Genomic DNA, 56,220 nt, shown 5'->3' on the forward strand with positions numbered 1-56,220 from the left:
GGTAGAACGGCGAGCGGGCCGCCCAGGCGACGGTCTGCGACAGCTGCTTCTCCTGGATGCGCTGCAGCTCTTCCGGCCCGTGCCACTGGCCGAGACGGGGCAGACGCGCATGCGAGTCGTTCACCACTTCTCCTCTCCTAGCAATCGGTGTGCGTTGTCCCAGGCGATCTGCCGCCACTGCTCGGGCGGCAGCGCCAGCACCTGGAACTTGGCCAGCTCCACGGCCGGGTGCTGGAGGGGGTGTTCGGAGCCGAACACCACCCGCCCGGCACCGAGCCGGCGCACCGCCGCCTCGGCCACGCAGGTGTAGCCGCCGGAGGTCTCCAGCCAGATGTTGGGGTCGTCCCGGATCAGGTCGAGCGCGTGGAAGTCGATGTTGCCGATGCCGCTGTGTCCGAGTACGAAGCCGACGTGCGGGTACCGGCGGGCGAGGGCGACCAGGTCGGCCACCCCCGCTCCGGGCCGGGCCAGACACACCACGTAGACGGGGTGGGCGAACTCGGCGGCCACGTCGACGAGTTGGGCCACGCGGGAATCGGTCAGGCCGACTCCGTGCACCGCGGGCGAGATCTCCAGGCCGCGGAACTCGGCGGCCCTGGCCCGGTACGCCTCGGGCGGGCGGTGCGGGTTGGCGAACCAGAACGGCACCAGGCGTCCGTCGGTGTCCGCGCAGGCGTCCAGCACCGCGTCGTTGTCGGCGTCGGTCTCGACGTGCCCGCCCTCGACGAGCTGACGGGCCAGCCGGTCCAGGTCGATGGTGCCGCCCGCGCACACCACCGCCCGCGTCAGTCCGCACGTGTCCAGCGTCGTCAGCAGCCGCGCCACGGCACCGGGCCGGGGAGCGAGGCGTACATGGAAGTCCAGCACGGGTTGCGCGGCCATCGCGGTCACCTCCCGCTGCACTCGTGGCCCTCGCTCACTTCTCGATGCAGAACTCGTCGATCGGGTAGCCGACGTGCCGCTGCTCGACCGGCAGGCAGCCGAGCACCTTCGTCCCCTCCGTCAGCTCCGTGACGTTCAGCACCGTGCCGCCCGGTCCGAGCACCCGCACGTGCCAGTCGTCCTGGACGATGAGGTTGACCTTCACACCCGAGGGCGCGACCGCGTCGATGGCGAGCAGGGGACGCGTCTCGATCTTGACCCGGCCCACGGTGACGATCCGGGACTTCCCCTTGGCGTCGACGGCCATCACGCGGCCCCCGGAGCGGAGTTCGCTGAGGTAGTTGGTGCGCCCGTCGGCGGAGAGCGTGTACGAGTGCAGTGCGCCGGCGTTGACCCGGAACGGCCTGGTCGGCATGTACGGCAGCGGGTGGGTCTCGCTGCAGCAAAGGATCATGCCGGTGGAGTGCGAACCGACGAGGATCCCCTCGTCGAGGCCGAAGTTCGTGCAGGTGTCGACGCAGGCCCGCTCGCCCATCCCGACCCGGCGGATGCCGGTGACCTCCAGCTCCACCAGGTCGAGGTCCGCGGCCTTGCTGACCGCGGCGGTCTTCAGCTCGGTGGCGTCGCCCACGGTGCGCGGGGCGAGCATCACGCCGTCGGAGCCGTGCTCGAGGACACCGAAGACGATCTCCGCCTCCTCGACGTCGGCGACCTGGGTGATGATGCTGCCGTTCGCTCCGGCGGCGGCGGCCAGTACGATCTCCAGCGGGATCTTGGTGGGGTCCCGGAAGTACAGCAGGCTCCACCTGTCGTGGCGCGCGGCGCGGCAGGCGTCCTCGAGGCTGTCGGCGTCCGTGATCTCCACGAACCGGCCGAACTCCACATCGGGGTGCTGCTGGGCGAGTTCGGCGGGCTCGCCGTGCCGGCCCGGCTCGACGACGACGAGGTCGGCGGGCGTCAGCTTCTCGGGCAGCGGCAGGTTCTGCGGGAAGAGGACCTTCTTCACCGTGGGGGGCAGCGTCTCCAGATCGGCGGGGTCGGCCGCCACGACGGCGTCCACGCGCTGGTGGACCGCCTCCTCGATGATGGCCTCCTTGGCGCCGTTGACGTTGCGGATGTCCAGCCAGCACAGCTTCACAGGTATCTCCTCGGCGGAAGGTCGCGGACGTCGCGGAAGGTTGTGGTGGATCAGGAGGTGAGAGCGAGCCGGTCGTCGACACCGTCCCGGTCCGGGACGTGGGGCGTCTCGTGCACCAGCCGTGCGATCGTGGCCGCCATCCAGCCGGGCCGGTCGGCCTGGAAGACATTGCGTCCCATGGCCACGCCGGCCGCGCCACCGCGCAGCGCGTCGGACACATGGGCCAGCACCTTGTCGGTGTCGTCCGAGCGCGGGCCGCCGGCCACGATGACCGGGATCGGGCAGGCGCGGACGACGTCGGCCATCTGTTCGGGGGTTCCGGCGTAGTCGGTCTTGACGATGTCCGCGCCCAGGTCCGCGGCGAGCGTGGCGGCGTGCGCCACGAGCTCCGGCGCCCGGGAGTCGGGGATCTGCGGTCCGCGGGCGTACACCATGGCCAGCAGCGGAACGTTCCACCGGTCGCACTCCCCCGCCACGGCCGCCAGGTCGGCGATCTGCCGGGCCTCTTGGGGCGACCCCATGTTGACGTGCACGCTGACCGCGTCGGCGCCCAGCCGCAGCGCCTCGTCCACGTGGGCGACCAGGTACTTGGCGTCGGGGTCGGGAGCATGTCTGGTGCTCACGCTCAGATGCACGATGAGCGACATGTCGCGGAACCAGCCGGGGCCGATGTGGCGGAGGCTGCCCTTGTGCAGCACCACGGCGTCCACGCCGCTGCCGGCGAGCTCACCGAGCAGGGGGTCGAGACCGCCGTGGCGCAGCGGTCCGTCCGTGACGGAGTGGTCGAGCGGTACGACGAGCAGTCGCCCGTCGCTCTGTCGGAAGAGGCGCCGCAGTCGCAGACTGCGAGCAAACGGCGCGTTGTGTACAGCCACTGTGCCCTGCCTCTCTCAAGCGGTGGCGGAACTGCCGGAGGCCGTCACGGATGTGGTCCCCGCCGGCTCGGGCCGGTCGAGGTGGAACTCGCGGTGCAGGGTCTCGACGGCGTCGACGACGCGTTCGCGTGGGACGACCACGGAGAGCCTCATCTGGGACGTGGCGATCCAGCTCGTCGGGATTCCGGCGGCGGCCAGCGCGGACATCAGCCGGGCGGTGTACTCGGGGCGGCTGAGCAGGCCCATGCCGACCACCGACACCTTGCCGACGTTCTCGTCGAAGCGCACACCCCCGCCGAAGGCGGCCGTCAGCTCGTACAGTGCGGTCCGCACGGCCTCGGCCTCGCTGCGGCGGATGGTGAACCCCATACGGAACTCGTTCTCGTGCGGTCCCGATCTGGCGACCAGGTCCACCACCGTCCCGTGTCCGGCCAGCACGTCGAACACGTCCGGTGCCAGGTCCCGGTGGATGTCACGGCAGTGGACCAGCACGCGTGCGACGTCGGTGTCGTGGGTCACCGCCATGACGGCCCGGCGTGTCTCCAGCGGGGCGGCGTCCTGCCGGTCGGCGACGACGGTTCCGGGCTCCTGCGTGGACGCGTTGCGGACGTGCACTTCGACCCCTTCCATGGCGGCCAGTTCGATGCAGCGGGTGTGCAGCACCCTCGCGCCCGCGAAGGCCATCTCCGCCATGACGCCGGGCGGCACCCACGGCAGGCGGCGCGCGGCGGGCAGGGTGCGGGGATCGGCGCTGAAGACGCCGTCGACGTCGGTGTAGATCTCGCACACCGTGGCGCCCAGCCGTGCCGCCAGCGCCACCGCGGTCGTGTCGGAACCGCCGCGGCCGAGCGTGACGACGTCCCCGCCGGAGGCCACTCCCTGGAATCCCGTGACCACGGCGACCTGACCCCCGCTCAGGGCCGACCGCACCCGGGCGGCCCCGATGGACGAGATGAGCGCGTCCCCGTGCCGGTCCGTGCCCCGGATGCCGGCCTGATGCCCGGTCAGTGACACGGCCGGCACCCCGGCCCCGTTCAGGGCGAGGGCCATCAGCGCCGCCGACTCGGACTCGCCCACGGCGAGCAGCTGGTCCAGTTCCCGGGACGGGCCGGCGGCACCCACGTCCGCCGCCAGCCGCAACAGGTCATCGGTCCTGCTGCCCCGCGCCGAGACGACCACGGCCACCGCCCGGCCGCGGCTCCGGGCCGCCGAGATGCGCACGGCGGCGCGGCGGACGTGGTCGAGCGTCCGCAGGGAGGTACCGCCGAATTTCTGGACCAGCACGTCCACAGCCGATGTCACCGCCCCTCGTGGGATGTCGCTCCGGATTGCCGAACCGACAGTAGGCGGGCGGTCGGGCCGGGCCCACTACTCGCCCGAGTAGTGGCCCCGCATTCAGCGGTTCACGCCATGCGGCGGGGCGCGGCCCGGATCACGCGATGGCGGCTTCACGTCATGTACCGCGCCTTTCGCCGCCGCAGTATCCGAAGGGGTCATCCGGTCTCACCGAAGGGGAACGACATGCAAGGGACCGATTCGAGTACGGACAGCCGCCCGGACGTTCCGGCCGACCCTCGCGACGTTCTGGCCGGCCTCGGCGCGGACGGAGGCGCCTTCGCCCTCCTCTACCGGCCCGGTTCGGAGCCGGATGCCCGCGTGGAGGTCCTCACCGGCGAGGCCGAGGCCGTGGACGGTCTGGCCGGGCTGCCCCTGCCCGGCGAGGGCGGGGACGGCGCGCGGCACGACCTGCTCGTGGCGGTCCCGTACCGGCAGATCACCGAGCGGGGCTTCGCCTGCCGCGACGACCGGGCTCCCCTGCTGGCCATGCGGGTCGCCGAGCAGACCGCGCTCGGCCGCGACGAGGCGCTGGCCGCCCTGCCCGAGCAGGACGTACGGGTCGAGGGCGCCGGCTTCGACATCGGCGACGACGACTACGCGGGCATCGTCGAGCGGGTACTGCGCGAGGAGATCGGGCGGGGCGCCGGTTCCAACTTCGTCATCAGGCGTTCCTTCACCGCGCGGCTGGAGGACTGCTCCCTGCGCACCCGACTCGCCGTCTTCCGACGGCTGTTGACCGGTGAACTCGGATCGCACTGGACGTTCCTCTTCCACACCGGCACCACCACCTTCGTCGGGGCGTCACCCGAGCGGCATGTCGGCATGGCCGGCGGCACCGTATCCATGAACCCGATCAGCGGGACCTACCGGCATCCCCCGTCCGGCCCGGAGACGTCCGGGCTGCTGGCCTTCCTCGACGACCGCAAGGAGGCCAACGAGCTCTACATGGTCGTGGACGAGGAGCTCAAGATGATGGCGCGCATGTGCACCGCCGGCGGCCGGGTGCACGGTCCCTATCTCAAGGAGATGGCACGCCTGACCCACTCCGAGTACGTGCTGACCGGGGAGAGCGGGCTCGATGTCCGCGACGTGCTGCGGGAGACGCTGCTCGCTCCGACCGTCACCGGCAGTCCCCTCGAGAACGCCTTCCGGGTCATCGCCCGTCACGAGACCACGGGACGCGGGCACTACGGCGGCGTCCTCGCGCTCATCGGCCGCGATGCCGCGGGCGGCTGTACGCTCGACTCGGCGATCATGATCCGGACCGCCGAGATCGACGGCGCCGGCCGCCTCCGCATGGGCGTCGGCGCCACGCTGGTCCGGGATTCCGACCCCCGCTCCGAGGTGGCGGAGACCAGGGCCAAGGCCGCGGGCATGCTCGAGGCCCTCGGCCTCGCACCGCCGGGCGGCGCCGGCGGCCGCCCCGCTCCCGCGAGGGCATCCGTGTCACCGGCCGACGACCCCCGGGTGCACCGTGCGCTGCGGGGCCGCAACGCCACCTTGTCGCGGTTCTGGCTCGCCGGTGCGCACCGGGACGGACCGGATCCCGTGCTGGACGGGCGGCGGGTGCTGATCGTCGACAACGAGGACACCTTCATGGGGATGCTGGGCCATCAGATGCGCGCGCTCGGCCTCAGGGCCACGCTCACGCGCTTCGACCGGTTCCCGTCGCCGGAGGGCTACGACCTCGTCGTCGTCGGACCCGGCCCGGGCGACCCGCGCGACACGGTCTCCCCGCGGATGCGCACGCTCCGCGCGCTCACCCGCGACCTGCTCTCCGGCTCCGTGCCCTTCCTGTCCATCTGTCTGGGACATCAGATCCTCGCCTCGGAGCTGGGTTTCGAACTGGTCCGGCGCACGGTGCCCAACCAGGGTGTGCAGAAGCGGGTCAATCTGTTCGGCCGGTCCGAACTGGTGGGCTTCTACAACACGTACGCCGCCCGCGCGGAGCACGACGTCGTCCCCGGGGCGGACCGGCGGGGGCCCATCGAGGTCAGCCGGAACACCGGCACCGGCGAGGTGCACGCGCTGCGCGGCACGGGGTTCCGGTCCGCGCAGTTCCACCTCGAGTCGGTCCTCACCCGGCACGGCCCGCGCATCCTGCGTGATCTGCTCGTCGCGCTGCTCGGCGAAGCGGGTGACTCCGGTCTGGAGCGCGTCTACGCCCAGCACGTGGGGGGAGGCCGGTGAGCGGGCGGGCGGCGCCGGCGGGCGAGAGCCGGCACCGGGCCGCGGGCATCGCTGTGCTGGTGGTCCATGTGCTCCTGGTGCCGTTCTATCTGGCCGCCGGCTCGGCGAAGCTGGCCGGTTCGGAGAAGATGATCGAGTTCTTCGACCAGATCGGGGCAGGGCACTGGCTGCGGTACCTGACCGGCACCTGCGAGGTGCTGGGCGCTCTCGGCCTGCTCGTGCCGCGTCTGTCGGGTCCGGCGGCGCTCGGGCTGACGGGTCTGATGACCGGCGCGGTGATCACGAACCTCGTCGCCGGCACTCCCTCGGTGCTGGCGCTGGTCCTCCTCCCGCTCGTCGCCGTGGTCGCCTGGGGACGCCGGGACAGCACGCTGGAACTCCTGGGGCGGCGGTGACCCGGGCCGGCGACACCGGCCGGGGTGCCGCCGGCCGCTACCCGTGGCCCGCGTGCCCGTGCGCGAACGGTGTGGTGACTCCGTCGTAGGTGACGTGGAACATCATGCCCTGCTCGGCGTGGGGCAGGTTGTGGCAGTGGTTCATCCAGATCCCGGGGTTGCCGGCCTTGAAGGCCACCTCCCAGACCTCACCCGGCCGCACGTCGAACGTGTCCATCCACAGGGGACTGCCCGAGGAGCGCGAGCCGTCCCTGGACAGGACCAGCACGGGATGGCCGTGCAGATGCCAGGGGTGGGTCTCCAGGCTCCGGTTGACGACGGTGAACCGGACGATGTCGCCCTCGGCGACCAGCATGTCGGGGATGGAGGGGTGTCCCAGGCCGTTGACCGCCTGCGCGTAGGAGGGCCGGCCGTCGACCATGGCGACGGCGCGGTCCAGGACGAGCGTGAAGTCCCGGTCGGCGGTGTCCGGATCGAACGGGAGGCGGGCGGGCGTTCCGTACCGCAGGAGGTCGAGCTCCGGCCAGTCGGAGGTGTCCGCGCTCCCCGGCTCGCGTCCGGCGTCACCGGGGTGCAGCAGCACACCCTTCCCGGGGTCGTCGTCGAGCACCAGTGCGACCGGCGTGTCGGGCATGGTGAACACCAGGTCGTAGCGCCCGCCGGCGGGCAGCCGCAGGCTCATGTCGCGGACCGTTCCGGGCCGGTTGAGGTCGCGGCCGTCGACGGCCGCGACCTCGAAGGCGGTCCCGGCCAGGGCGGCACGGTGCGGATCGGAGTCGGTGTTGACCAGGCGCAGCCGTACCGCCGTACCCGGTGCCGCGGCATGCTCGGCGCGCCCGTCCCGGTCCCCCACGACCACGGCTCCGGCGAAGGTGTGCACGGGCAGGACGAGGTCGAGCCGCCCCCGGCCGCCGTCCCGCTCCGCTGCGCGCGGTGTGACGACGAGCGTCCCGTACAGTCCCTTGCGCACACCGGGGTCCGACGCCTCGTGGGTGTGGTACCAGTACGTGCCCGCCTGGTCGGCGCGGAACCGGTAGACGAACTCCTCGCCGGGTCCCACCGGGTGCTGCGTCAGGCCGGGTACGCCGTCGTCGCCGCACGCGACGTCGTAGCCGTGCCAGTGCAGCGTGACGCCGTCCCCGATGTCGCGGTTGCGCAGCGTCACCTCGATGACGTCGCCTTCGGTGGCGGTGATCTCCGGGCCCGGGAGCCGGCCGTCGTAGGTCCAGGCGTCGATCTCGTGTCCGGAGTCCAGGCGTACGGTGGCCGTCCTCGCGGTGAGCACGTGCCGGCGCACGGTGCCGCCGGGGGACGGGGTCCCGGGGCTGCGCAGATCCGCCACGGACAGGGCCGTACGGGAGCCGGAGGTGTGCCCGGGTCCGCCACCGGTGACGAACGGGCCGGGGGATCGGAACATCAGACCGACGCCGGTGCCCCCGGCGCCCAACGCGGCGGCGCCGACGGCGGTGTTGACGAACCGGCGGCGGGAGAGGGCGGAGCCCCGGACCGGATCCGCGCGCTTCTCCTCCTCCTGTGTCTCCCCGGCCGTGGCCCGTGCGGTCAGCAGGGCGCAGAGCGTCACGGAGGAGACCGCGATCAGCGCGGTCGGCCAGGTGAGGGGGTACCCCGCGAGGAAGGTCACCACGAGGCCGGCCACCGCCGCGTAGGCGGCGGTGAGCAGCGGGACGACAGCGCTCGCAGGCAGTCGCTCACCGCTCTTCCTCCTGGCGGCCCACAGGCGGGGCCCCGCGAGGAGCACCCCGGCGGTGCCGGCGACGAAGAGCATCGGCAGCCCGAGGAGCACCTTCTCCGCCACGAACCACCAGCCACGGCCGGCCAGGACCGACACGGTCGCGACCCGGGCGAGCGTGACGAGGACGGCCGCGACGAGCAGTCCGAGGGCCGGCCGGTGACGCCGGAGGGCCGCCGCGACGCCGGTCCCGAACCACGAGGCGACGCCCGCCAGGGCGACGCCGTGGTCCAGGAGGATGAGCCGGGCCGTGGTCACGGCGCGGACCTGGCGGGACCGGCGCTCCGGTCGGTGGACGCGGAGGGGTTCGCCAGGCCGCGCGCCTCACGGAGGATCCTGCCCGCCACGCCCATCATGACGAGGCCGTTGACCGCGTGCAGGCCGAAGACCAGCTGACCCGCGGTCGAGGTGTCTCCCGTGTCGCCGAAGGCCTTGGCGACGACCGCGATGAGCGGTTGTGCGACCGCCAGCCCGGCGAGCAGCCCGGACATGCCGATGAGCCGGCCGGACACACGGGCCACGGCGGCGGCAATTGTCGTCACCACGGCGAGGAGGACGACCATGTAGCCCAGCGCACGGTGCGGCCGGAAGGCCTCGTCGGTGGGCGCGGTGTCGAAGGCTCCGCTGCCTGCCAGGAAGAACTGCACCACGACGGCGAGCATCAGCACTGCCGCCAGTCCGGCTATGGTCCTACGCATCGAAGAACACCCTTCGGGTCGGTGGGGTGAGGGACGTGCCTGGTTCCGTCGGCGGGTTCACCCAGGAATCGTCGCGTCGGCACTCCCCGGCGTCCTCGGTCGGCGGACGGCCGGGCATACGCAGATCTGCGTATGCGGTGGGGGCCCGGACGCGCGCTTCGCCGTAGGCGATCACGGGCGGACGGGTATGCGGCGCCGGGCGCGCCGGCAGTATGATCGCGGGCATGAGCGCAGCAGACCCGTCCTCGCTCGACCGTGGCCCGATCAAGGTTCTGCTCGCCGACGACGAGCGTCTCGTGCGGTCCGGATTCAAGGTCCTGATCGACGTCGAGGACGACATCGAGGTGGTCGGAGAGGCCACCAACGGTGCCGAGGCCGTCGAACAGGCCCGTGCGTCCCGTCCGGACGTCGTGCTCATGGACATCCGCATGCCGAAGCTCGACGGGATCCAGGCCACCGAACAGATCATCAAGACACAGGGGCTTCAGCATGTACGGGTTCTGATCCTCACCACGTACGAGACCGACGCGTATGTCTTCGAGGCACTGCAGGCCGGCGCCAGCGGCTTCATGCTCAAGGACGCCGGGCCGGCCGAACTTCTCCATGCCATCCGCGTCGTGGCCGCCGGGGACGCGCTGCTCGCTCCCCGGATCACCCGGCGTCTGATCGGCCAGTTCACCTCGCAGCGGATCGCCGCGCAGGCCGCCGAGGACCGGCTGTCGGTCCTGACCCAGCGCGAACGCGAGGTGCTGGCCCTGGTGGGTCAGGGGCTGAGCAACGACGAGATCGGCTCCGAGCTGTGCCTGAGCCCGGCCACCGCGCGCACCCATGTGAGCCACGCGATGGCCAAACTGGGGGCCCGGGACCGCGCCCAACTGGTCGTCATCGCCTATCGCACGGGGCTGGTCACCCCCTAGAGGGCCTGTCTCCCCGGCACCGCGTGGAGTCCGGCGGCGAACCGCCGGACTCCCACGGGGTCAGGAGCGGCTGCCGCTCACACCCCGCTCGGGCTCCCGCGGTCCTGCCCGCCCGCGCCGCCGGTGGCGGCGGTGACCGGGGACTTGCGCCGGGGGACGGTGGCGCCCGTGAAGGCACGGACCTGCAGTTCGGCGAAGCCCGCGTCGTTGCGCTCGTCGCTGGTGACCGTTCCGACGTAGCCGAGCAGGAAGGCGATCGGCGTCGAGAGCAGTCCGGGCTCGATGTCGAAGAGCTTGAAGTTCAGGTCGGGGAACATGGCGGTGGTGGGGTCGCCCGACACACCGTTCGAGAACACGATCATGAAGAGGGTGACCGCCATTCCTCCGTAGACCGTCCACTGCAGGCCCCGGGTGTTGAAGCGCTTCCAGTAGAGGGTGTACAGGATGGCCGGCAGTACGGTGGCCGCCCCCAGGTCGACCACGGTCGGAATGAAGATGTGGGTGAACAGCGGCACCATCGCCCCGCCCACCACGATGGAGACGAGCCCGATGACCAGGACGTTGCGGCGTATCTCCTTCAGCTCGGCGGCCGGTTCCGGCCGCCTGCCGCGGGCCGCGTTGATGTCCTTGGTGTAGGACGTCACCCCGTTGATGAGCAGTCCCGCGAAGACGGCGGCGACCGAGATCAGCGCGAGTCCGCCGAAGACGCCGGACAGCCACGAACCGCCCAGTTCGTCCGCGAGCTTGGGGAAGGTGATGTCACGGTGTTCGGACCGCATGCCGAAGTTGTTCGCCCCGAGGATCGCGACGGCGCCGAAGCCGAGGATGGCCAGGCACTGGTAGAAGCCGACGGCGATCACGGACGCCCAGCCGGCCGACTGCCGCGCCGCCCGTGCGCTGGTCGCCACGTAGAAGCGCATGAACACCCAGGGCATCCCCATGCCGCCGACGGCGATGCAGAAGAGCTTCGACATGTGCACCCACGGGTCCTGGTCCGACAGCGGGGTGGATCCCTCGCCGAACTGACGTCCGGGGTCCAGGAGTTCGAACCCGCGCGCGTCCGGCTTCGCGTTCGCCTGGGCGTCGTTGAGGAGCCCGAAGATGTCCATCCTGTACTTGGCCAGCACCACCACGGTCAGCACCAGCACGAAGGCGGCCATCAGGACCGTCTTGAGCGCGAGCATCCGGGTGACGCCGAGCATGCCGCCCATGTACACCCACGCGATGACGACCAGGCCCACGACGAGGACCACGAGTCCGCCCAGGAGCATGTTGGGTTCGCTGCCGGTGTCGAACATGCGGATGGCGACCTGACCGACGGCGGCCAGCATGGAGACCATGAACATGGTGTAGGTCGTCAGCGTGATCACCGCCGACGCGATCCGTGCCGGCCTTTCGCGGGCCCGCAGCACGAACAGGTCACCGATCGTGTGTCCGCCCACGTTCCGCATCGGCCCGGCGTAGATCAGCACGCCTAGCACCGAGCCGATGGTGAAGGCCGTCGTCATGAGGAGGGCGTCGAAGCCGTTCAGCGCGATGTGCCCGACCATGATGATCACGGTCGAGTACATGATGAACGCGCCGAGGTGCGCGAGGGTGTTCTGCAGGGCGGGGACCCGGCGGTCCGCGAGGAGGAAGCCGTCCGGGGTGCGAGTGCTCTCGCGCGCCGTCCGCACCACCACGGTCACCACGATCACGAGGACGACGGTGACGGCGACGGATATCGCGGGCGCCGCCCAGGTGTTCTCCACCGGCGGCATGTGGGGCATCGAGAGGAAGCCGGTCATCGCGCGTCTCCTTCCAGGTCCGCCCGGATCCGCTCACCGAGGGGATCCAGCCGCGTGCGGGCGAAGCGCATGTACGCCGAGGAGACCATCACCACCAGGTTGAACGAGATGAATACGACGAGCAGGCCCACGTTGATCGGGCCGACGAGGTCCTGCCGGTAGAAGCCCGGCGCGAAGGCGGCGAGCAGGATGACAAGGAACCACCACCCGTAGAAGATGCCGCTCACCCAGGCGGTGAAGGTTTGCGATTGACGCCGCAGCTCCCTGAATTGGGGACTTCTGTGCAGCGAGACGTAGCGGTCACCGTCCGCTGTCTGGTCGAACGTGCCCATGACACCTCCGCGATCGAGAACGCCGTAGTGACGACGACGTCTTGTGTGCGCGGTACAGATGCTCGGGCCTCGGCGGCCGGGGGCGCATGGCCCATTCACGGGATTCCCGCGTGCCGTGACCGAATGGCGCGCCGCAGCGCGGGGCGGGCGCGGCCTATGCTCTGGCCGTCAAGGTGCCCGCGGAGGACGGGTGTTCCCGCTCGCCGCGCACTCCGCCGACAGCCGCCGCAGGGAGATGGCCATGACCGGTAACGAGAGCGAGGGCGCCCTGGCGAGCGTCCGCTACATCGTCGACGACGTCCAGGCGGCGATCGACTTCTACACCGCCCACCTCGGCTTCACCGTGCTCACCGCTTTCCCGCCCGCGTTCGCCGACGTCGTACGGGGCCCGCTGCGGCTGCTGCTGTCCGGCCCGGCCAGCTCGGGGGCGCGTGCCACGCCCGCGGACGCGGCCGGCTGCGGGCGCAATCGCATCCACCTGGTCGTCGACGACGTCGAGGCCGAGCGGGACCGGCTGCTGCGGGCGGGCGTGGAGTTCCGCAGCGACATCGTCTCCGGGCCCGGCGGACGCCAGGTGCTGCTGGCCGATCCCGCGGGCAACCTCGTCGAACTGTTCACTCCGGCGGACCGCCACTGACCGGTGCGGGGGCACCGGCCGGACGACGCCGCCCCGGCCGCCACCTGTGTGGCGACCGGGGCGGGACGGGCCCCGCCGGGCCCCGGCCGGTCAGGCGGTGCGGCGGGAACGGGCCAGCGCCAGCCCTCCGATGGCCATGCCGACCACCGCGAGCACCACGGCGACCATGGCCCCGCCCTGCCCGTTGCCGGTGCCGACGTCCGCGTCGGAGCCGGCCAGCGCCACCGCTGCGACGACGGCGCCGACCAGGCCGAGGCCCAGGGCGGCGAAGGCCGTGCCCGGCCCCTTCCGGCCGTCGGCACGGCCGGCCGAGCGCAGCGCCAGCACGCCGGCGACCACGCCGGCCAGGGCCAGCAGCAGGGCCACGATGGACACGCCCCGGCCGCCGCCGCTGTCGTCCTGGGCGACGGACACCTGTGCGGCCGCCGCGGGTGCGGCGAGTACCGGCAGGGCGAGCAGGGCTGCCGGTGCGGCGATGAAGAGACGACGGAGGGACATCGGACTTCCTTTCGAAGTGCTGGGATGGTGCCGGTGACTGCGCGGGACGCGCGGGGTGCCGGTCCGGATCCGACAGGACGCGGGATCCGGACCGGCGGGGGTCACACCTTGACCCCTTCCTCGACCTCGGCGGGGGATTCCGAGGCCGTCCTCGGTGCCCGGCGACCGGGCATCCACCAGTTGGCCTTGCCGCACAGCTCCATCAGCGCCGGGACGAACACCATCCGGACGATGGTGGCGTCGATGAACACGGCGACCGCCATGCCCAGGCCTCCCTGCTTGACCGCGACGTCGGGCCCCAGCAGGGAGGTCGTGAAGACGGCGATCATGATGGCGGCCGCGGCCGTGATCACCTTGGCGGTCCGCGCCAGACCCCGGGCCACGGCCTCGCGGGTGTCACCGGTTCGCTCGTACTCCTCGCGGACGCGGGAGATCAGGAACACCTGGTAGTCCATCGACAGGCCGAACAGAACCGGGAACATCATCATCGGGACCCAGGTGGTCACGGGCATGGTGGTGGGGAACCCGAGGGCCGGGCCGAACCATCCCCACTGCACCACCGCGACCACGACGCCATAGGCGGCACCGATCGACAGCAGGTTCATCAGAGCGGCCTGCAGGGCGATGGTGACCGACCGGACCAGCGCGATGAGCAGCACCATGGACATCGCCACGACGACCGCGATCATCAGGGGCAGGCGCGAGCCGGACTCCTCGGCCACGTCGATGGTGGTGGCGTTCGGTCCGCCGACGAGGACCTCCTCACCACCGGGAGTCCCGGGCAGCACGTCGTCACGGAGTTCGTGCACCAGATCCGCGGTCGCCTCGTCCTGGTACCCGGTCGTCGGGAAGGCGGTGAAGGTGGCGGCCTTCCCGTCCTCACTGACCCGGGGCGGCGTGGCGTAGGCGATGCCGTCCGTCTCGCCGACCGCCCGGACGACGGGACCCAGATCGGCGTTCTGGGAGTCGACCTCGGTGGCGAAGACGAGCGGGGCGCCGTAGCCCGGGCCGAAGCCGTCGGACAGGATCTCGTACGAGATGTAGCTGCTCCTGTCGTGGGGCTGCACGCTGGCATCGGGCTGGCTCAGCCGCATCGACAGCATGGGGATGGCCAGCACCAGCAGGCTCGCGCCGGCGAGAAGCGCGGCGATCAGCGGCCTGCGCTGCACCACGCCGGCCCAGCGCTCGGCGAACGTGGGACGCGCCTCGGACGGCGCGCTCGCCGCACGCTCCCGGCGGGAGGCACGACGGGGCAGACGCAGCGAGTTGATCTTGTATCCGGTGAAGCCGAGGAACGCCGGCAGGAGCGTCACCGCGGCGATCATCGTCACCAGCACCGTGAGCGAGGTGGCGACGGCCACTCCCGTCATCAGCCGCTGCCCCATGACGACCAGGCCCATCAGCGCGATGACGACGGTCGTACCGGCGAACAGCACCGCGTGCCCGGCGGTGGTGATGGCCTTGACCGTGGCGGCCTCGGGGTCATCGCCGTCCCGGAGCGCGTCCTTGTAGCGGGTCACGATGAACAGGGCGTAGTCGATGCCGACGCCGAGCCCGATCATCGCGCCGAAGACCATGGTGAAGTCCGGCGCGGGGACCAGGTGCGCCACCAGTTTCATCAGCGCCAGGCCGCCCACGATGGCCAGGAGCGCGGTGACGATCGGCAGGCCCATGGCCACCAGTGACCCGAAGGCGATGAAGAGGATCACTGCCGCCGCCAGGATGCCCACGCTTTCGGCGGGCCCCTGCGGAGGTGTCTCGGCCTTCTCCGCCATGTAGCCGCCCAGCGCGAGCGTGACGCTGTCGTCGGAGGCGTCCTTGACCAGGTCCACCAGGGGCTTGACCTCGGCTTTCTCCACCTCCTTGTCGCTCAGCGGAATCGTCGTGCGCGCGATGCGGCGATCCTCCGTCACCAGTTTCTCGTCCTGGTACGGCGAGACCACCGGTCCGGTGACGGCCGAGTCGGCGAGCCCGGCGATGGCCTTCTCGATCTTCTGCCGGGCGGCGGGATCGTCGATCCCCTTGTCGGCCCTGATCGCGAGGGTGAGCCTGTCGCCCTGCTCCTGCGGGAAGTGCTGCGCCATCAGCTTCTGCGCCCTGGCCGACTGCGAGTCTCCACCGGAGAAGTCGTTGTCGGGGGCGGCGCCGTAGCCGAAGCCGACGAACGCCACGGCGATCACACCGATGACCCACGTCAGGAGAACCAGGCGGCGTCGGCGGAAACAGAAACGCCCCAGTCCCGCCAGGGCCCCGTCCGCGCGTGGAGACTCGGTTGTCGTCATCATCTGCTCCTCAGTCGTCGAGCCCCGCGGCCCGGCTCGCACTCTCGGCATGGGTGAGGTCGATCGGTCACAACGGTGATCGTGCCGTGATGAGGGCGGACCCGGCCTCTGACGACGGATGGCGGTGTCTACGCAATCGGGCGTATCCCGCCGCGGCGCGCCGCGCCTTTCGACGTACTGGGTCGCGCCTCGCAGCGGAGCTTCGGGCGGGGCCCCGGACAGTAGGATCGCCACATGAGAATCCGCCCCGGGTCGTCCTCCCTGCGGGTGCTGGCCCAAGATCTGCTGCTCGCGCTCTTCGTCACCGTGATGCAGGTGCAGGGCACGGTCGTCCTCGCCGCGTCCAGGGGGACGGAACAGCGTCCGCTCTCCGACTTCGGGCACCTCGGGTTCGCTCTGCTGGTGGTGGGCGGCCTCGTCGTGGCCGTCCGCCGTTTGTGGCCGGTGGCGGCGTTCGCCACGGCCGCGGTCGCCAGCTTGGCCTACTACTTCGTCGAGTTCCCCGACGGGTACGGCTGGCTCGGGCTCCTGGTCTGTCTGTACAGCCTCGCCGCCTACGGTGACGGGCGCCGGTCATTGGTCGTCGCCGGCACGGGTACCGCGGTCCTGGCCGCCGGGTGGCTGTACGCCGCCGCCGACGTGGAGCCGCGCGAGGCCATCGGCTGGGTGTTCTTCCGTATCGGTGTGTCGGTCATGAGCATCGCTCTCGGCGAGTCCGTGCGGTCCCGGCGGGTCATCGCGGCCGAGGCGCAGCTGCGCGCGGAACTGGCGGAGCGGACCCGCGAGGAGGAGGCACGCGCCCGGGTCGACGCCGAGCGGCTGCGGATCGCACGCGAGGTCCACGACACCGTCGCCCATGCCATCGCGATCATCAACGTGCAGTCCGGGGTGACCGCGCACGTGCTCGACAAGCGGCCGGAACAGGCGCGCGAGGCGCTGCGGACCATCGAGCAGACGAGTTCCCGGACGCTGCGGGAGATGCGCGCCATCCTCGGCGTGCTCCGGGGCGACGACGACGAGCCCGTGCCGCACGCGGGCCTGGAACAGATCGACGACCTGACCACCGAGGCACGTGCCGCCGGACTGGACCTCACGCTCGAAGTGGACCCGCCCCAGGAGCCGTTGCCGAGCGCGGTGGACAGCGCCGCCTACCGCATCCTCCAGGAGTCGATCACCAACATCATCCGGCACGCCGGTCCGACCCGGGTGACGGTCGCGGTGAACCCGGGGATCGACCATCTGGAGATCCGCGTCACCGACCAGGGGCGCCCGGCTCTGCGAGGCGCCTCTCGCTCTCGGCCGTCCCTCAACGGCGCGGGCAAACAGGTCAGGGGCGGCCGCGGGATCCTGGGCATGCGCGAGCGCTGTCAGCTGCTCGGCGGAGACTTCCAGGCCGAGCCGACGCCCGGCGGTGGGTTCGAGGTCACAGCACGCCTGCCCCTCGCGCCCACCCGGTCGCGCCTTTGACCGAGTGACGCCGGGGGTGCCCTGGAAGCGGCGGCTTCCAGGGCACATTGTCGTCCGCGGCGCCGGCCGCGGGCAATACCCGTCCGCCTCCAACACGAGTAGTTCCGACTACCAGAAGGAGCAGTGGCCGGGCGCGGGGCGAATCAACTAATTTCAGTGCGACAGAGATCAAGTTACCGTGCGGTCAAATTCTGCACCCGAAAGAACCCCGTTCTTTCCGCCGGCGACCTCTGAGGACTCGCAAGTCGACTGAATGGAGAATTCCGGTGACCCATGCACGGCGGCCGCGAAGTCGGCGTCTGAGGTACGCGATGGCCATCGCCACCGCCACGGCCCTGACCGGAACACTGACCAGTGCCGTAACCGCGTCCCCCCAGCAGGCAGCGGGCTTCGACTTCGATCACGGGAACGCCGTGACCGGGATCATCTACATGAAGCTCGCCGCGGTGTCACGCGCGAACAACACCGGCAGCAGTCCGGTGAACAGGGACTCCACCATTCTGCTGGAGGTGCCGTGGTTCGACGCGATCGCCCCGTACCACCCGACAGCGGTGGGCATCTTCTCGGACCTCGGCCGGCGGCCGAGCTCCGAACACACGACGCGCAACAAGAACATCGCCGTCATGTACTCCGCCTTCACCTCGTTGAACGTGCTCTACCCGGAGCACAGGGCCCAGTGGCGGGAGATGATGGAATCGGCCGGTCTCGATCCCGACGACACGGAAACCGACCCGGCCACGCCGAGCGGCATCGGCATTCTGGCCGCCAAGAACGCCTTCGCGGCCAGGAAGAACGACGGAAGCAATCGCGACGGCTCGGCGGGCGGCCGTCGGTACCACCGGCAGCCCTACGCCGACTACACGGGATACAAGCCGGTCAACAGCGCGGAAAAACTCCGCGATCCGTCCCGCTGGCAGCCGAACACGTTCGAGAAGAACGGCGTCTTCACCGTCCAGAAATTCGCCACCCCGCACTTCGGCCGGGTCAAGCCGTTCACGTACGACAGCCCCAGCCGGTTCAAGGTCTCTCCGCCGCGGAAGAGCAATCACCGCAACCACTTCGCCTACAAGCGACAGGCCGACGAGGTTCTCCGGGCATCGGCGCACCTGGACGACCGCCGGAAAATGACCGCCGAACTCTTCAACAGCAACTTCGACACCTTCGGACTCGTCGGTACGGTGCCGGTCATCGTGGGGGGCAAGTACGACGTCGAGAGGACCATCCACTACACCGTCGTACGCGACATAGGGTTCTACGATCTCGCCATCGCCACGTGGCACTTCAAGCGCAAGTACGACTCGGTGCGGCCGTTCAGCGCCATTCGTCATCTGTACGGGAAGAAGAAGGTGACGGCATGGGGCGGCCCCGGCGGGGGGACCGTCAACGACATCAGCGGGAACGAGTGGCGGGCCTACCTGGACGCCTGGCCCGCCGACCACCCGGTCAAGGCACCCGACCACCCCGAGTACCCCTCTGCGGAGGCGGCGGAATGCCTGGCCTTCGCCCACCTGACACGGCGTTTCACCGGTACGGACGCGCTCGACATCTCCCACTCCGTCAGCAAGGGCTCCTCGTTCGTGGAGCCGGGAACCACCCCGGGCCAGGACATGACGCTGCGCTGGAGCAACTTGACGGATTTTGCCCGGGACTGCGGTGAGAGCCGCCTGTGGGGCGGCCAGAACTTCCGCGCCTCCATCGAGGCCGCCGCCCAGTACGCCCCGCAGATCGGCGACCTCGCCTACGAGTACGTCCAGCGCAAGGTGAACGGCGGCTGACCTCCCCGCCGCCCACAGCGGACTGCCGGCGAAGCCCGATGGCTTCGCCGGCAGTCCGCTGTCGTCCGTCCGTTCGGCCGACGCGGCGTGAACGGTCTCAGGCCACTTCCCTGAGCAGGGTCGCCGTGCCCTGCACCCGGTGGCGCACATGGCCCAGCGCGAGGAGGACGGGGGCGTCGGTCAGGACGGGGATGTGGTACGGGAACGGGCGGGGGCCGACCATGTCCGGCGGGCCGCTGAAGCCACCGTCCGCGTTCTGGTGGGCGAGCAGCCAGGACAGGGCGCGGCCGACGGGGGGTGACGCGGTCCCGTAGCACAGGATGATCAGCCCGTAGGCGGTGCTGATCGGGTCGCTGGGATCGCCGGGCTGCATCCCCCAGCCGCCGTCGGGGTTCTGCGTCCCGCGCACCGAGTGCTCGATCCGTTCGGCCATGCGGGCCGTGCGGTGATCGTCCGGGCCGGCGGTGCAGGCCGCCAGACGCGCACGGAACATCGCGTGCAGCCGGCTGCGGCTCCACCCCGGTTCGAATCCGCCGTCCGGCCGCTGGCTGTCGGCCAGGAAGCCCAGGGCTCGCTGCCGGGCGGATCTGGTGGAGGGGTGCGGGGCCAGCGCGTTGACGGCCGCGGCCGTCATGCACGGCTCGGAAGGGGCACCGGCGACATAGGTGGGGAACCCTCCGTCGGCGCCCTGGACGGCGAGCAGCGCCCGCAGTCCGCGCCGCACGGCGGCACCGTGGCCGACGGGGTCGACACCGTGCAGGAACTCCAGGATGCACGAGGTGCAGTCGACGTCGTTCTGCGCCACCCGGGGGCCGAAGGACCAGCCGTCCGCGAGCGGCTCGCCCCGGGACAGGGAGACGCACAGGGAGCGCTGGGACTCGTCGACCTCGTGCGCGGCGAGCGCGTCCGCCATGTCCCGCAGCACGCCCGGCCGTGAACCGGCCGCGGCGAGCGCGATCCCCGCGGTGGACGTGCACCAGTGCTGGAGGTCCACGACGAACGGGAAGCCGCCGTCGTCACGCTGGTACCGCAGCAGGGTCCGCAGACCGCTGCGCACGGTCCCCTCCTGCCCGGGCAGGCCGGCGAGACCGTGCAGCGACAGCAGGTGCAGCAGCACATAGCCCTCCCACACCGTCGTCGCCGGGCGCACGGCGTCGACGGTCCGCAGCGCGGCGGCCGTCGCCCCGTTGCTGACGCCCGTGGCGCCGGCGAGGACCAGCGTGACGGCGGCCTGCTGCACGGCGGCCCAGGAGTGCACGGACTCCGTGGGGGAAACGTCGTCGGGCGTCGGGGCGGCGTCGGGCGGCACCGGGCATCCGAACAGCGACAGCACGGCGTACAGCATCCTGCGGCGTCGGGCGGAGATGAAGGCCGGTGCGGCGCCGAGCAGCGCCTCTGTCAGCTTGCCGACGATGTCGGCGTCCGCGGCGGAGGCCCGGTCGGTGGCGCGCCCGACCGCCAGCGTGGCGAGGACGCGGTCGAACTCCTGCGGGGAGTCGAGGTGTTTGCGGAGGAAGGCGAGGACCCGGTCCCGGGCCGGCGAGTCCACGCCCGTGCGTGTCATCAGCGACAGCGCCAGCGCGGATTCCAGCACCCGGCTGTGGCATTCCCCGCGTATCGCGCCTTCGTCGTCGACCTGGCCGCTGACATGGGTGACCAGACGCGATGTGGCCTCGCGCAGGTGCGCGGGGTCGATGTCCGCGGGCCACGGAATGAGGGCCCGGTGCAAGGTGTTCATGGGTCTCATGGCGCACTCCTGTCTGGATACCTGGTGGCCGGTGGGGAATCGGGAATTCCTGCGGTCCGGCGCTTTTCCGGGCATGGCTGACCGAACGCAGCTCTCGGCGGTGAATGGTCACGGCGCCGAGAGCTGCGTGAATATCTGCGTTCGGATCAGATGAAGGCCACAGCCCCGGGATTCCACTTGTAATGCGTCTCGAGCTTGCAGTACTCGCCTTCCGCGGCCGCCGCGACGCCGTACACGAATTTGCGGTCCGCGCCGCCGTAGGGAACGCTCCGGACGAATTTCTCGAGCTGTGGCTCGACGGTCACGGGGAGGCTCGACAGATCCGTGGTCGTCACACCGAAGCTGAAGCGCTCGATCGTGGGAGAGTCCCAGTTCAGGGTGGTGTACAGGCCGAACGCCCGGCTGCCGAGCCGGAGCATCCGGTCGCTCGGCTCCGGAAGCCCGATCTCACGGAGCATCTGCCGGACGCGGTCGGCTTCGAAGCACTCCGCGGGAACGTCGTTGAAATACACGTTCACGGTTCTGTGCAGGTAGTCGACCGCGACGAAGGCGACCTTGTCGTCCAGTCCGTGACGGGCGAAGAAGTCGAAATTTCCGGCGAGGCTGTCCGGCATGGCCGGGATGTCGATGAGTTCCGACAGCTTCTGCAGGTCCGCGGGGGCGAATCCCGCATAGACCTTCGTGAAGCCGCTCACCACTCCGAAGTCGATGCCGTACCCGTCGACCGGAAAGCGCTCCTCGATGTCCGCGAGCAGAGCTCCGACGGGGTGGTCCGTTTTCGGGGTGAGCCCTGCCGACAGGGCCGCCGGGTAAGGGTTCTGGTCCTTCGGGTGCGTGATGAAGCGGCAGTCGACGTCGCCCGCGTGCTGCGGGCCGGTCGCCATCCTGAAGGCCAGCGGCATGGCGTGCGCGAACGCGTCGCCGTACGCCGACAGGATGGGCCAGACCTTGTCGCGCGAGCAGGCTATGCCCAGCCGTTCCGCTGTTTCCGCGACGGCGGAGTAGATCTCCGCCTCGGGGGTTTCCGACATGTACGACTCCAAGCGAGTGAGGCATGCGCTCGCATGCGGCTGATGGGCACGGCGGAGGCCCTACCGCGCGGCGTAGACGCGCTGGTGACCGAAGAGCCCGACGAGCCGGTAGGGCCCGGTCGTCTCCTCCGGCACGGGGTGGTCTCCGCCGTCGGCGGGGAAGGACCGCTCGTGGAGTTCGCGGTACCTGGGGTAGTCGATCCGCTCCCGGCGGCCGATGGCCTCGCGGTGCGCCCCGGTGCGCAGATGCGCGCGGTAGCCCGGGACGACGGTGCCGGCGAAGAACTCCGCGACGCTGCCGGACCCGTAGCTCAGGAAGCCGATGGCCTCACCTGTCAGGTCGTCGGCGTGGTCGAGCAGCGAGGCCAGTCCGACGTACATCGACGCGGTGTAGCTGTTGCCGATCTCGACGTTGTAGGCCGTGGTGAGCCCGGTGGCGCGGGTGATCTCGTCCTCGTCGGCGGGGTGGCCGTTCAGCTGGAGCAGATGCCGGTGCGCCTTGTGGGCCATCTTGGTGAACGGCTGGTGGTAGCAGAAGGCGTGGAACTCGTCGAGCTTGCGGCCGCCGCGCTCGGTGTAGTCCTTCCAGGCGCCTTCGACCGACTGCAGATAGGCGGAGATGGATTTCCGGCCGTCGACCAGGGCGGTGCTGAGATAGTTCGGCCGCCAGAAGTCCATGATGTCGGCGGTGAACATGCCGGACCCGTCCTCGATGCGCACCAGAGCCGGATCCGCGCCGATCAGCATGGCCACCGCAGCCGCGCCCTGCGTGGCCTCGCCGGGGCTGCCCAGCTCGTACCGGGAGACGTCGGCCGCGATCACGAGGACCTGCTCCGACGGGTCCCGGCGCACCAGCCCCATCGCGAACTGCAGGGCCGCCGTGCCGCTGTAGCAGGCCTGCTTGAGCTCCACGACCCGGGTGGCGGAGGGCAGTCCCAGCAGCGAGTGGACGTAGATCCCCGCCGCCTTCGACTGGTCGACGGAGGTCTCGGTCGCGAAGACCACGGTCCGGATCCGGTCGGAGCCGTGCCGGGCCACGATGGGGGCGGCGGCGTCGGCGGCCATCGTCACGATGTCCTCGTCCGCGGCCGGCACGCTCATCGCGCGCTGGCCGATGCCCCGGTGGTACTTGGCGACGCCCGTCCCGTTGTGGGCGGCCAGGGTCTCGTGCGTCAGGACGTACTGCCCCGTGGCGACCGAGAGGTCGTGGATTCCTGTGGTGAGGTCCCCGGGCATCACTTGCCTCCGATCTTCGACGCGGCGTTCCTGCGTTCCAGCCGGACGTGCGCCCGCATCAGCTCACCGGGGTTCGTCTGGGCCGCCATCAGGGAGAGTTCGCCGCACAGCACCGTCGCGGCCGCGACGACCGCGAGGCGGCGCGCGTTGTCGCCGGGTTCGCGCGCCTCGCGGCAGCCGAGCCGCTCCAGGTTCTCCTCGACGAAGTCGAGGCCCTTGCCGTTGCCGACGGTGCCCACGATCAGGTTCGGCAGGGTGCAGGAGAAGTACAGGTCGCCGTCCCGGTCCTCGGCCACGGTGACGCCCTGGGAGCCCTCCACGATGTTCGCCGCGTCCTGTCCCGTCGCCAGGTAGAAGCCGAGCAGCATGTTCGCGTAGTGGGCGTTGGCCGAGCGGATGCCGCCGGCCAGCAGGGTGCCGATCATGTTCTTGCCGACGTTCAGTTCGGCCATCGCGGCGGCCGTGGTGCGCAGCGACTTGCGCACGACGTCCCGGGGCAGCGTGAGTTCGGCGACGACCCGCTTGCCCCGGCCGAGGATGCCGTTGACCGCGGTCGCCTTCTTGTCGGTGCAGTAGTTGCCCGAGATGGAGCCGTAGCTGATCCCGGGAATGGCCTGCAGGATGTGGCCGAGGAGCGCGTCGGCGGCCAGCGTCGCCATGTTGTGCCCGGAGGCGTCCCCCGTGCTGAACTCGAACCGGAGGAACAGCAGGTTGGCCGCGATCTCGTGGTGGAATCCGATGAGTTCGACGAACCGGCCGCAGGTGCGCACGACGTCACGGAGTTCGTCCAGGCGCGCGTCGACCTCCAGGGCGGCCATGTGGGCGGTCTGCGCGTCCTCGGCCCGTACGAGGACCGAGCGCGTCATCCGCTCGTCGACCAGGGTGGCGACGATGCCCTGGTCGACCATCGTGGACAGCCGGGCGCCGCGCCCGACGGAGGGCCACAGCGGTGACTCGTAGGTGGCGAGCGGCACGTGGGTCTCGAGCTCGGCGACGTTCCCCGATATGCGCAGGGGACCCACCCATTTCATGGGAACGCCGGCGACCGCATGGGGTTCGGTCATCGGGTACCTCCGATCGTCTCGTGGTGCGTGCTGGAGGAGTTGGTGCGGTAGGACCGGGAGCGGGTGGCCAGCCACCGGGTCTCGATCCCCCGGTCGGCGCAGAACGTGCGCAGGTCGCCGTGGACCAGCACGTCGCAGTGCGCGAGGTCGGCGGGGGTGGGCGCGCCCAGCGCCGTCATGAGGGCCGTGAGCTGGTCGATCCACGAGGTCAGCAGCGAGATCAGGGCCGGGGGGCCGCCGTCGAGCACGGTCTTGAGGAACAGGCCGGAGGCACCGACGGCGGAGGCGCCGAGCGCCAGGGCGCGCGCCACGTCGAGCGGATGACGGACACCGCCGGAGGCGAGCACCGGAAGACCGACGCCCTGGGCGTCGAGGAGGCAGGCCGGCGTGGACTGTCCCCAGCCGTTGAGGTAGGCGTAGTCGGGCCGGTCGCGCCGGTCGTTCTCGATCCGCGCGAAGTCCGTGCCGCCGCTGCCGGAGACATCGGCCACCCGCACGCCCATCTCCTGGAGCCTCAGCAGGGTTTCGCGGCTGAGGCCGAAGCCGACCTCCTTCACGATCAGGGGAACGTCGACGGCCGCCGCGATCTCCTCGATCCGCGGGCCCCAGGCGGCGAACGAGCGGTCCCCCTCCGGCATCACCGTCTCCTGGATCACGTTGACGTGGATCTGGAGGGCGTCGGCCCGCAGCAGGTCCACGGCCCGGCGCGCCTTGTCGACGGTGGCGTTGGCGTTGATGTTCGCCAGGACGAAACCGCCGGGGTTCTCCTTGCGCATCACGCTGAAGGTCTCCGCCACCGACGCGTCGGCGAAGTACGGACTCATGGATCCGGTCGCGATGGCGACCCCGGTCTCGCGGGCAGCGATCGCCAGATCGCGGTTGATCTCACCGGTCTTGGGGCTGCCGCCGGTCATCGCGTTGATGTACAGCGGCACCTGCCACTCCATGCCGCCGAAGCGGGTGACCGTCGAGACGTCGGAGCGGTCGACGCCGGCCAGCGCGTGGTGCACGAAGGACACGTCGTCGAACTGGTTGTGCCCGCTGCGCCGGCGATGCTGCTCGGTGGCGAACCGCACGTGCGCGTCCTTGCGCTCAGCGATCATGCTGGGCTCCCTTTCGTCGGCTGGATCCGAATCGGCAGCGGGAGCACGCCCGCGGCTTCCCACCGCTCCCGCAGCCGCGACACCCGTGACGCCTCGGCGGCCTCCAGGAACGCGATGCCGCAGTCGCCGCCGCCGGCACCCGAGGGCTTCGCGGCGCCGCCGACGGCCTCGGCGACGTCGCACAGGGCCGTCAGCACCGGGGTGAAGATGCCGAGGCGGACGGCGCCGTCGAGATCGGCGAGCATCCGGCGCGCGCTGCGGATCCGGTGCAGCAGTTCGTCGTCGTCCCCCCGCTCGAGGGCGCGGATCACGGCCTCGGCGCCGGCGTCGCTGCGGCGGACGAAGTCCCGCTGCAGCGCGCTGCCCCGCCACTCCCCCGACTCCAGGCGGCCCGTCAGCGAGGCGGTGGCGGCCGGTTCTCCCGTCCAGCCCACCTCCAGCGCGAGGTCCCGGGGCGGTGGCAGCCGGCGTACCGAGAAGCCGGGCCACGGCTCCTTGAGGGCGTGTTCGAGGCCCCCGCGCCGGGCGAGGGCGAGCACGGCCGCCCGGTCGGGTGCCCGGTAGGCGATCCAGCCGCCCCACACGCTCGCGGCGAGATCGCCGCCGGAGGAGCGCGGGTCGTGCCGCGCCGTGGCCAGCAGCGCGAGCCTGAACCGAGCATCGGGTGAGAGTTCCAGGCCGTGGTACGCGGCCACGGCGGACACCGTGGCGACCGTCACCGCGCCGCTCGACCCCAGCCCGAACTTGGTGCCGTCGCGGTGCAGGCCGCTCGTGATCGCGACCCGTACCGGCGGCGGGCGCCGTCCGCGCTCGGCCAGCAGTCCGTCGACCACGTCGATCGCCGCAACCACGTGGCCGAGCCGCTCCGGGGTCCGCGGCCCGGCGTCGGTGCGGGTGCCGTCGGCGGCGCCGGACCGGGTGAGTCCGTCGGCACCGCGCCGCAGGCGCGCCCCTCGTGGGAAGAGGTCCGACTCGATCACGGCCTCGGGCCCGTCGGCCGCTGACACGGTGACGCCGACATGGCGGTCGACCGCCACCAGGACCGCCGGGTGGCCCGGCTCCAGCACGGCGTACTCGCCGACCACGAACAGCTTGCCCGGGGCGTGCCGGGTGACCGCCCCGGTCACCGCCCGGCCTCCGTGGTCAGCCGGGCGCCCGGCCCGCGCCGCGCGGTGAACACCGAGCAGCCGGGGGCGGCGTGGCGCACCGCTTCGGCCACCCGGTCGGCGTCGGCGGGCCGGCACAGGACCTTGACGTTGGGGCCGGCGTCCATCGTCGCGTAGGCCGGCACGCCGTCCGCACGCAGCCGCAGCACTGCGTCGAGCACGCCCAGGGTGGCCGGGGAGAAGTAGCGCACGGCGGGTCGCGCCGCCAGCATCGTCGCGTGCATGCCGAGGGCGTTGCGCTCGGCGGTCTCCCCGACCGCACGGAGATCACCCCGCCGCAGCGCCGCCCGCATCTCGGCGAGATCCGCCGTGCAGGACGCCGCCCAGGCGCGGTAGAGGGGCGAGGTCTCGACGGTCCGCCGCATGGCGTCCCGGCTGGAGACGGCCTTGGCTCCCGCGTCGACCACCGCGATCACCAGTGCGGGGTCGAGGTCCGCGTCCTTCACCGGCTCCGCGTAGGAGCCGAAGTCCGCCGCCGTACCGATGCCCCGGCCGGCATGACAGACCGCGAAGCCGCCGAACATGGACCGGGAGGCCGACGCGGAACCCCGGCGGGCCAGCCTGGACAGCACGGTCCGGTCGAGGTCGAGCCCGTAGGCGGCCGCACCGGCCAGGGCCAGGGCCGCGAAGCCGCTCGCCGAGGACGCCAGTCCGGCCCCGGTGGGGACGGAGTTGCGGGTGTCGACGACAGCCGGCTCGGAGCGTCCCGACCTCTTCCGGAGCAGGTCGAGAAAGCCGACGACGCGCCGGCGCACCTCGCCCTCCGCGGGCCGGCCGTCGAGCGTGACGGTGTCGGCCGCCGCCCCGGGGTCGGGCCGGACGGTGGTGGTCGTCGGGAAGATGTCCAGGGTCATCGACAGGCTGTCGGCGTAGGGGATCATGAGCCGCTCGTCGCGTTTTCCCCAGTACTTGATCAGCGCGATGTTCGGGTGGGCCACGGCCGTCGCGCCGTGGCCCGGGGCGTCGGCGGCCGGCGCGGCCGGCTCCGCCCGATGGTCAGTCCGCATGGTGCGCATACCTTCCTGCCGGCACGATCCAGGTCCGGACGGCGCCCGCGTCCCGCAGGGCGCTCACCACGGCCGCCGCCCGGGCGGGTCCGCCGGCGAGCGCGATCATGCAGCCCCCCAGGCCGCCGCCGCTGAGCTTGGCGCCCAGGCTGCCCGCGCCGAGCGCGGCCCCGACCAGGGCGTCGATCCGCTCCGTGCTGATCCCGAGCTCGCGCAGCAGCCGGTGGTTCTCGGTCATCCGCCTGCCGAAGTCGCTCCACCTGCCGTGCGCGAGGTCGTGCACGGCCTCGTTCGTCAGGTCCGACACCTGGCCGACGAACGCTTCCCTGATCCGCGGTTCGCGCTCGAACCTGCGCCGCAGCAGCTCCACCGCTTCCCAGGTGCCGCCGCTCACTCCGCTGTCCGCGATGACGAACCGTGCGCCCGGGGCGGAGGACGCGTCGGCGGCGGCGCGCGCCCCGGCCCCTTCCTCGGCGCGCTCCCCGGCAGGCGGCGAGCCGTCACCCGGTGTCGGCAGGGGCAGCTCCCGTGCGGTGCCGGAGCGGAACAGCAGGGGGGAGGCCGCGCCGGTGGCGACGGCGTCGATGCCGCTCGCCCTGCCGTGCGTCACCTTCTCGGAGGCCTGTACGAGATCGAACGTCGCCCTGGCGTCGAGGCGGCGGCCGAGGAGGTCCGCGAGTGCCAGCACCGCCGCCCGGGCACAGGCGGCGCTGGAGCCGAGCCCGCGCCCCTGCGGGATCGAGCAGTCGATGAGCACATGCGCACGCGGGCCGTCCGCGATGCCGGCCCAGTCCCTGAACTCCGCGACCAGGCGCAGCAGTCCGCTCGACGACGACGCTATCCGCGACGTGGACCCGGGACCGGACAGTTCGAAGGTCACCTGGTCGGCGCCGCCGTTGCCGGGGCGGGGCGTCGCGCTCGCGACGACCGGCAGCTGGGGCACCGGGACGGCCAGCGCCGGAGCGCCGTACACGACGGCGTGCTCGCCGAGCAGGATCGCCTTGCCGTGGGCACGTCCGACGCCGGAGCGCCGGTCCCCGGGGCCCGGCCCGTCCCCGGGGACCGTCCGGTCGCCGGCGGTGCGCTGGGGTGTCGCCGCCATCAGCGGACCCGCTGCGTCACCTTGGTCGCCATGGCGGCGAGCTGTTGTTTGGCGAGACCGGCGGCGCTGCTCGCCTCCAGCACCGCGATGGCCTGGTCGGCGCGGCGCTGGATCTCCCGTTCGATGTGCCGCACGGCGCCGACGTCGGTGAGGACGGCACGCACCCGCGCGAGGTCGCCTTCGGTGAGGTCCGTCCCGATCTTCGCCCTGAGGAACGCCGCCGCACTCGGGTCGCGTGCGTCCGCGCGCTTCAGCGCCGTCGCGAGCAGCACCGTGCGCTTGCCCTCGCGCAGGTCGTCGCCCGACGGCTTGCCCGTCACCGCCGGATCGCCGAACACGCCCAGCAGGTCGTCCCGCAGCTGGAAGGCGATGCCGATGTCGGCGCCGAACGCCCGGTAGGCGGCGACCAGTCGGGCGTCCGCGCCGGCGATCGCGGCGCCGAACTGCAGGGGCCGTTCCACCGTGTACGAGGCCGTCTTGTACCGGTCGACCAGAAGCGCCGCGTCGACGTCCTCCTCCTGGCTCGCCTGGCTGATCAGGTCGAGCAGCTGGCCGTACATCACCTCGTACCGCACCGCGGACCACACCGGTGCGAGCCGGGTCTGCGCGTCCGCCGGCAGCCCGGAGGCGCGCACCATGACGTCGGACCACACCAGGGCCAGGTCCCCGACGAGGATGGCGGCGCCCGCGCCGAACAGGCCGGGGTCTCCGGAGAAGCGCCGCATCCGGTGCCGCTCGGCGAAGACCACATGGGCGGCGGGATGGCCGCGACGGGTCTGGGAGGCGTCGATGATGTCGTCGTGGATCAGTCCCGACGCGTGCAGCAGCTCGAACCCCGCGCAGGCGCGCAGCACGGCCGGGGCGACCGGGTCGTCGGGGTCGCCGCCGGCACCGATCCAGCCCAGCCAGGCGAACGTCGGGCGGATGCGCTTGCCGCCGCGCAGGACGTAGTCCTCCAACTCCCCCACCGTCGCCGCGAAGTCCTCGCCGAGCGAAGCGGCCTCGGCCCTGCGTTCCGCGAAGAAGTCACTGATCGCGGCATCAATGGCGGCCGGCTCCACGGCTGTTCCGAGATAACTCACGGTCATGCTTTCATCTCCCGGTCGAGGCGTCGGTCAATCTCGTCATCAAACGGCTGGGATTTCCGTGAATTCGCCCGCACGAAACAAGGAAACCTAGGAAATGGTTCGCCAATGTCGCTGACCTGATCTCCGGCGAATCGCAACGACACGAACCGTAATGACGAAACGTCTGTGCTGCCCACTACCCGGGCGAGTAGTGCGAATGCGGCCGGGTATTCCCCGAACGCTGGGGCCGTCCCGTATAACTGAAGCGGCCACGCTGATCGCTCGACTCGATCACGGGTGGACGACAGGTGTGCAACCGGCCGCTCCGGACAGTTGCACACCGCGTTGCGCCTGACGGAAAGCTGCTGGGACGGCTCTGCAGAGCAACACGGGGGGAATCATGAATCCATTGGCGGGGCGTGAGCGGATCCTGTCGGTCCTGGGCTCCCACTTGGACGCCACGGCGCGGGGATCCGGGAACTGCGTCGTCGTGGAAGGCCCCTTCGGGGTGGGCAAGACCCAGTTGTTGCAGGCCGCGGCCATGGAGGCGGCCGAGCGCGGTCTGACGGCGGTCGTGGGACGCTCGGGCGGCGCCGACGAGCCGGCCACCCCCGTGCACCTGCTGATCAACTTCTTGCGGCGGGCCCTGCCCGGCGCGGACGGGCTCGACGAACTGGCGCGTCCGGACGGCAATCCCTTCTGGCTCATGGACCGGATCGGTGAGCTGGTCGAGGACGCGGCGCGCAGGCACCCGCTGGTGATCGTGCTCGACGACGCCCACCGTATCGACGACGTCAGCGCACTGGCCCTGCGCGAACTCGTCCGCTCTCTCGCCTCGTCCCCGGTGCTCTGGCTGCTGGCCCGCCGGCCGGTGCCCGCGTCGGCGCTCGCCCAGCACGCCTTCGACTGGCTGGTCGGCCACTGCGCTGTCCGGCTCCATGTGGGGACGCTGGACGACGAGGCGGTGGTCGAGCTGTGCACCGGCGTCCTCGGCGCCAAGCCCGATGCGTCGGTGCTCCGCTGGGCGGACCGCTGCCGGGGCAACCCGTGGCTGCTGAAGAACGTCCTGCGTGCGCTCATGAAGGCCGGACAGGTCGTCGTCCTGGACGGTACGGCCTCGGTGCTGACCGAGCGCGTGCCCGTGGGCGTCCGTACGGCGGTCGACAGACTGCTGGCCGGCATGCCGCCGGTGGTCCGGGGGCTCCTGGAGCACGGTGGGCGGTCCGGCCGCCCGTTCACGGTCGGGCACATGGCGGGCCTGCTGGGCGAGCCGGCCACAGCACTGTCCGCCGCCGCCACGGAGGCGGTGCAGGCGGGCCTGCTGCGCAGGGAGGGCGACGAACTCGCGTTCACCCATGAGGTGATCGCAGAGGCGCTCCGGCTCGGGGCGTCCCCGGGGGACGAGTCCGCCGGGTCCGGTCCCGCCGTGACGCCCGCCCGGGACGTCCGCCCCGGTCCGCCGGCCGGTCCGCCCGCCGTGCCGGAGCGGCCGTCGCCGGCGGAGGACGGGGACGCGGCCATGGCGGTCCGGGCCGTCGTGGCACTGGCGTGTCACGGCGACGACGCACCGGGAGCACTGGCGCGCGCACTGCGCCTGCTCGCCGCGGTGGGCAGGGCTGCCGAGGCCTGCCGGCTCCTGGACATCGCCGTACGTCCCGGGCCCGGCGCGGTGGCGGAGTCGCGGCGCGTGCTGGAGCTGGCGCGGGGTCTGCGCGGCGCCGACGGACATGGCCTGTCCGCCGTCGTGCCGGACCGGGCCTCCGCAGCGCGGGACGCGTGCCGGCCGGACCACGGAGGGCAGGACCGGGCGGCCCTGGACAGACCTCGGCGGGCCCCTGCGGACGGCCCGTTGTGGACCTGGCTGGTCCGGGCCCTCGTCGCGGTCGACCACTTCGACGAGGCGGAGGCCGTCCTCACCGCCCTCGGTGAGGAGACGGACAGGTTCGGCGAGGACTGGTCGGCGTCACTGTGGCACGGTCACCGGGCCGAACTGATGGCGGCGGCGGGCCGGCTCGAGGAGGCGCGCGCCGAGGCCGAGAGCTCACTGCGGCTGGCGGAGCGGTCGTCGTCCGCGCACGCGGTGCCCGCACGTCTGGTCCTGGCCCGCATCAGTACGCAGTGCGACGACCTGGCCACCGCCAGCGAACAGCTGCGCAGGGTCGAGCACATGGTGCCCCGGGTTCCGGCAGCCGACCGGACCCGCCTGGACTGGGCGCTCGCACAGTTCCACGCCGCCAGCGGGCGCCCGGCGATGATGGTGCGCACGCTGATCGACGCCGAGGTACGGACGTCGCCCGACCCGTTGCTCTTCGCCGAGGCCCACACCGCCGCCGCGACACTCGTCCGCCAGGCCCGTCAGGCGGGACTCGGCGCGGAGGCCGAGCAGGCGGCCGCGTTCGCCCGGCACATCGCCGAGCGCAATCCGGGGGTGCGGTCGCTGCGCGGCGGGGCCGAGCACGCGGAGGGTGTCCTGCGCGACGACGCGACCGCACTGCACCGCGCCGCGGAGCTCCACCGGCTCGCCGGACGTCCGCTCGCGGCGGGCAACGCGCTGGAGGACGCGGCGCGGGTGGAGCGGGGCACCGGGGACGGAAGCCGGGCGGTCCAGCTCCTCGAGTCCGCCCTGGACCTCTATCTGGACTGCGGCGCGACGCGTGACACGGCACGCGCGCAGAAGAAGCTGCGCCGTCTGGGCGTGCATCATGTGCGCCGGCTCGGCGCCGGCCGGCCCAAATCGGGCTGGGAGAGCCTCACGAGCGCGGAGTTGCGCGTGGTACGGGCGATCGTCGACGGCAGGACCAACCGTGAGGCGGCGAGCGTGCTGTTCCTGTCGCCCCACACCGTCGACAGTCATCTGCGGCGGGTGTTCTCGAAGCTCGACATCAACAGCCGCGTCGAGCTGACCCGGCACTTCTTCGCCCATGAGGCCCCGGTGCCGGCCGGCGCCGCGCGGTCCGGATCCACGAGCTGAATCCGTCCGCGGCCCGGCGCCGGCCGGGCACCGTCATCCCCATGAGCAGCAATGGGCATGACATCACGGGATCAGGCGTCGTTCTCCTCACCGTCCATCGAGTAGACGGCGGCCCCACTCGAATAGGTAGCCGCCTGGCGGGCCAGCTCGACGCGGGTGTTGATCCCCAGTTTCCGGTAGATCTTCCGCAGGTGGTAGTTCACCGTGTGGGCGGACAGATGCACCCGCCTGGCGATCTGGCGGTTCGTCAGTCCGACGCTCACCAGATAGGAGATGCGCTGCTCCATCTCCGAAAGGCGCGACCAGCAGGTGAATTTCTGGATCGACGAGGTGTCCTCGGACGGCGAGGAAACCGCCTTCCGCCACCGCGCCGGGGCCTGGGCCGCGTACAGCTTGGCGAGTTCCTCGGTCGCCAGGGCGACGGAAACGGGATCCGGGGACTCCACGATGATGCGTGCCAGGGCAGCCGTGTCCCCGTCGGCCAGCGCATTGGCGTGCATGGCCGTGAGACCGGTGATCGAGAAACCCGGATTGTCGCCCGCGAGGCCGTCCACGGTGTCGAGGACGCTGCGTTCGAGGTCGCCGTCACCGACATCGCGTGCCAGCCGGACGAGGAACGCGGCGGCGCTCGGATCCTCGATGTAGAGGGATCTCTGCGTCGGCAGATGACCATATGTGCTTGACAGCAGTTCGACGGCCGCCCGGGGCCCGTCCTTCTTGGCCGTGACAAGGATGTCAGTCCAGGCGTACTGGGCGGACAGCAGCACGGCATGACAGCTCGCCAGGTCGGCGTGCATCCGCTCCACGTGCTCGATGGCGACGGGCAGGTCCCCCAGGTACAGGGAGACGGTACCGAGCACGGAGGACGCCAGCGGCCGGAGCATGGGAACGGCTTCCCGCTCCCACGCGACGGTCGCCGCTTCCGCCTGCTGGCGCGCATCGCCCAGACGCTTGGCCTGGAGGTACACGCGAGCCCGCTGGGCCGCGGGTGCGGCCGTCCAGACCGGTGAGGCCATGTTCCGCAGACCGGCCTCCGCGGCATCGAGCAGCGATTCGGCCTTGTCGAACTCCCGGAGGTTGGCGAACTTTCCGGCCAGCGCGAGCTGCAAGTGGAGTCTCCACACGGGATCGATCCCATCGCTGTACCGTACGGCGGTACGTCCGAGACTGAGCCCCTCGGATAATGCCCCGGCTCGCCAGCGTATATTCGAAAGAGTGGAAAGTGCCATCAACGCGGCGACGTCACCCGGTCGGGTACCGCGCTCTCGAAGAATTTCCTCGGAGAGCGTGACGGCCTTTTCCTGCCCAAGGAGAAAACAACCCAGAATCACTGACGCCTCGGCATCGGCCCGCACCGCGTGCGGGATTCCAGGATCGGCCAGAACGCTTTCCGCGGCGCGTACGCCGGCGACTGCGTCGCCGTTCATGATCAGGCTGTGCGCCCTGGAGCACTGGTCACCGGCCGCCTCTGAGGCCACGAGACATAATTCCGCCGGTCCTTTGACCGTCCCGCCGCACACCTCGCCGTTCTCGTGGGTGCGCTGCGCGAAGGCGCCTCGTGCCTCACGCTGCAACGCGCCGCGCGCAGCCGCGGGAATGGACTCGAAAACACCCCGGAAGTGAACATCGCTCTGGAACGCCAGTCGCTGCTCGGCCTCGACGAGGAATCCGGAGACCAGAGCCTCGTCCAGAGGGGCGAGCAGACTGGCCGAGGACCGGTCCAGCATCCTGGACACGTCCTCCAGCAGAAACGACCGGCCCAACACCGCCGCGACCTTGAGGAACTGCTGACAGGCCGCGCTCAGCCCGCTCAACTGACGGCTCACGGCGGTCAGCGCACGACGCGGGACCCGGCGTACGGTGCACCGGACGACACCGTCGCGCCGCTCGACGAGCCCTTCCTCGGCGAGGCCGAGCGCGAATTCGGCCAGCAGGCGGGAATCCCCGCCGACACCCGCCGCGAATTCGACCAGCTCGCGGCCGACATCAGCCCCGAGTATCTCGGATAACACTTTTCTCCGGGATTCTTCGTCGAGCGCTTCCGGAGACCACCGTCCACTCGCGTCGCAGGGTATTGCGCCCGACTCCCGGTACGTAGTTGTCGATCTCACCGACATGACCCCCACCCCGATCACACTCGTGCAACTGAAAAGAACAAGTTGAAATCGTTCGACCGCAGCACGCGTAAAGCGCTACGGCCTTCCGGTTTCGAACGTCAAGTTCATCAATTGATAGCGAGAACACGCGATCAGCGTCGGATCGGTTCAAGGTATGCCAAAGCCTGCCATGATTCACCCCCGTATACCGTCCGGCCCCGCGAGGAACCGGAACTTCCAGCGCAGCCGGCTCTTACTCGGCAGTACTTTTCGACTGAACGTCAACAGCGACGGGCAGCGGCCTGCACCCTTCTGCTCAAGGCGGGCATTTGCGACTATCCGCAGCTTCCCAACTATAGCACGGTGCAAGGTTTAGGCCAGCGGTCCCGTAATGATCGATTCGCGCACCGCGAGACGCCTCGAACTGTTTCCCCGAAGGGCGCGGAACCTGTGGTTCGCAAAGCCCACTCCATTGCATTTCGGCGACGCCGTACGGGATACGACATGTCAGGGAGAGACCGAATTGCGGTGACCTGCCGGAGTGACGGGGCGACCACGGCCGGAGCTCACCCTCCGGACGCCAGCGGGCTGCGCAGGGGGAGATAGCGGGCGTCGGCGCCGTTCGCCGCGGTCCAGCGCAGGAGGAGGTTGGTCTTGGCCGGCAGGGTCGGGGCGGTGAGGAGGGCGGGGATTTCCGGGAGGTCGTGGCGGGCCAGTTCGCGGCGTACCGCGGGCCAGGGGTCGAGGCCGGGGTGGTGGTCGGCCAGGGCGGCGGCGATCTCCATGAGGTGGTTGACGAGCAGGCAGTACACCAGACGCTCCCAGCCGGCCTCCCGGGACACCGTGGGCGCGGAGGGGCCGCCCGCCGCCTCCGGGAGGAGTTTCACGCCCTCGGCGTCCCGGAAGAGGGCCTGGACGGGCATGCCGTCGGGGTCCACCGCGACGAGCGTGTTCTGCAGGTGCGCCTCCAGGACGACCCCGTGCCCGGCGAAGGCCGTCAGGGCCGGGGGCACCACGCGGGACAGGTACGCCTCCCACCAGGCGTCCGGGCGGGCGGTGCCGGCGAGCGGGTTGCCGGGGAAGCCCTCGGCCAGCGCGGCCGCCAGGTAGCACGTGGCGCCGGGCGCCAGATGCCCGCGCAGTCCGTCGCGGACGACGACGGCCAGCTGTTCGAAGGCGAAGTCCGCGGTGCGGTGGCCCCGGTCGCTCAGCCAGGCCGGAGCCGGCGCCGGGCCGTGGTGGGCGGCGAAGGCGGAGCGCACGGCCCGGTCCGTCGCGCGCAGTCGCAGCAGGTCGTGGCGCCACAGCCGGCGGATGTCGTTGGTGATGCGCACATCCAGGCTGAACTTCAGGAACAGGTCGCCGCCGGGGTCGTACACGGTGCGGACGGCCGCGGTGGGCCACACCGGGAAGCCGGTCGTGCCCAGCCGGACCAGCCGGCCGTCGGCGAAGGCGGGCGCGAGGTCGCGGGCGGCGAGCTCCAGCTGCCAGGGATGGGCGGGCAGCAGACGGTAGCCGGGCGGGGCGGTGCCCAGGCGGTCGAGGGCCGCGGTGTCGCCCTCCTCCACCACCGTGTCCGCGCGCACGCCCAGCAGCGTCAGCGGGAAGCGGGCGTACGCCTCCGGCGCGTACGGCAGCCAGGCGGCGGCGGGGCCGCCGCCCCGGGCCTTGGGGGCGGGGTGGTGGGTGTGGCCGGTGAGCAGCGACTGCTCGGAGCGCAGATAGGCGTCGTCCGGCGGGGCGGCCCGGGCGCGGGCGTCGAGCAGGGCTGCCACGGCGTCCCGGCTGTCGAGCATCTCCGCGGGCAGTTCGTGGTTGGACGAACCGGTGAGCCGGCGCAGCTCCTCGGCGGCGAGTTTCACCAGTTCCGCGTGGCCGACGCGGTGCCAGGCGCCCGCCGCGCGCACCTCGGGGTCGGTGGGACGACGGGTGCCGCGCACCCGCAGCAGCCGGCCCACGCCGGGGAGGCGGTAGGTGCGGTGGCCGCCGGGGTCCGCACGGGGGTCCGTGCCGGGCAGGGGCCGGGCCACCTCGCGCAGCAGGCAGTTCAGCAGTGGTACCGCCGCGTAGGCGTCGGCGAGCCCGGCGGGGGTGGCGCGGCTCGCCGCCGCGTCGTCGTCTGCGGGCGGGGGGATGAGGTCCACGCGTTCTGGTTCCCTACGGTCTGTCCGGCGGAGACGATCAGTATGTCTGGCATCGTTTCGTTCCCCCCGTACGTTCCCCTCCGTACGTTCGTCTTCGTACGTCGTCATACGTCCCCCGTACGTTCCCTCCTGTGCGTACCCCGAGGAGTCCGCCCGTGCACCGTTTCCCCAGCGCCGAGGCCGAGATCGCCGCCGAGCTGGCCGATGTACGGCCCGGCCTCGTGCCCGGGTACACGCGGGAGCTGCCCGGTGCCCGCGCGGCCGTCCTGACCCGGCTGTGGCGAGGGCTGGCGCACGAGCCGCTGCCGTGGGTCGCGCGGCGCGAACAAGGGGACGGGGACGGGGTGCTCACGCTGCGCCTGGCGGACGGGCGGCGACTCGCCGGACCGCGGGCGGATCCCTATGCGACCGACGCGTATGCCGGCGAGGTGCGGCTGGACGGGACGGCGTACGACGATCCGGTGCGGCTGATGACGGACCTCGCCGTACCGCATGCGGCGGGCTTCGCGGCCGAACTGGGGTACAGCGTCGCGTCGTTGGCGCTGTCCCGGGCGGGGCGGGTCCGTCCGGCGGCGTGGCCGGCACGGGACTGGGAGTGGGAGCAGCGGGTGGTGGACGGGCATCCGTTCCACCCCAACTGCCGGGCGCGGCCCGGGTTCTCGGTGGCCGAGCAGTTCGCCTACGGGCCCGAGCACGGGCCCGTCGTGGAGCTGGGGCTGGTGCCGGTTCCGGCCGGGGAGTGCCTGCTGGCGGGGGTGTGGCCGCGGTGGCTGCGGGAGGCGGGGCGGGTGCTGGTCCCGGTGCACCCCTGGCAGGCGGCGCATGTGCTGAAGCGGACGGGTGAGCGGCGGCTCGCGGCGCATCCGCTGATGGCGCTGCGCACCCTCGCGCTGCCGGACGGCCCGCACGTCAAGACGGCGCTGAGCGCCCGGCTGACCTCCTCCGTGCGCGACATCTCGCTCGGGTCGGTCGCGGCGTCCGCCGTGCTGTCGGACTTCGGCGCGGCCATGGCGGAACGGACGGACGGGCTGCTGCACATCACCCGCACGCTGGGCGCGGTGGCGGCCGGGTCGCCCGATCTCGCGGCGGTGCTGCGCGAGCCGCCGCAGGAGTACGCACGCGGCGGGGAGCGGGTGGTGCCGGTTGCGGCGCTCGCGACAACGGAACTCCCCCGCCGTGAGGCGTGGTTGGGCCGGTTCGCCCGGCTGGCGCTCACCGTCGGGCTGCGGCTGCTGGAGCTGGGGGTGGCGCTGGAGGCGCACGGCCAGAATCTGCTCGTGGTGCTGGCGCCGGACGGGGACCCGGTGCGGCTGGTGTACCGGGATCTGGCCGATCTGCGGGTCGGCCCGGCGCGGCTGGCCCGGCACGGTGTACGGCCGCCCGAGCTGCCCGCGCGCATGGTCACGGACGACGAACGCACCCTGCGCCGCAAGCTGTTCGGCTCGCTCGTCGCGGGGGCGCTGGCGGATGCGGCGGGCTCGGGGCCGCTCCTGCGCACGGCGCTGGAGAGCGCCGTACGGGATCTGGAGCGTACGCCCGACCTGCTCGCGCTGCGCGACGAACCGGTGCCGGCGAAGGCGCTGACGCTGATGCGCCTGTCCCCGCGGGCGGCCGGGGACCAGTGGGCGGAACTGCCCAATCCCCTTCATGACGGCGCTTTGTGACCCCCCGTTTTGAGTCACGGCCCTTCTGATCACTAGGATCCGCCGATGATCAGAAGAAAACGGCCGGTGGCAGGCGTGTGCGCCCTGCTCGCCGCACTGACGGCCGGGCTCGCCCTCCCGGCCGGGGCGGCCGCCGATGAACCCACGGGCAAGGACGCGCCCAAGGTGAACCTCGTCCTCGATGTGAGCGGCTCGATGCGGGCCAAGGACATCGACGGACAGTCCCGGATGGCGGCGGCGAAGCAGGCGTTCAACGAGGTGCTGGACGCGACGCCGGAGGAGGTCGAGCTGGGCATCCGCACGCTCGGTGCCGACTACTCCGGCGACGACCGCAAGGAGGGCTGCAAGGACACCGCGCAGCTCTACCCGGTCGGCCCGCTGGACCGGACGGAGGCCAAGACGGCGGTGGCCACGCTGGTTCCCACCGGCTGGACACCGATCGGCCCGGCCCTGCTGGAGGCGGCGGACGACCTCGAGGGCGGCGACGGCTCCAAGCGGATCGTCCTCATCAGCGACGGCGAGGACACCTGCGCCCCGCTCGACCCGTGCGAGGTGGCCCGCGAGATAGCCGCCAAAGGCATCGGCCTGACCATCGACACCCTGGGCCTGGTGCCGAACGCCAAACTCAGCCGGCAGCTCAGCTGCATCGCGGAGGCGACCGGCGGTACGTACACCTCGGTCGAGCACCAGGACGAACTCACCGACCGGGTGAACGAGTTGGTGGACCGCGCGGCAGAGCCGGTGGTGACGCCGGTGGCCACGCAGGGCGCCGACTCGTGCGCGAAGGCGCCGACGCTCGAGTCCGGTCTCTACACCGACCGTGAGGAGTTCGGCGCACAGCGCTGGTACCGCGTGGACGTGCGGGCCGGGCAGGAGCTGCGTGCCTCGGTGAGCGTGGCGGCGGACCGGGCGGTGCGGCCCGACCACGGTGTGCTGCTGCGCGCGGTCACGGTGCGCGGCCGCGAGATCGTGCGCGGCGAGGCGGCGGGCAACGGCCGTACGGACATGCTCTCCACCGGCCTGCGTTACCCGAAGCCGGAGCGGGACGACGACGATGACCAGCAGACCGCCGAGGTGGTCTGCCTGGTGGTGACGAACTCCTTCGCGGCGGGCTCCGGGGTGAAGACCACGCCGGGCCTGCCGCTGGAGCTGACCGTCGACGTCGTGGACGGTCCGGACGGCGCGGACGACGTGGCCTCCTTCGGTCTGGGCCGGGGCTGGTGGCTGCTCGGCGCGCTGATCCTCACCGGTTTCGTCGCCGGTCTGCTCTGGGGCTGGCTGTCCCGCTGGCGGTTCGCTGTCTGGAGGACCAACTGATGCGTGCCGTACGTGTACTGAGTGCCGCCCTGCTCGCTCTCGGGCTCGCCGCGGCCCCCGCCGCGGCCGACTCCTCCCCGTCCCCCGAGGCGTCGGGGGACGACGCAGCGCCCACCCGCGCGGGCACGTCCTTCCGCACGGCGACGGAGGTCGAGCAGGGGCAGACCGCCACCGCGCGTGCCTCCACGGGCGACTACCTGTACTGGTCGTTCCCGGCGGACGCCGGGCAGCGTCCCACCGTGCGGGCGACCGTGAAGCTGCCGGAGCGCCACGCGGCGGAGACCTGGCAGATCGACGTGTACGACGGTCTGCGGCGCCGCCAGGCGTGCCAGTACGGCGCGCAGACCCGCACGGCCGGGACGGACGCGGCCTCCGTGGAGCTGGAGTGCGTGCTGCGCACGGTCCGTGCCTGGTCGGAGCCGTGGGCGAACGATCCGCTGCCGGGCACGTACTACGTCCGGCTCACGGTGCTGCGGCTGTCCACGGGCGACCTGGGACAGCCGGTGGACACCGAACTGCGGGTCGAGTCCAAGGACATGGGCGGCGCGGCGGCGGTGGACGGCTCGCTGTCCGAGCCGCTGGTGCCGGGTGTCGCCTCGCGGCCGGAGGCGGAGGCCGACGACGACTCGCCGTCGGCCGTGCTGGCCGGTCTGGAGCCGGAGGACGGCTGGACCTCGGGCTGGTGGTCCGACCGCTGGCTGTGGACCGCGGCGGGCGGCGCCCTGGCCGCCCTGGCCGGCGTAGCCGGCTACCGCCTCACCCGCGGCCCGGGCCGCCCGTCCCGGGTGCCGCCATCCGCATAGCCCTCTCAACCGGAAGGCCCGCCCTTGGTGCGGGCCTTCTGCACATCCGCGCCCCGCACGACTCGGCTCCGTCACACGCAGGGGGATGATGGGGAGATGACCGATGGGAATGATCCGCACATTCATGTCGCGTCGGACGTGGGACGGGAGGCCGCCTCCGTTCGGGGGGTGCTGGCGTCCACGTTCGGGATCGTGGGGGATCTGCCCGGCGAGGTGACCACCGGATGCGGGGTGCGGGTGGCCTACGCGATGACCTCTCCGCGTCCGGACCGGGTCACCTGTCTGGCGTGCCGCGAGCATGCCCGGCGTGAGCATCTGCGCCTCGCGGAGTGGGCCGAGCGGCTGGGCGGCATGCCGGGGGCCGCCGTCGGCCCGGTCGAGGTGAAGCGGGCGGCGGACCGGCACCGTGAGCTCGCCCGGGAGTTCTCCGGGGCGGGGAACTGAGGTCGCGGCCGGGCGTCACGCGTCCCTGAGCCGCTTGGCCAGGGGGCTGTCGCCCGTTACGGCCACGTGGTGGGTGCGGATGGCTTCGGTGAGAGTGAGCGCGCCTCGGCTGATGGACGTGCAGGTGGATGTGTCGAGGGTGAGGACGGCGTCGGGGGTGCGGGGGGCCGGGCCGTCGCCGTAGAGGGGGCCCTCGTCCGCGCCGGCGTGGAGGTGGAAGCGGCCTTCGTCCAGGTGGACTTCGACGAGGCCAGGTTCGCCGTCCAGGGCGCGGAGGAGGGGCAGGGCGAACCAGTGGGCCCGCACCGCGTCCGTGGGGCGGCGTTCGCCCAGTTCGGGTTCGCCCCAGGCGCCGAGGGCCTGGAGGACGGGGAGCAGGTCACGTCCCCGCGCGGTGAGTTCGTAGACGTAGGCCGCACCCGGCGGGGGGAGGCGGCGGCGGGTGGCGAGGCCGTCGCGCTCCATGTCCTTCAGCCGTGAGGCCAGTACGTCCGTACTGACGCCCGGCAGGTCCGCGTGCAGGTCCGTGTAGCGCCGCGGCCCGGCGAGGAGTTCGCGGACGATCAGCAGGGTCCAGCGGTCGCCGACGGCATCGAGCGCACGCGCGGCGGAACAGTACTGGTCGTAGCTTCGGCGAGGTGACATGCGACGCAGTCTAGACATGTTGTTGGACTATCCAAGCTCCCACTTGGTAAAACCAAGCAACACGACGTGAGGGGAAGCGGCGCATGGAGTTCCGGCAGTCGAGCAAGCTCAGCGAGGTCTGTTACGAGATCCGCGGTCCGGTGATCGAGCACGCCAACGCGCTGGAGGAGGCGGGGCACAGCGTGCTGCGCCTGAACACCGGCAACCCCGCGCTCTTCGGCTTCGAGGCGCCGGAGGAGATCCTCCAGGACATGATCCGGATGCTCCCCCGGGCGCACGGCTACACCGACTCGCGCGGCATCCTCTCCGCCCGCCGTGCGGTGGCCCAGCGCTACCAGTCCCTGGGCCTTGAGGTGGACGTGGACGACGTCTTCCTCGGCAACGGCGTCTCCGAACTGGTGTCGATGGCCGTCCAGGCCCTCGTGGAGGACGGCGACGAGATCCTCATCCCCGCGCCGGACTTCCCCCTGTGGACGGCGGTGACCACCCTCGCCGGCGGCAAGGCGGTCCACTACCTGTGCGACGAACAGTCCGACTGGTACCCCGACCTGGACGACATGGCCGCGAAGATCACGGACCGCACCAAGGCCGTGGTCGTCATCAACCCCAACAATCCCACCGGCGCGGTGTACCCGAAGGAGGTCCTCGAGGGCATCCTCGACCTGGCCCGCCGGCACGGCCTGATGGTGTTCGCCGACGAGATCTACGACCAGATCCTCTACGACGACGCCGTGCACCACTCGACCGCCGCGCTCGCCCCCGACCTGGTCGTCCTCACCTTCTGCGGGCTGTCCAAGACGTACCGCGTGGCGGGCTTCCGCTCCGGCTGGCTGGTGATCACCGGCCCCAAGCAGCACGCGAAGGACTATCTGGAGGGCCTGACCATGCTGGCGTCCATGCGGCTGTGCGCCAACGCGCCCGCCCAGTACGCCATCCAGGCCGCGCTCGGCGGCCGGCAGTCCATCCGCGAGCTGACCGCGCCGGGCGGCAGGCTGCGCGAGCAGCGCGACGTGGCCTGGCAGAAGCTGAACGAGATCCCCGGCGTGAGCTGTGTGAAGCCCAAGGGCGCCCTGTACGCGTTCGCCCGCGTCGACCCGGCGGTCCACGCGATCCACGACGACGAGAAGTTCGTCCTCGACCTGCTGCTCCGGGAGAAGATCCAGGTCGTCCAGGGCACCGGCTTCAACTGGCCGGCCCCCGACCACTTCCGCATCCTCACCCTCCCCCACGCCGACGACCTGGAGGCGGCGATCGGCAGGATCGGCCGGTTCCTGAGCGGCTACCGGCAGTAGGGACCCAGGGAACCGTGCGGGCGGCGACGGCGTCCGATCATGGTATGGGGGGACTATGAGAGAACACAGAACCGGCTGCACGGGCCTGCTCCTCGCGGCCGCGGGCGCCGTCACCGCCGTACTCGCCTGGGCGCCGCGGGCGCGGGAGAACATCCACGGCGGGTTCGAGGGCATGCACCGGGACCTGAGCGTCCTCTATATCGACCTCCCCCTCATCGCCGCCGGCGGCGCGCTCGTGCCGCTCGCCGCGTGGCTGCTCACCCTGCGCGCGCTGCGCCGCCCCTGGCTCGCGGCGGCGATCGCCTCCGGCGCCCTCGCCCTCGGCATCTGGGGACTGCTGAGCTGGTGGACGCCCTACGGCCCGCCGGAGTTCACCGGCTAGCGGTCCGCCGAGCCCTTCTGGACCCGCCGCTCGCGGCGGCCTCCTCTGCCGGCGCCGGTGGCACGCCGGCGAACGTACTCCCGCCGGGCGCCCCTCGTCGTGCTGATCGTCGCGGGCGCCCCGCGGCCGGCCGCTCAGCCGTGGTACTCGGCGATGCCGCATGCCTGGTGCAGCACCGTCAGTGCGGTGGCGGAGGCGGATCCGGGCTCCACGGTGCAGGCGACCAGGGACTGGTGCGGTTCCTGCGGGACGTGAAACGTCTGCTGGGTGACGGTCAGGTCCCCGACGACCGGATGGGCCAGGTCGTAGACGTCGCGGCCGCAGGGCTCGATGGTGTGTTCGGCCCACAGCGCGGCGAACTCGGGGCTGTGGATCGCCAGTTCGCCGACCAGCGCGGCGAGGGGGCCGTCGTGGCGGTTGCGGGCCGTCATGATGCGCAGGTTCCCGACCACCGCGCGGGCCTTGGCGGGCCAGTCGCGGTAGAGGGCGCGGGTGTGGGCGTCCAGGAAGACCAGCCGGGACAGGTTGGGCCGGGTGTCCGGGTCGTCGGGCGCGGCGGGGTCCAGATGCCCGGCGAGCAGGGCGTGTCCGGCCCTGTTCCAGGCCAGCGCGTCGTTGCGGCGGCCCACGACGACGGCGGGCACATGGCCCATGGCGGACAGCAGCGTCCGCAGATCGGCGGAGGCGTGTTCCTCGGGGGGTGTGCCCCCTCTGGTGCGGTCACTTGTCGTCGTGGACAGCACGTGCAGGTGTTCCCGCTCGGCCGGCGTCAGGTGCAGGGCCGCCGCGATCGCGTCGAGGACCTCGGCCGAGGCGTTGAGCGACTGGCCCTGTTCGAGCCGGGTGTAGTAACCGGCGCTGACCCCCGCGAGCATCGCCAGTTCCTCCCGGCGCAGGCCCGGCACCCGGCGCCGCTCCCCGTACCGGGGCAGGCCGACGTCGTCCGGGCTCAGCCGTGCGCGCCGTGCCATCAGGAACTCGCCGAGCGGTGATCTGCGGTTCATGCGGGCCAGTATGCGCGGCTGCCGGGCCCGCCGCCTGCACCTGTCAGGGATAGGCAGGAGCCGGTCTGGTCCCGCCCGGGCGACGGCCTCCAGAGTCGGTCGCGGCCGGCCCCGGCGCCCTTCTCTTCACCCGACACCTCCGGCACGAAGGAATCCCATGTCCCGTACGCCGCTCGACGTCTCCTCCTACCGGTTCACCCGGCACGTCCGGGTGGCAGCCCGCCCGGACCGGGTCTACGACCTGGTCGCCACCGTGTCGAACATCAGCAAGTGGAGCCCCAGCGCCCTGCACGCCGAGTACGAGGACGGCGCCGGACCCCGGAAGGGCGCCTGGTTCCGGGGCCGCAACCGCGGGCCGGACCGGGAGTGGGAGAGCCGTTCCCAGGTCACCGTGGCCAGGCCCGGCGCCACGTTCGCCTTCACCGTACTCGGCTCCGCCTCCGTCCCCGTGGTCGAGTGGCGCTGGACGTTCACCGCGGCCGGCGCGGGGACCCTGGTGGCGCAGACCTGGCAGCTGCTCGCCGACGACCCGGTCCTGGGCAGCACCTACGAGGACCTCGACCGGTTGCGCGACGCCACCGTCGGCAGCGTCGAGGCCACCCTGACGTCGCTCGCCGACTGGGTGGCCGGCACCCTCACGGCCCGGTGACCGCTGACAGGTAGCTGACGCCCGTGCGTTCCTCGGCCGCCGCCCACAGGCGCCTGCCCACCTCCGGATCGGCCGCCTCCCGGCTGAGCCGCGCCTCGGTCACCCGGCCGCGTGTCTCCCCGAACCCGGCCGGTCCGAAGAACTCACCGCCCCGCACGTCCGGATCGGTCGCGGCGCGCAGTTGCGGCAGCGCGCCCTGCTCCACCGGCTGCGTGACCAGCAGCCCGCCCCGCGCGATCACCTGTCCGAGCCGGCCGCGGTGTTCCCAGGCGCGCGGAGTCAGATTGGTGCGGGTGAGACCGGGGTGGGCCAGGGTACTGACGACCGGTGATCCCGCGGCACGCAGACGCCGGTCCAGCTCGAGGCCGAAGACCGTGGTGGCGAGCTTGGACCGTCCGTAGGCGGGGGCGGCCCCGTAGTCACGCTCCGACATCAGGTCGTCGAAGTCGAGGTGCGCGTTCTTGTGGGTGATCGAGCTGAGATTGACCACCCTCGGTTCCCGCCCCGCCGCCAGGCTTTCGAGCAGCAGTCCGGTCAGGGCGAAGTGCCCCAGCATGTTGGTGCCGATGTGCAGTTCGAAGCCGTCGGCGGTGGTACGGCGCGGGCCGAGCAGCACCAGGCCGGCGTTGTTGACGAGCAGGTCGACCGCCGGATGGTCGGCGGCCAGCTTCGCGGCGAACGCGCGGACGGAGGCGAGCGAGGCCAGGTCCAGCTCGCGCACCTCCACGTCGCCGCCGATCCGGCGGGCGGCCTCCTCACCGGCTGTGACGTTGCGGACCGCGAGCACGACACGGGCGCCGTGGCGGGCCAGCTCCGTGGCGGTGACCAGGCCGAGGCCGGAGTTCGCGCCGGTCACGACGGCGATCCGGCCCTGCTGGTGGGGGATGCGGTCGGCGGTCCATCCGGCCATGGGGTGCTCCTGTGGATGTCGGCGGGTGGGTGGTGGTGCGCCGACGACGCTAGGAGCGGTGCGGGCCGGTCCGGTCGTACCGGTTTCCCTAGGTCTGCGGGACCTACCCTGAAGCCCCGGCGGGCGGGGACACTGGGGGCATGACCCATCCGTACGCCCGTGAGCTCGGAGATTTCCTGCGCGCCCGGCGCGCCAGACTGCACCCGCGTGACGTCGGTCTGGAGCCGGGCGGCCGGCGCAAGGTCGCCGGGCTGCGGCGCGAGGAGCTGGCGCTGCTGGCCGGGCTGAGCACCGACTACTACCAGCGGATGGAGCAGGGCCGGGAGGTGCGCCCGTCCGACGAGGTCCTGGACGCGCTGGCCGGCGCGCTCGGCCTCGACGGCGCGGAACGCAGGCACCTTTTCGGCCTCGCCCGTGCCGCCCGCCGTCCGGTGCCCGCCCGGCCGGACCGCGGTCCCGAGCAGGTGCCGGACAGCACACGGCGGCTGCTGCGGGTGATGGACACCCCGGCGGTGGTGCTCGGCCGTCACCTCGACCTGCTCGACTGGAACCCGATGGCGGAGGCGCTGCTCGGCAGCCCCGGGGACCTCCCGCCCGACCGGCTCAACATGCTGCTCCTGCTCTTCGACGACATGATGACCGGCGGGCGGAGCTGCCCGGACTGGGAGCGGCAGGCCATGGAGTACATCGGCATGATGCGCGCCGCCGTCGCCACCGACCCCACCCACCCGCGCGCCACCGCGATCATCGGCGAACTGTCCATCCGCAGCGCCGAGTTCCGGCGGCTGTGGGCACGGCACGACGTACGGGTCTCGGTCAGCGGCACCAAGACCTTCCGGGCCCCCGAGGTCGGCGAGGTCGTCCTGGACTGGGACACCTATCCGCTGCCCGGCAGGCCCGGTCCGTTCATGCTGGTCTTCACCGCCGAGCCGGGCAGCGCCGACGCGGACCGGCTGCGCCTCCTGGCGTCGCTGCGCGCGACCCGCCCGGACGGGAAGGCGCCCCGCCGATGACCCGGCCGCCCACCGCCGCGCAGCGCCGGCTCATCGACGCCGCCGATCCCGGCACCGGGCGGCTGCGGGGTACGCCGGCGCAGCTCGCCGCGCTGGTGAGGCACGGGCTCGCGTTCCGGCATCCGAGGCCGCCGCACGATCACTTCCTGACCCCGGCGGGACACCGCGCCCGGGAGGCGGACCCCGCGGCAGAGGCCGAGGCGGCTCCGGAGCCGGCCGCGTCCGGTGTGTTCGCCGCGCGGATCGGCGGTGAGCCCTCCGCGCCCGCGTCGGGGCCGGCCCGGCTGCGGGAGGTGCGCGGTGCCTGGCAGGGGATGCTGGAGCTGCGGCGGATGACCCATCCCGACGGTGCCACCGACCGGCCGTGCGGCTGGGAGCGTACGCATCTGGTGCAGGCCGCCGCGCTCGCGCTGGAGGCCGCCGGGCACCGCCCGGCCGGACCCGGTGCCGGGGACGGCGGCTACCGGGTGCGGGAGACCCCGCAGCCGGAGGCGGTCGCGGTGTACGAGCCGGACGGCGCGGCGCTGCGGGCCTGCGCGGCCACCCTGGAGCGGGCGGGCTGGCAGGCCGGGGAGTACACGGAGCCGCGGACGCGGACGCGCTATCTGCTGGCCTCCCCGCGCCGGGTGTGAGGGGCATGCCACTATCGGCGGGCAGGGCAACGAGCCGGGCCGAGCAGGCGTGAAGGGGACAGACGCAGTGAGTGAGCCGTTTTCCGTCCGGGTGACCGTGCGGGGGTACGAGACCGATGTGCAGGGCCACCTCAACCAGGCCGTGTATCTCAACTACGCGGAGCACGCACGCTGGTCGCTGCTCCAGGCGGCCGGGATCACCCAGTCCGGTCTGATCGCGCAGGGGGTGGGGCCGGTCGCCCTGGAGACGACCATCCGCTACAGGCGTGAGCTGCTCGCCGGGGACGAGGCCGATGTGACCTGCGCCTTCAGCTGGGGCGGCGGCAAGGTGTTCACCATCGAGCAGACGATCACGAAGGCCGACGGCACCGTGGCGGCGGAGATCACGGCGGTCGGCGGGCTGCTGGACCTCGAGCGGCGCAAGCTGGTGCCGGATCCGGGGAAGGTCTTCCGGGAGCTGGCGAAGGATCCGGCCCTGTTCGGACTGTGACGGGCTTTCACTTTCTGAAAGTTTCCTCCGCCGGGTTGCCAAGTTTCCAGGCCATCCGCTCCTACAGTGGACCAGACCACCAGAGAAGGACGAAGGCTCTTTACAGCCCTGGAATCTACGTGCGTAACTAATGACGCGCGCACGTCAATCAGCCCCGGGTATCACGGAACACTGCCCAGGTGGCAGCGGCCGACGTCACCTCCTTCGCTCATCCCCACATGTGTCAGGAGGAAGTCCCCCATGTTCTCTCTCCCCAGGCCCTTAGCAGCTCCCCGCAGACGGTTCGCCACGGCGCTCGGCGTCCTCGGCACCGCTCTCGCCCTCACCCTGACCACCGCCGGCGGCGCGTCCGCCGCCCCGGCCCCCGGCCCGGACCGGACCGCCGTCGAGCCCGGCGAGGCGTACATGGGTGTGGGCACCCGCATCCACGAGGGCATCCCGGCCGGAGAGCCGTCGCTGGGCGCCCTGGCCCCGACCGACGGTGTGCAGGGCATCGACGTCTCGCACTGGCAGGGCGGCATCAACTGGACCTCGGTGCGCGGCTCCGGGATCCAGTTCGCCTGGATCAAGGCGACCGAGGGCACCGGCTACAAGGACGACCGGTTCAACACCAACTACCCCGCCGCCTACCACGCCGGTGTGATCCGCGGCGCGTACCACTTCGCCCGCCCCGACGTCTCCAGCGGCGCCACCCAGGCGAACTACTTCGTCAACAACGGCGGCGCCTGGTCGCGCGACAACCTGACCCTGCCCGGCGTCCTGGACATCGAGCACAACCCGTACGGCGCCATGTGCTACGGACGGACCACCACGCAGATGCGCAACTGGATCAACGACTTCTACAACACGTACAAGTCGCGCACGGGCCGTGATGTCGTCATCTACACCACGGCGAGCTGGTGGAACACCTGCACCGGCAACTGGACCGGCATGTCCGCCAAGAGCCCGCTGTGGGTGGCGCACTGGACCTCCGCGTCGTCCCCGACCATCCCCAGCGGATTCCCCACCTGGACGGTGTGGCAGTACACCAGCACCGGTTCGGTCTCCGGGGTCTCGGGCAACGTGGACCGCAACCAGTTCAACGGCTCCCGCGCCCGGCTCCTGGCCCTCGCCAACAACACGTGACGGGGTAGCCCGGCACCCACGCGATCACGCGGTGGAGCCGGCGGCCGGCGGCCGCGGGTTCCACCGCCTCCCCCTCTCCCCCCACACCCTCCCCCCCCACGAGGAGCGATCGTGCAACCCGAGAACGCTCTCCGCCGCCGGCTCCTGATGATCGCCGGCGCGGCCGGCCTGGCCGCTGTCACCGCCGCGCCGGGCACCGCGCAGGCGCGGGACGCCGACGTGGTCGAGCCGGACATCGACGGCACCGCGGCCTGGGGCGCCCGCGCCCCGAACGGCGCCGTCAGCGTCCTGCGGTACCGGCCGAGCCGGATCGTGATCCACCACACGGTGAGCACCAACACCACCGACTTCTCCCGCGCCCAGGCACACGCCCACGCCCACTGGGTCCAGGACCTCCATCTGGACGACAACGGCTGGGTGGACACCGGCTACCACTTCCTGGTGAGCCGGGGCGGCTGGATCACCGAGGGCCGGCACGGCAGTCTCCAGGCCCTCACCGGCGGGACCACCTTCGTGCTCGGTTCCCACACCTCCGGGCAGAACGACGAGGCCATCGGCATCGCGTGCGAGGGCGCCTACCACGCGGGCGCACTGCCGCCGGCCGCCCAGTGGGAGGTCCTGGTGACCCTGTGCGCCTACACCTGCGCCCGGTACGGCATCCCGTCCACGGAGATCTACGGCCACAAGGACTACAGCTCGACGCTCTGCCCGGGCGTGTACCACGACATGCTGCCGCGCCTACGGGACGAGGTGGCCGCGGCCCGGTCGGCCTAATGGGGCTCATCGGGTCATGAGTGAGACTCGATGAGTGGCCGCCAGCAGGTGAGCACTTTCGTCGCCGGAGCCGTTCGAGCTCTGGTGTCAGACCGTGCCCCTGCTGGTCGGCCGGGAGGCCGGACTGCTGATGGGATGGCGTGCCCGCCGGGTTGTGGGGCGTGAGCACTGGATCCATTAGGGCGCGAGCTGTGTCTTCCGCGGGCCACACGCGCGGTGTACGTCGAGAGGTTGGAGAAGCGGGTGCTGTTCGTCGGCGACGACTGGGCCGAAGACCATCACGATGTCGAGGTCCAGGACGACTCGGGCCGAAGGCTCTGGGCCGCCCGGCTGCCGGAAGGGGTCGAAGGCGTCGCGAAGCTGCACGCCCTGATCGCCCGGCACGGCGGCGAGGACCTGGAGCCGGGAGGGGTGGTGGTCGGGATCGAGACCGATCGCGGCCCGTGGGTCCAGGCCCTGCTCGCGGCCGGTTACCAGGTCTACGCGGTCAACCCCCGGCAAGCGGCCCGGTTCAAGGAGCGGTACGGCACCTCCGGTGCCAAGAGCGACAAGGGCGACGCACACGCGCTGGCCGACATGGTCCGCATCGACCGTGCCCAGTTGCGGCCGATCGCCGGAGACAGCGAGCAGGCCCAGTCCGTCAAGGTCGTCGCCCGTGCCCACCAGACGCTGATCTGGGAGCGCACCCGCACCTTCCAGCGGCTGCGCAGCACGCTGCGCGAGTACTTCCCCGGCGCGCTCGCCGCCTACGCGGGACTGGAGCTGACCAGCACGGACGCCCTGGAACTGCTGCTCAAGGCACCTACGCCGGAGCAGGCGGCGAAGCTGACGAAGCAACAGATCACCGCGGTCCTCGCCCGGCACCGGCGCCGCAACCGGGAGCAGAGAGCCGCCTCCATCCAGGCCGCCCTGCGCGAGCCGCAACTGAACGTCGCGGCTCCTGTCGCCGATGCCTACGCAGCCGCCGTGACCGCCCACGCCCGGCTGATGATCACTCTGAACGAGCAGATAGACGCCCTGGAGGGGCAGGTGAAGACGCATTTTCTGGCGCACCCGGACGCTGAGATCTACCTGTCGATGCCCGGCATCGGCGAGATCACCGGCGCTCGGGTGCTGGCCGAGTTCGGAGACGACCCAACCCGCTACACGTCCGCGAAGGCCCGCAAGAACTACGCCGGCACCAGCCCCATCACCCGGGCCTCCGGCAAAAGCCACAGCGTCCAGGCCCGCTTCGTCCGCAACAACCGGCTCGCCGACGCTCTCCAGCGACAGGCGTTCTGCGCGCTGCAGAACTCGCCCGGAGCCCGCCGCTACTACGACAAACAGCGCGCCCGCGACTTGGACTACAACCCTGCCCTGCGGCAGCTGGGCAACCGACTCGTCGGCATCCTCCACGGATGCCTCAAGACCCGCACTCACTACAGCGAGGCCACAGCATGGGCCCACCACGCGAACCTCGCCACAACTTGACATCCAGCGTCATGGGATGTCTGACACCGCCCGCGCGAGGCGAATTCGGATGCGGGGGCGCGCCCCGGCCTGCGATCCTTCCGTGCCATGGCCCCACGACGCATCAAGCCCAGCCGGTACATCTCCGTCGACATCGAGGCCGACGGGCCCATCCCCGGGCCGTACTCGATGCTGAGCCTGGGCGCGTCGGTGGCCGGGGTGCAGGACGCGGAGGGGTTCCGGGCGGCCGATCCCGAGGAGCAGACGTTCTACCGGGAACTGCGCCCGATCAGCGTCGATTTCGTGCCCGAGGCGCTCGCCGTGAGCGGACTGGACCGGGACCGGCTCGACGCCGAGGGCGCCGAGCCGGAACGGGCGATGCGGGAGTTCACCGACTGGGTGAGCGAGGTGGGGGCCGGTGCCCAGCCGGTGATGTGCGGCTACCCGGCGGCGTACGACTGGACGTTCCTGTACTGGTACCTGATCCGCTTCACCGGTTGCAGTCCCTTCGGGCACTCGGGCTGTCTGGACATGAAGACGCTCTACGCCACCAAGGCGGGGCTGCCGCTGCGGGCGGTGGCGAAGGGCACCATGCCGCGTGAGCTGCTCTCCCGGCGCCGGCACACACACCACGCGCTGGACGACGCCATCGAGCAGGCCGAGTTGTTCGCCCACCTCATGGCGTGGCCGGGGCCTTCGCGCCCGTGAGGTCCTCTCCCGGTTCCATCGGGTGGGTGACATCGGCCGCCGCGCGGCGGCCGTTGCCGAGGTGGTTGAAGACGTAGTTCAGCAGGACCGCGACCACACAGCCCGTGGAGATGCCGGAGTCCAGGACGATGCGGGCCGTCTGGGGAAAGGCGTGGTAGAACTCGGGCGCGCTGACCGGGATGATGCCGACGGCCAGGGACACGGCGACGATCAGCACGTTGTTGTCCTTGTCCAGGCCCGCCTTGACCAGTGTCTGGATACCGCTGGCCGCGACCGAGCCGAAGAGGACCACACCCGCTCCGCCGAGCACCGGGCGCGGTACGACGGCGATCAGTGAGGCGGCCATCGGGCACAGCCCCATCAGCACCAGGAAGCCTCCGCCGGTGGCGACGACGTACCGGCTGCGGATCCTCGTCATCGCGACCAGGCCGATGTTCTGGGCGAAGGCGCTGCACATGAAGCCGTTGAACAGCGGGCTGACCGCCGAGCCGAGGGTGTCGGCGCGCAGCCCGGCCGCGATGGTCCGCTCGTCGGCGGGGCGGTCGACGATCTCGCCCAGCGCCAGCATGTCGGCGGTGGACTCGGTCATGGAGACGACCATCACCACGCACAGCGAGAGGATCGCGGCGAGCTGGAACTGCGGTGCGCCGAAGTGGAACGGGGTCGGGAAGCCGACGATGTCCGCGTCGGCCACCGGGGAGAAGTCGGTGACGCCGAACGGTATGGCGAGCAGGGTGCCGGCCACCATGCCGAGCAGGACGGCGATCTGCTTGACGAAGCCGCGGGTGAAGCGGCGCAGCAGCAGGACGATCACGAGGGTGGCGCCGGCCAGGCCCAGGTTGGTCGCCGAACCGAAGTCGGGCGCCGAGGGACTGGAGCCCTGCGCCCAGCCGAAGGCGACCGGCAGCAGCGAGACGCCTATGAGGGTGATGACGGTGCCGGTCACGACCGGCGGGAAGAAGCGGACCGCCTTGCTGAAGAAGGGCGCGGCGAGGAAGCCGAGGAGGCCGGCGACGATCACCGCCCCGAAGATGACCGGCAGGGCGTCCTTTGTGTCGTCGGTGGCGGCGACGATCGCGGTCATCGGGGCGACACCGGCGAAGGTGACGCCGTTGACGAAGGGCAGCCGGGCGCCGATCTTCCAGACGCCGATCGTCTGCAGGAAGGTGGCGAGGCCCGCGGTGAACAGGCACGCACCGGTGAGGAAGGTGAGTTCGGTGCCGGTGAGACCGATGGCCGCGCCGACGATCAGGGGTGGGGCGACGACACCCGCGTACATGGCGGCCACGTGTTGCAGGCCGGTCGTCGCCATCTTGAGCGCGGGAAGTTTCTCGTCAACGGGGTGGTCGGCCACTGCGGCTCTCCTCCGGTCGGGTACACGGCCGCGTCGGGGCGGGCGTGGGTTTCAAGGAGGTGGTGCTTGGTGGTCGTGCGGGACCGGGGGACGGGAGGGGACGGGGGCCGTCTCCGGGACGTACTCGCCCGGAGACGGCCGCCGCGGGCCCCGGTGCGGGGTCCGCGGCCTCCGGCCGGGAGCCGTCCCTCCCGGCCGGAGACATCACAGGGGGTTCAGTTCCGCGCGGCGATGCGCGCCAGCCGCCGCGCCTCGTCTCGGGTGGCGCGGGCGATGGCGTCCTCGTCGGCCGTGAGCAGCCGCCCGTCCTCCACGATCTGCCGGCCGTGCACGAAGGACGCGGTGACCGGCGCCGCCGCGCCGAACACCAGCGCGGTCACCGGGTCGGCGATGGAGGCGTGGGCGAGGGTGTCCATCCGCCACAGCACCAGGTCGGCGAGCTTGCCCGGCTCCAGCGAGCCGATCTCGGCCGCCCGGCCGAGCACCTGGGCGCCGCCATGGGTGCCGAGCCGCAGCGCCTGCCGTGCGTTCAGGGCGGACTCGCGGTGGGCGCCGAGCCGGTTGACGAGCAGGGCGTTGCGCAGTTCGGTGTGGAGTTCGCCGGACTCGTTGGAGGCGGTGCCGTCCACGCCGAGGCCGACCGGGACGCCGGCCGCGAGCATGTCGGGCACGCGGGCGATGCCGGCGGCGAGCCGGGCGTTGGAGGACGGGCAGTGGGCGACGCCGGTGCGGGTGCGGGCGAAGGCGGCGATGTCGGAGTCGTTCATGTGGACGCAGTGCGCCATCCACACGTCCTCGCCGAGCCAGCCGGTGGACTCGAAGTAGTCGGTCGGGCCCATGCCGAACAGCTCGTGGCAGAACTTCTCCTCCTCCACGGTCTCCGAGCCGTGGGTGTGCAGCCGTACGCCGAGCCGGCGGGCCAGTTCGGCCCCGTCGCGCAGCAGTTCGGTGGAGACGGAGAAGGGCGAGCAGGGTGCGACGGCGACCTGCGTCATGGCGTCGGAGGAGGGGTCGTGGTGCCGGCGTACCGTCTCCTCGGTGGCGGCGAGGGCGTCGTCGAGGGTCTCGACGGCGAAGTCCGGGGGCAGTCCGCCGTCCTTCTCGCTGCGGTCCATGGAGCCGCGGGCGAGGGTGAAGCGCACGCCCATGTCCCGGGCGGCGCCGATGATGGCGCCGGACAGGTCGCCGGAGCCGTGCGGGAAGACGTAGTGGTGGTCCATGGCGGTGGTGACGCCGCCGCGGGCCATCATCGCGAGGGAGCCCCGCGCCGCCGCGTCCACCATCGGCTCGTCGATGCGGGCCCAGGTGGGGTAGAGGGCGACGAGCCAGTCGAACAGGTTGTGGTCGGTGGCCAGGCCCCGGGTGATCCACTGGTAGAAGTGGTGGTGGGTGTTGACCAGGCCGGGGGTCGCCAGGTGCCCGGTGGCGTCGATCCGGCGTTCGACGTTCTCCAGGCCCTCGGGGGCCGGGCCCGCGCCGAGTGCCTCGATGCGGTGGCCGGCGAGGACGAGGTGCCCGGAGGCGTACTCGGTGTCCTTCGCGTCGACGGTCGCGATCGCGCAGTTCTCGATGACGATGCGCCGGTCTGCTGCCATGGTGCGTCCCTTTCGGCTACGTGGAGTGGGCACGGCAGGACCCTGGGAGATTTGAGTGCCGTGGCCGGGGCGGTGCGTGAGGTGGTGCGCTGCTCCGTGTTCCCCGGCCACGGGTGCCGAAATGTGGGTGCGGTGCGGTCAGAGGTTGGTGAGGTCCACGGGGATCCGCGCCTCGCAGCCGTCCCGGAGCACGGTGCCCTCGATCAGGCCGTAGGGGCGGTCGGCGGCGACGTACACGGCTCCGTCGGCGGTGTCGTTCTTCAGCCCGAAGGGCTCCATGTCCACCAGGAAGTGGTGACTGTTGGGGAGGGAGAAGCGGATCTCGTCGATCTCGTCGCGGCGGTCGATGACCCGCGCGCCCATCTGGTACAGCGTCTGCTGCAAGGAGAGCGAGTAGGTCTCGGCGAAGGCCTGGAGCATGTGCTTCCTGACCTGCTCGTAGGACTGCTCCCAGTCCGGCATCGGCTGCTCGTCGTCGGTCCAGCCGAACCGCCAGCGGGCGGCGACCGAGGTGGCGAGGATGCGGTCGTAGGCCTCCTTGAGCGTCGTGTACTTGTCCTTGATGTAGCCCCAGAACTCGGAGTCGGTGGAGTTCATCACCGTGAGGTCCTTGAGGCCGGAGACGACCTCCCACCGCTCGCCGTCGTAGGTGATCTGGGTCAGCCGGGTCTCCTGGCCCTTGCGGACGAAGGAGTGCCTGGCCTCGTCGGCGCCGGCGGACCCGGAGTGCGCGCCGGAGGTCCCGATGCGCTCCCAGGCGTACTCCTCGATGCGGATGCGCGCCCGGTGGATGGGCTCCTGCGAGGTGACGAAGTGGCGGGCGAGGTGGATGCCGAACTGTTCGGCCGACTCGATGCCGTGCTCCTTGGCGAAGGCGAACACCGTGTTCTTGGTGGTGTCGGTCGGCAGGACGTTGGCATTCGAGCCGGAGTAGTGGACCTCCTCCATGGCGCCGGAGAGGGCGACGGAGACGTTGAGGTCCTTGATGTGGTGGGTGGCGCCGTCCCGCGTGATCTTTACGACTCGGTTCTCGGCCTTGCCGTACTGGTTCTGTCCCAGGATCGTGGGCATGGTGTGCTAGCTCCCTCGGTAAACGGAGTAGCCGAACGGGTTGAGCAGCAGCGGTACGTGGTAGTGCTCGCCCGGGACGACGGCGAACGTGATCGCCACCTCCGGGAAGAACGCTCCGGCGCCGCTGTCCCGGTTCGCGGGGGCGTCCTGCTGCGCATCGGCTTGCTTCTCGGCGTCTTTCTTCTCGAAGTACGGCTCCACGGC

General features: G+C 71.7%; 50 protein-coding genes (2 of these 50 cut by a window edge). 21 read left to right on the forward strand and 29 right to left on the reverse strand.

Features of this window, described 5'->3' with window-relative positions:
- The 5 genes in view from AC5L3C_RS06705 to AC5L3C_RS06725 are tightly spaced (at most 50 nt apart) and all read right to left on the reverse strand, a layout consistent with a single transcriptional unit that may run on beyond the window.
- Nucleotides 1-124: the beginning of a phenylacetate--CoA ligase family protein gene (locus AC5L3C_RS06705; RefSeq protein WP_493647586.1), read on the reverse strand. It extends 1,193 nt beyond the left edge of the window; 124 of the gene's 1,317 nt are visible here — the first part of the coding sequence; the start codon lies at nucleotides 122-124; the stop codon falls past the left edge of the window.
- A complete protein-coding gene (locus AC5L3C_RS06710) occupies nucleotides 121-882 on the reverse strand; it encodes an amidohydrolase family protein (RefSeq protein ID WP_493647588.1) in 762 nt (253 codons plus the stop codon). Before AC5L3C_RS06710 ends, AC5L3C_RS06705 begins: the two co-directional genes overlap by 4 nt.
- Before the next feature lie 34 nt (nucleotides 883-916).
- The gene (locus AC5L3C_RS06715) at nucleotides 917-2,020 is read right to left on the reverse strand and encodes a 3-dehydroquinate synthase II family protein (RefSeq protein ID WP_493647590.1); all 1,104 of its coding nucleotides are present in this window, start codon (nucleotides 2,018-2,020) and stop codon (nucleotides 917-919) included.
- Between the two features lie 50 nt (nucleotides 2,021-2,070).
- Nucleotides 2,071-2,895: a 2-amino-3,7-dideoxy-D-threo-hept-6-ulosonate synthase gene (locus AC5L3C_RS06720; protein WP_493647592.1), complete on the reverse strand. Its 825-nt coding sequence runs from the start codon at nucleotides 2,893-2,895 to the stop codon at nucleotides 2,071-2,073.
- Nucleotides 2,896-2,910: 15 nt separating this feature from the next.
- Nucleotides 2,911-4,197: an aspartate kinase gene (locus AC5L3C_RS06725; RefSeq protein WP_493647593.1), complete on the reverse strand. Its 1,287-nt coding sequence runs from the start codon at nucleotides 4,195-4,197 to the stop codon at nucleotides 2,911-2,913.
- 219 nt (nucleotides 4,198-4,416) lie between these two features.
- Between AC5L3C_RS06725 and AC5L3C_RS06730 the strand changes: the two genes are divergently transcribed.
- Entirely contained in the window at nucleotides 4,417-6,423 is a 2,007-nt protein-coding gene (locus tag AC5L3C_RS06730; protein ID WP_493647595.1) for an anthranilate synthase family protein, read from the forward strand.
- On the forward strand, nucleotides 6,420-6,818 hold the full coding sequence (locus tag AC5L3C_RS06735; protein ID WP_493647597.1) for a DoxX family protein: 399 nt from the start codon (nucleotides 6,420-6,422) through the stop codon (nucleotides 6,816-6,818). The genes AC5L3C_RS06730 and AC5L3C_RS06735 overlap by 4 nt, the downstream gene beginning before the upstream one ends.
- 37 nt (nucleotides 6,819-6,855) lie before the next feature.
- Here AC5L3C_RS06735 and AC5L3C_RS06740 read toward each other — a convergent pair whose 3' ends face one another.
- Together AC5L3C_RS06740 and AC5L3C_RS06745 are read right to left on the reverse strand one after the other, a co-directional pair.
- Entirely contained in the window at nucleotides 6,856-8,826 is a 1,971-nt protein-coding gene (locus tag AC5L3C_RS06740) for a multicopper oxidase family protein (RefSeq protein ID WP_493647599.1), read from the reverse strand.
- On the reverse strand, nucleotides 8,823-9,266 hold the full coding sequence (locus tag AC5L3C_RS06745) for a DUF6220 domain-containing protein (protein WP_493647601.1): 444 nt from the start codon (nucleotides 9,264-9,266) through the stop codon (nucleotides 8,823-8,825). The genes AC5L3C_RS06740 and AC5L3C_RS06745 overlap by 4 nt, the downstream gene beginning before the upstream one ends.
- 224 nt (nucleotides 9,267-9,490) lie before the next feature.
- Here AC5L3C_RS06745 and AC5L3C_RS06750 point away from each other — a divergent pair, with 224 nt between their 5' ends.
- The gene (locus AC5L3C_RS06750) at nucleotides 9,491-10,183 is read left to right on the forward strand and encodes a response regulator transcription factor (protein ID WP_493647603.1); all 693 of its coding nucleotides are present in this window, start codon (nucleotides 9,491-9,493) and stop codon (nucleotides 10,181-10,183) included.
- Between the two features lie 77 nt (nucleotides 10,184-10,260).
- On the opposite strand, the gene AC5L3C_RS06755 is transcribed toward AC5L3C_RS06750, so the two are convergent.
- Both AC5L3C_RS06755 and AC5L3C_RS06760 read right to left on the reverse strand, forming a co-directional pair.
- The gene (locus tag AC5L3C_RS06755) at nucleotides 10,261-11,970 is read right to left on the reverse strand and encodes a solute symporter family protein (RefSeq protein ID WP_493647604.1); all 1,710 of its coding nucleotides are present in this window, start codon (nucleotides 11,968-11,970) and stop codon (nucleotides 10,261-10,263) included.
- Nucleotides 11,967-12,302, reverse strand: a complete 336-nt coding sequence (locus AC5L3C_RS06760; RefSeq protein WP_493647606.1) for a DUF485 domain-containing protein — start codon at nucleotides 12,300-12,302, stop codon at nucleotides 11,967-11,969. Before AC5L3C_RS06760 ends, AC5L3C_RS06755 begins: the two co-directional genes overlap by 4 nt.
- A gap of 241 nt (nucleotides 12,303-12,543) precedes the next feature.
- Between AC5L3C_RS06760 and AC5L3C_RS06765 the strand changes: the two genes are divergently transcribed.
- Nucleotides 12,544-12,939 (forward strand): VOC family protein, encoded by a 396-nt coding sequence (locus AC5L3C_RS06765; RefSeq protein WP_493647607.1) that lies wholly within the window; start codon nucleotides 12,544-12,546, stop codon nucleotides 12,937-12,939.
- Between the two features lie 90 nt (nucleotides 12,940-13,029).
- Here the strand turns inward: AC5L3C_RS06765 and AC5L3C_RS06770 are convergent, their stop codons facing one another.
- Both AC5L3C_RS06770 and AC5L3C_RS06775 read right to left on the reverse strand, forming a co-directional pair.
- Entirely contained in the window at nucleotides 13,030-13,437 is a 408-nt protein-coding gene (locus AC5L3C_RS06770; RefSeq protein ID WP_493647608.1) for a DUF6223 family protein, read from the reverse strand.
- A gap of 101 nt (nucleotides 13,438-13,538) precedes the next feature.
- Complete coding sequence (locus AC5L3C_RS06775; protein ID WP_493647609.1) at nucleotides 13,539-15,722, reverse strand: MMPL family transporter; 2,184 nt, start codon at nucleotides 15,720-15,722, stop codon at nucleotides 13,539-13,541.
- A gap of 231 nt (nucleotides 15,723-15,953) precedes the next feature.
- On the opposite strand from AC5L3C_RS06775, the gene AC5L3C_RS06780 reads away from it, so the two are divergent.
- Both AC5L3C_RS06780 and AC5L3C_RS06785 read left to right on the forward strand, forming a co-directional pair.
- A complete protein-coding gene (locus AC5L3C_RS06780) occupies nucleotides 15,954-17,186 on the forward strand; it encodes a sensor histidine kinase (protein WP_493647610.1) in 1,233 nt (410 codons plus the stop codon).
- A gap of 311 nt (nucleotides 17,187-17,497) precedes the next feature.
- Complete coding sequence (locus tag AC5L3C_RS06785; RefSeq protein ID WP_493647611.1) at nucleotides 17,498-18,961, forward strand: DUF6851 domain-containing protein; 1,464 nt, start codon at nucleotides 17,498-17,500, stop codon at nucleotides 18,959-18,961.
- Between the two features lie 97 nt (nucleotides 18,962-19,058).
- Here AC5L3C_RS06785 and AC5L3C_RS06790 read toward each other — a convergent pair whose 3' ends face one another.
- The 9 genes from AC5L3C_RS06790 to AC5L3C_RS06830 all read right to left on the reverse strand — a co-directional run bounded on the left by AC5L3C_RS06790 (nucleotide 19,059) and on the right by AC5L3C_RS06830 (nucleotide 29,505).
- The gene (locus AC5L3C_RS06790) at nucleotides 19,059-20,708 is read right to left on the reverse strand and encodes a prenyltransferase/squalene oxidase repeat-containing protein (RefSeq protein WP_493647613.1); all 1,650 of its coding nucleotides are present in this window, start codon (nucleotides 20,706-20,708) and stop codon (nucleotides 19,059-19,061) included.
- A 146-nt stretch (nucleotides 20,709-20,854) separates the two neighbouring features.
- The gene (locus AC5L3C_RS06795; protein WP_493647615.1) at nucleotides 20,855-21,739 is read right to left on the reverse strand and encodes an aromatic prenyltransferase; all 885 of its coding nucleotides are present in this window, start codon (nucleotides 21,737-21,739) and stop codon (nucleotides 20,855-20,857) included.
- Between the two features lie 60 nt (nucleotides 21,740-21,799).
- Nucleotides 21,800-22,975: a hydroxymethylglutaryl-CoA synthase gene (locus AC5L3C_RS06800; protein ID WP_125503297.1), complete on the reverse strand. Its 1,176-nt coding sequence runs from the start codon at nucleotides 22,973-22,975 to the stop codon at nucleotides 21,800-21,802.
- A complete protein-coding gene (locus AC5L3C_RS06805; protein ID WP_125503299.1) occupies nucleotides 22,975-24,039 on the reverse strand; it encodes a hydroxymethylglutaryl-coenzyme A reductase family protein in 1,065 nt (354 codons plus the stop codon). The genes AC5L3C_RS06800 and AC5L3C_RS06805 overlap by 1 nt, the downstream gene beginning before the upstream one ends.
- A complete protein-coding gene (fni, locus tag AC5L3C_RS06810; RefSeq protein WP_493647617.1) occupies nucleotides 24,036-25,142 on the reverse strand; it encodes a type 2 isopentenyl-diphosphate Delta-isomerase in 1,107 nt (368 codons plus the stop codon). Before fni ends, AC5L3C_RS06805 begins: the two co-directional genes overlap by 4 nt.
- The gene (locus tag AC5L3C_RS06815; RefSeq protein ID WP_493647619.1) at nucleotides 25,139-26,269 is read right to left on the reverse strand and encodes a phosphomevalonate kinase; all 1,131 of its coding nucleotides are present in this window, start codon (nucleotides 26,267-26,269) and stop codon (nucleotides 25,139-25,141) included. The genes fni and AC5L3C_RS06815 overlap by 4 nt, the downstream gene beginning before the upstream one ends.
- Nucleotides 26,266-27,315, reverse strand: a complete 1,050-nt coding sequence (gene mvaD / locus AC5L3C_RS06820) for a diphosphomevalonate decarboxylase (RefSeq protein WP_493647620.1) — start codon at nucleotides 27,313-27,315, stop codon at nucleotides 26,266-26,268. Before mvaD ends, AC5L3C_RS06815 begins: the two co-directional genes overlap by 4 nt.
- A complete protein-coding gene (gene mvk, locus AC5L3C_RS06825; RefSeq protein ID WP_493647622.1) occupies nucleotides 27,305-28,417 on the reverse strand; it encodes a mevalonate kinase in 1,113 nt (370 codons plus the stop codon). The genes mvaD and mvk overlap by 11 nt, the downstream gene beginning before the upstream one ends.
- A complete protein-coding gene (locus AC5L3C_RS06830) occupies nucleotides 28,417-29,505 on the reverse strand; it encodes a polyprenyl synthetase family protein (RefSeq protein WP_240661121.1) in 1,089 nt (362 codons plus the stop codon). Before AC5L3C_RS06830 ends, mvk begins: the two co-directional genes overlap by 1 nt.
- Before the next feature lie 379 nt (nucleotides 29,506-29,884).
- Here AC5L3C_RS06830 and AC5L3C_RS06835 point away from each other — a divergent pair, with 379 nt between their 5' ends.
- Complete coding sequence (locus AC5L3C_RS06835; RefSeq protein ID WP_493647624.1) at nucleotides 29,885-32,455, forward strand: AAA family ATPase; 2,571 nt, start codon at nucleotides 29,885-29,887, stop codon at nucleotides 32,453-32,455.
- A gap of 71 nt (nucleotides 32,456-32,526) precedes the next feature.
- Here AC5L3C_RS06835 and AC5L3C_RS06840 read toward each other — a convergent pair whose 3' ends face one another.
- Together AC5L3C_RS06840 and AC5L3C_RS06845 are read right to left on the reverse strand one after the other, a co-directional pair.
- On the reverse strand, nucleotides 32,527-34,467 hold the full coding sequence (locus AC5L3C_RS06840; RefSeq protein ID WP_493647626.1) for a LuxR C-terminal-related transcriptional regulator: 1,941 nt from the start codon (nucleotides 34,465-34,467) through the stop codon (nucleotides 32,527-32,529).
- 650 nt (nucleotides 34,468-35,117) lie between these two features.
- Nucleotides 35,118-36,695 carry an IucA/IucC family protein gene (locus AC5L3C_RS06845; protein WP_493647628.1) on the reverse strand — a complete coding sequence of 526 codons (1,578 nt, stop codon included), beginning with the start codon at nucleotides 36,693-36,695 and terminating at the stop codon, nucleotides 35,118-35,120.
- A gap of 155 nt (nucleotides 36,696-36,850) precedes the next feature.
- Between AC5L3C_RS06845 and AC5L3C_RS06850 the strand changes: the two genes are divergently transcribed.
- From AC5L3C_RS06850 to AC5L3C_RS06865, 4 genes are all read left to right on the forward strand, one after another.
- A complete protein-coding gene (locus AC5L3C_RS06850) occupies nucleotides 36,851-38,359 on the forward strand; it encodes an IucA/IucC family protein (RefSeq protein WP_493647630.1) in 1,509 nt (502 codons plus the stop codon).
- Between the two features lie 45 nt (nucleotides 38,360-38,404).
- A complete protein-coding gene (locus tag AC5L3C_RS06855; protein ID WP_493647632.1) occupies nucleotides 38,405-39,676 on the forward strand; it encodes a VWA domain-containing protein in 1,272 nt (423 codons plus the stop codon).
- On the forward strand, nucleotides 39,676-40,479 hold the full coding sequence (locus AC5L3C_RS06860; protein ID WP_493647634.1) for a hypothetical protein: 804 nt from the start codon (nucleotides 39,676-39,678) through the stop codon (nucleotides 40,477-40,479). Before AC5L3C_RS06855 ends, AC5L3C_RS06860 begins: the two co-directional genes overlap by 1 nt.
- A 96-nt stretch (nucleotides 40,480-40,575) precedes the next feature.
- Nucleotides 40,576-40,923 carry a hypothetical protein gene (locus tag AC5L3C_RS06865; RefSeq protein ID WP_493647635.1) on the forward strand — a complete coding sequence of 116 codons (348 nt, stop codon included), beginning with the start codon at nucleotides 40,576-40,578 and terminating at the stop codon, nucleotides 40,921-40,923.
- Between the two features lie 15 nt (nucleotides 40,924-40,938).
- On the opposite strand, the gene AC5L3C_RS06870 is transcribed toward AC5L3C_RS06865, so the two are convergent.
- Nucleotides 40,939-41,568: a winged helix-turn-helix transcriptional regulator gene (locus AC5L3C_RS06870; protein WP_493647637.1), complete on the reverse strand. Its 630-nt coding sequence runs from the start codon at nucleotides 41,566-41,568 to the stop codon at nucleotides 40,939-40,941.
- An 83-nt stretch (nucleotides 41,569-41,651) separates the two neighbouring features.
- On the opposite strand from AC5L3C_RS06870, the gene AC5L3C_RS06875 reads away from it, so the two are divergent.
- Together AC5L3C_RS06875 and AC5L3C_RS06880 are read left to right on the forward strand one after the other, a co-directional pair.
- The gene (locus tag AC5L3C_RS06875) at nucleotides 41,652-42,860 is read left to right on the forward strand and encodes a pyridoxal phosphate-dependent aminotransferase (protein WP_493647639.1); all 1,209 of its coding nucleotides are present in this window, start codon (nucleotides 41,652-41,654) and stop codon (nucleotides 42,858-42,860) included.
- Nucleotides 42,861-42,915: 55 nt separating this feature from the next.
- Nucleotides 42,916-43,242: a hypothetical protein gene (locus AC5L3C_RS06880; protein ID WP_493647641.1), complete on the forward strand. Its 327-nt coding sequence runs from the start codon at nucleotides 42,916-42,918 to the stop codon at nucleotides 43,240-43,242.
- Between the two features lie 134 nt (nucleotides 43,243-43,376).
- On the opposite strand, the gene AC5L3C_RS06885 is transcribed toward AC5L3C_RS06880, so the two are convergent.
- Nucleotides 43,377-44,246, reverse strand: a complete 870-nt coding sequence (locus AC5L3C_RS06885) for a helix-turn-helix domain-containing protein (protein ID WP_493647643.1) — start codon at nucleotides 44,244-44,246, stop codon at nucleotides 43,377-43,379.
- Between the two features lie 157 nt (nucleotides 44,247-44,403).
- Here AC5L3C_RS06885 and AC5L3C_RS06890 point away from each other — a divergent pair, with 157 nt between their 5' ends.
- Nucleotides 44,404-44,895 (forward strand): SRPBCC family protein, encoded by a 492-nt coding sequence (locus tag AC5L3C_RS06890; protein ID WP_493647645.1) that lies wholly within the window; start codon nucleotides 44,404-44,406, stop codon nucleotides 44,893-44,895.
- Here AC5L3C_RS06890 and AC5L3C_RS06895 read toward each other — a convergent pair.
- Nucleotides 44,882-45,805, reverse strand: coding sequence for an oxidoreductase (locus tag AC5L3C_RS06895; RefSeq protein WP_493647647.1), 924 nt, complete (start codon nucleotides 45,803-45,805; stop codon nucleotides 44,882-44,884). The genes AC5L3C_RS06890 and AC5L3C_RS06895 overlap by 14 nt on opposite strands.
- 140 nt (nucleotides 45,806-45,945) lie before the next feature.
- Here AC5L3C_RS06895 and AC5L3C_RS06900 point away from each other — a divergent pair, with 140 nt between their 5' ends.
- From AC5L3C_RS06900 to AC5L3C_RS06930, 7 genes are all read left to right on the forward strand, one after another.
- Nucleotides 45,946-46,818 carry a helix-turn-helix transcriptional regulator gene (locus AC5L3C_RS06900; protein ID WP_493647649.1) on the forward strand — a complete coding sequence of 291 codons (873 nt, stop codon included), beginning with the start codon at nucleotides 45,946-45,948 and terminating at the stop codon, nucleotides 46,816-46,818.
- Nucleotides 46,815-47,450, forward strand: a complete 636-nt coding sequence (locus AC5L3C_RS06905; protein WP_493647651.1) for a hypothetical protein — start codon at nucleotides 46,815-46,817, stop codon at nucleotides 47,448-47,450. Before AC5L3C_RS06900 ends, AC5L3C_RS06905 begins: the two co-directional genes overlap by 4 nt.
- Before the next feature lie 67 nt (nucleotides 47,451-47,517).
- Nucleotides 47,518-47,940 carry an acyl-CoA thioesterase gene (locus tag AC5L3C_RS06910; protein WP_493647653.1) on the forward strand — a complete coding sequence of 141 codons (423 nt, stop codon included), beginning with the start codon at nucleotides 47,518-47,520 and terminating at the stop codon, nucleotides 47,938-47,940.
- Nucleotides 47,941-48,180: 240 nt separating this feature from the next.
- Complete coding sequence (locus tag AC5L3C_RS06915) at nucleotides 48,181-49,065, forward strand: lysozyme (protein WP_125503332.1); 885 nt, start codon at nucleotides 48,181-48,183, stop codon at nucleotides 49,063-49,065.
- A 147-nt stretch (nucleotides 49,066-49,212) separates the two neighbouring features.
- Nucleotides 49,213-49,839 (forward strand): peptidoglycan recognition protein family protein, encoded by a 627-nt coding sequence (locus AC5L3C_RS06920; protein ID WP_493653758.1) that lies wholly within the window; start codon nucleotides 49,213-49,215, stop codon nucleotides 49,837-49,839.
- Nucleotides 49,840-50,082: 243 nt separating this feature from the next.
- The gene (locus AC5L3C_RS06925; RefSeq protein WP_124288405.1) at nucleotides 50,083-51,309 is read left to right on the forward strand and encodes an IS110 family RNA-guided transposase; all 1,227 of its coding nucleotides are present in this window, start codon (nucleotides 50,083-50,085) and stop codon (nucleotides 51,307-51,309) included.
- An 87-nt stretch (nucleotides 51,310-51,396) separates the two neighbouring features.
- Nucleotides 51,397-51,996: a 3'-5' exonuclease gene (locus AC5L3C_RS06930; RefSeq protein WP_125503333.1), complete on the forward strand. Its 600-nt coding sequence runs from the start codon at nucleotides 51,397-51,399 to the stop codon at nucleotides 51,994-51,996.
- Here the strand turns inward: AC5L3C_RS06930 and AC5L3C_RS06935 are convergent.
- The 4 genes from AC5L3C_RS06935 to uraH all read right to left on the reverse strand — a co-directional run.
- Nucleotides 51,965-53,350: a nucleobase:cation symporter-2 family protein gene (locus AC5L3C_RS06935; protein ID WP_493647655.1), complete on the reverse strand. Its 1,386-nt coding sequence runs from the start codon at nucleotides 53,348-53,350 to the stop codon at nucleotides 51,965-51,967. The genes AC5L3C_RS06930 and AC5L3C_RS06935 overlap by 32 nt on opposite strands.
- A gap of 215 nt (nucleotides 53,351-53,565) precedes the next feature.
- Nucleotides 53,566-54,945 (reverse strand): 8-oxoguanine deaminase, encoded by a 1,380-nt coding sequence (locus tag AC5L3C_RS06940; RefSeq protein WP_493647657.1) that lies wholly within the window; start codon nucleotides 54,943-54,945, stop codon nucleotides 53,566-53,568.
- Between the two features lie 138 nt (nucleotides 54,946-55,083).
- Nucleotides 55,084-56,016, reverse strand: a complete 933-nt coding sequence (pucL, locus tag AC5L3C_RS06945) for a factor-independent urate hydroxylase (RefSeq protein ID WP_493647659.1) — start codon at nucleotides 56,014-56,016, stop codon at nucleotides 55,084-55,086.
- A 6-nt stretch (nucleotides 56,017-56,022) separates the two neighbouring features.
- Nucleotides 56,023-56,220, reverse strand: partial view of a hydroxyisourate hydrolase gene (gene uraH, locus AC5L3C_RS06950; RefSeq protein WP_493647661.1) — the 3' end only. It continues 210 nt past the right edge of the window; the window shows 198 of its 408 coding nt (coding positions 211-408); its start codon lies off the right edge, out of view — the gene reads right to left on this strand; the stop codon is at nucleotides 56,023-56,025.

The sequence above is a fragment of the Streptomyces speibonae genome, assembly GCF_984686075.1.

Excerpts from the sequence above, each read along its gene's own strand:
- AC5L3C_RS06710 (WP_493647588.1), bottom strand. The coding sequence starts at position 882 with ATGGCCGCGCAACCCGTGCTGGACTTCCATGTACGCCTCGCTCCCCGG.
- AC5L3C_RS06730 (WP_493647595.1), top strand. The coding sequence starts at position 4,417 with ATGCAAGGGACCGATTCGAGTACGGACAGCCGCCCGGACGTTCCGGCC.
- AC5L3C_RS06745 (WP_493647601.1), bottom strand. The coding sequence starts at position 9,266 with ATGCGTAGGACCATAGCCGGACTGGCGGCAGTGCTGATGCTCGCCGTC.
- AC5L3C_RS06750 (WP_493647603.1), top strand. The coding sequence starts at position 9,491 with ATGAGCGCAGCAGACCCGTCCTCGCTCGACCGTGGCCCGATCAAGGTT.
- AC5L3C_RS06755 (WP_493647604.1), bottom strand. The coding sequence starts at position 11,970 with ATGACCGGCTTCCTCTCGATGCCCCACATGCCGCCGGTGGAGAACACC.
- AC5L3C_RS06760 (WP_493647606.1), bottom strand. The coding sequence starts at position 12,302 with ATGGGCACGTTCGACCAGACAGCGGACGGTGACCGCTACGTCTCGCTG.
- AC5L3C_RS06765 (WP_493647607.1), top strand. The coding sequence starts at position 12,544 with ATGACCGGTAACGAGAGCGAGGGCGCCCTGGCGAGCGTCCGCTACATC.
- AC5L3C_RS06770 (WP_493647608.1), bottom strand. The coding sequence starts at position 13,437 with ATGTCCCTCCGTCGTCTCTTCATCGCCGCACCGGCAGCCCTGCTCGCC.
- AC5L3C_RS06775 (WP_493647609.1), bottom strand. The coding sequence starts at position 15,722 with ATGATGACGACAACCGAGTCTCCACGCGCGGACGGGGCCCTGGCGGGA.
- AC5L3C_RS06780 (WP_493647610.1), top strand. The coding sequence starts at position 15,954 with ATGAGAATCCGCCCCGGGTCGTCCTCCCTGCGGGTGCTGGCCCAAGAT.
- AC5L3C_RS06785 (WP_493647611.1), top strand. The coding sequence starts at position 17,498 with ATGGCCATCGCCACCGCCACGGCCCTGACCGGAACACTGACCAGTGCC.
- AC5L3C_RS06790 (WP_493647613.1), bottom strand. The coding sequence starts at position 20,708 with ATGAGACCCATGAACACCTTGCACCGGGCCCTCATTCCGTGGCCCGCG.
- AC5L3C_RS06795 (WP_493647615.1), bottom strand. The coding sequence starts at position 21,739 with ATGTCGGAAACCCCCGAGGCGGAGATCTACTCCGCCGTCGCGGAAACA.
- AC5L3C_RS06800 (WP_125503297.1), bottom strand. The coding sequence starts at position 22,975 with ATGCCCGGGGACCTCACCACAGGAATCCACGACCTCTCGGTCGCCACG.
- AC5L3C_RS06805 (WP_125503299.1), bottom strand. The coding sequence starts at position 24,039 with ATGACCGAACCCCATGCGGTCGCCGGCGTTCCCATGAAATGGGTGGGT.
- fni (WP_493647617.1), bottom strand. The coding sequence starts at position 25,142 with ATGATCGCTGAGCGCAAGGACGCGCACGTGCGGTTCGCCACCGAGCAG.
- mvaD (WP_493647620.1), bottom strand. The coding sequence starts at position 27,315 with ATGCGGACTGACCATCGGGCGGAGCCGGCCGCGCCGGCCGCCGACGCC.
- mvk (WP_493647622.1), bottom strand. The coding sequence starts at position 28,417 with ATGGCGGCGACACCCCAGCGCACCGCCGGCGACCGGACGGTCCCCGGG.
- AC5L3C_RS06830 (WP_240661121.1), bottom strand. The coding sequence starts at position 29,505 with ATGACCGTGAGTTATCTCGGAACAGCCGTGGAGCCGGCCGCCATTGAT.
- AC5L3C_RS06835 (WP_493647624.1), top strand. The coding sequence starts at position 29,885 with ATGAATCCATTGGCGGGGCGTGAGCGGATCCTGTCGGTCCTGGGCTCC.
- AC5L3C_RS06855 (WP_493647632.1), top strand. The coding sequence starts at position 38,405 with ATGATCAGAAGAAAACGGCCGGTGGCAGGCGTGTGCGCCCTGCTCGCC.
- AC5L3C_RS06860 (WP_493647634.1), top strand. The coding sequence starts at position 39,676 with ATGCGTGCCGTACGTGTACTGAGTGCCGCCCTGCTCGCTCTCGGGCTC.
- AC5L3C_RS06865 (WP_493647635.1), top strand. The coding sequence starts at position 40,576 with ATGACCGATGGGAATGATCCGCACATTCATGTCGCGTCGGACGTGGGA.
- AC5L3C_RS06870 (WP_493647637.1), bottom strand. The coding sequence starts at position 41,568 with ATGTCACCTCGCCGAAGCTACGACCAGTACTGTTCCGCCGCGCGTGCG.
- AC5L3C_RS06875 (WP_493647639.1), top strand. The coding sequence starts at position 41,652 with ATGGAGTTCCGGCAGTCGAGCAAGCTCAGCGAGGTCTGTTACGAGATC.
- AC5L3C_RS06880 (WP_493647641.1), top strand. The coding sequence starts at position 42,916 with ATGAGAGAACACAGAACCGGCTGCACGGGCCTGCTCCTCGCGGCCGCG.
- AC5L3C_RS06885 (WP_493647643.1), bottom strand. The coding sequence starts at position 44,246 with ATGAACCGCAGATCACCGCTCGGCGAGTTCCTGATGGCACGGCGCGCA.
- AC5L3C_RS06890 (WP_493647645.1), top strand. The coding sequence starts at position 44,404 with ATGTCCCGTACGCCGCTCGACGTCTCCTCCTACCGGTTCACCCGGCAC.
- AC5L3C_RS06895 (WP_493647647.1), bottom strand. The coding sequence starts at position 45,805 with ATGGCCGGATGGACCGCCGACCGCATCCCCCACCAGCAGGGCCGGATC.
- AC5L3C_RS06900 (WP_493647649.1), top strand. The coding sequence starts at position 45,946 with ATGACCCATCCGTACGCCCGTGAGCTCGGAGATTTCCTGCGCGCCCGG.
- AC5L3C_RS06905 (WP_493647651.1), top strand. The coding sequence starts at position 46,815 with ATGACCCGGCCGCCCACCGCCGCGCAGCGCCGGCTCATCGACGCCGCC.
- AC5L3C_RS06915 (WP_125503332.1), top strand. The coding sequence starts at position 48,181 with ATGTTCTCTCTCCCCAGGCCCTTAGCAGCTCCCCGCAGACGGTTCGCC.
- AC5L3C_RS06920 (WP_493653758.1), top strand. The coding sequence starts at position 49,213 with ATGATCGCCGGCGCGGCCGGCCTGGCCGCTGTCACCGCCGCGCCGGGC.
- AC5L3C_RS06930 (WP_125503333.1), top strand. The coding sequence starts at position 51,397 with ATGGCCCCACGACGCATCAAGCCCAGCCGGTACATCTCCGTCGACATC.
- AC5L3C_RS06940 (WP_493647657.1), bottom strand. The coding sequence starts at position 54,945 with ATGGCAGCAGACCGGCGCATCGTCATCGAGAACTGCGCGATCGCGACC.
- pucL (WP_493647659.1), bottom strand. The coding sequence starts at position 56,016 with ATGCCCACGATCCTGGGACAGAACCAGTACGGCAAGGCCGAGAACCGA.